We start from the raw sequence: 57,671 nt of genomic DNA, 5'->3' as shown, positions 1-57,671 counted from the left end.
GGCGGTTGGTCAGGCCTTCGCCGAGCAGTTCGAGCAGGCGACGTTCCTGGTCGGTCAAGCCCGCTAGCGCGCCCGTCGGTTCGGCGCTTCGCCGCAGCCGGGCGCGCAGGGCGTCGGCAGCGCGGGTATCGAGCAGCGAGTGCCCAGCCCCCACCTGTTTGATCGCGTCGGCCAGTTTCATGCCGTCGATGTTTTTCACCACGTAGCCGCTCGCGCCAGCAAGGATGGCGTCGAGCATCGCGTGCTCGTCGGAAAACGACGTCAGGATCAGACAGTGCAGGTCGTCGAATTCGGCCAGCAGATTGCGGCACAGCTCGATGCCGTTGCCGTCGGGTAGTCGCACGTCGAGTACCGCCACGTCGGGGCGGGCTTCGCGAATCCGCGTCATCGCCTCGGCGACGCCGCCGGCTTGGCCGATCACGGTGAGTTCCGGGTCACCTTCCAACAGGTCGATCAACCCGCGTCGCACGATCTCGTGGTCATCGACCAGAAACACCTCGAGCACGCCCGACTCCTTCATCATGCACTCCCGTTCTTGCCCCCGTAATGGTCCAACATAATCGGCAAACGCCGCCCACACGTGCGAACGCGGGCCAGGCGAACGCGCGATCGCCGTTTCTGTCGGTGGGTCCACCTAGCATTGATCACGGGGACTTTTTGGCTTGGCGAAAAACCGGGGGATCGATACAGCGCTAGACGAATGAGAAGGGAATGACCTGGTGGCCGAACACCTGACTGTGCGCGGAGCACGGGAACACAATCTCAAAGGGGTGGACCTGGATCTACCGCGCGACAGCCTCATCGTGTTCACGGGTCTGTCCGGGTCCGGCAAGTCGAGTTTGGCGTTCGACACCATCTTCGCCGAAGGTCAGCGTCGCTACGTCGAGTCGCTGTCCGCGTACGCCCGGCAGTTCCTTGGGCAGATGGATAAGCCCGATGTCGACTTCATCGAGGGCCTGTCGCCCGCGGTGTCGATCGACCAGAAGTCGACCAACCGCAACCCGCGGTCAACCGTCGGCACTATTACCGAGGTTTACGACTACCTGCGCCTGCTTTACGCGCGCGCGGGCACCCCGCGCTGCCCCGCGTGTGGCGAGCTCATCGCCAAGCAGAGCCCGCAGCAGATCGTCGACCAGGTGCTCGCGATGGACGAGGGCCTCAAGTTCCAGGTACTCGCGCCGGTGGTCCGCACGCGTAAGGGCGAGTTTGTCGACCTATTCGACCAGCTCAAGACCCAGGGTTATTCGCGTGTGCGTGTCGATGGCGTTGTGTACCCGCTGTCCGAGCCGCCGAAGCTCAAGAAGCAGGAAAAGCACGAGATCGAGGTGGTTGTCGACCGCCTTTCGGTGAAGCCGTCGTCGAAGCAGCGCCTCACCGACTCCATCGAAACCGCGCTCGGCCTCGCCGACGGCATTGTCGTGCTCGATTTCGTCGATCGCGACGAGCACGCGCACGACCGCGAACGCCGCTTCTCCGAACGCCTCGCGTGCCCCAACGGGCACCCCCTCGACATCGAAGACCTTGAGCCACGGTCGTTTTCGTTCAACTCGCCCTACGGCGCGTGCCCCGATTGCACGGGCCTCGGCATCCGCAAGGAGGTCGACCCCGACCTTGTTGTGCCCGACCCCGACCTGAGCTTGGCCGAAGGCGCCATCGCCCCGTGGGCGCGCGGTATGACCGCCGAGTACTTCCAGCGCTTGCTGTCGGGTTTGGCGACCAACCTTGGCTTCAGCATGGACACGCCGTGGCGCGAATTGCCGAGCAAGATTCGCAAGGCAGTGCTTGAGGGCAGCTCCGAGCAGGTGCACGTCTCCTACACCAACCGCTACGGCCGAAAGCGTTCGTACTACGCCGATTTCGAAGGCGTCATGCCGTTCCTGCATCGCCGACTCGACAACACCGAGTCCGAGCAGATGAAGGAACATTACGACGGCTACATGCGCGACGTACCGTGCCCGGCCTGTCAGGGTGCGCGGTTGCGCCCCGAGATTCTGTCGGTCACGCTCGCGGGCGGCGAAGACGAGCACAAGTCCATCGCCGAGGTCAGCGAACTGTCGATTGGTGAGGCGTCGGCGTTCCTCGACTCGCTCGTGCTCGGTGAGCGCCAAGCCGCCATCGCCACGCAGGTCATCAAGGAAATCCAAGCGCGCCTTGGCTTTTTGCTCGACGTTGGCCTTGAGTACCTCACGCTGTCGCGTGGGGCGGGCACCCTGTCGGGCGGCGAAGCGCAGCGCATTCGCCTTGCCACCCAGATCGGTTCGGGCCTCGTTGGCGTGCTCTATGTCCTCGACGAACCGTCGATTGGGTTGCACCAGCGCGATAACCGTCGCCTCATCGAAACTCTGGTGCGGCTAAAGGATTTGGGCAACACGCTCATCGTCGTCGAACACGATGAAGACACCATTCGGGCATCGGACTGGGTTGTCGATATCGGTCCGCTCGCGGGCGAGCACGGTGGTCGCGTTGTGCACAGCGGCACCTACGCCGACCTGCTCACCGAACCCGAATCCCTCACTGGCGCATATCTTTCCGGCCGCGAACAGATCGAAGTGCCGTTGGTCCGTCGCCCCATCGACAAGCGTCGCAAGATCACCGTTGTTGGCGCGACCGAGCACAACCTCACCGGCATCGACGTCGCGTTCCCGCTTGGCGTGCTCACCTCGGTCACCGGCGTTTCGGGCTCGGGCAAGTCCACGCTCGTCAACGACATCCTCGCCACCGTGCTCGCCAACAAGCTCAACGGCGCGCGTCAGGTGCCGGGGCGTCATCAGCGCGTCAATGGTGTCGACCAGCTCGACAAGCTCGTCCAGGTCGACCAGTCGCCCATCGGTCGTACCCCGCGGTCGAACCCGGCCACCTACACGGGCGTGTTCGACAAGATCCGCACCCTGTTCGCGTCGACGACCGAGGCGAAGGTGCGCGGCTACCAGCCGGGTCGCTTCTCGTTCAACGTCAAGGGCGGTCGCTGCGAGGCATGTTCGGGCGACGGCACGCTCAAGATCGAAATGAACTTCCTGCCGGACGTGTACGTGCCGTGCGAGGTGTGCCAGGGCGCGCGCTATAACCGCGAGACCCTTGAGGTGCATTACAAGGGCAAGACCATCGCCGAGGTGCTCGATATGTCGATCGAGGAGGCTGCCGAATTCTTCAAGCCGGTCACCTCGATTCACCGCTACTTGGCCACGTTGGTCGAGGTCGGCCTCGGTTATGTGCGGCTCGGCCAAAGCGCGCCCACGCTGTCCGGTGGTGAAGCGCAGCGCGTGAAACTGGCCGCCGAACTGCAAAAGCGTTCGACCGGTCGCACGGTGTACATTCTCGACGAGCCGACAACTGGCCTGCACTTCGAAGACATTCGCAAGCTGCTCAAGGTCATCAACGGGCTCGTCGACAAGGGCAACACCGTCATCACCATCGAGCACAACCTCGATGTCATCAAGACCTCGGACTGGGTCATCGACATGGGCCCAGAAGGCGGTTCGGGCGGCGGCATGCTCGTTGCCCAAGGCACGCCCGAGGATGTCGCCGCCGTGCCAGGCAGCTACACCGGGCAGTTCCTCAAGGAGGTGCTCGCACCGCCCGCACCGCCGACCCCGGCGAAAAAGGCGGCGCGGAAGGCACCCGCGAAGAAGGCGGCGAGCCCCGCTAAGAAGGCACCGAGCGAGTCGGCGGCGGCTAAGCGGCTATCGCGGAAGGCGGCCGCGCTGCGGTGAGGTAGTGAGTAGACGGGGATCACTTCGCGGAGTTCTCGAAAACCCCGCGAAGTGAAATACGCGTATGTAGCATTCGGCTGCACCGCTTCCGGACGCGGTGCAGTTCGAAAGGAACATTCTGATGGACGAAGCCACAATGGGCCTCATCACCACCGTGCTCGGCTTTCTCGCGGGTGGCTCTTCGCTCGCGTACACCCCGACCCAGCCCACGCCCGCACCCGTGCCCGCGGTCTGACGCGCTCTCGGATCGAAAGGAATACTCACATGGATACCGGTAGCGCCGCTCTGCTCACCGCTCTCGCGAACATGATCTCCAACGGCTCATCGCTTGCCGTTAACCCCGGCGGCACCATCCCCGCGCCGGCTCCCGCGCCTGTCCCCGCGGTCTGACGTTAGCTTGCTCGGGCCACACTGCGGCCCGGAAGAAAAATGATCCGCCGACGCACTCGCGTCGGCGGATCATTCGCGTTAACGGCTGCTTAGTAAACCGGGCCCGTGTACTTCTCGCCCGGGCCAGCGCCCGGCGCGTCCGGCGTTGACGATGCCTCGCGGAACGCGCGCTGCAACGCCTGCAAGCCCTCGCGGATCGGGCCAGCGTGCGGGCCGAGGTACTCCACCGACGCGGTGACCAAGCCGGCGAGCGCGGTGATCACGCGACGCGCTTCGTCGAGGTCGACGTTCTCGCCCGAGCCGGGATTCTCCCCAGCGAGGCCAAGCTTTTCCGCCGCGGAACTCATCAGCATCACCGCGGCCCGGCTGATCACCTCGACAGCGGGGATGTCGGCAAGGTCGCGCACGGGGGGTTCGAGCTCGTCAGTCATGATGATCAGGCTATCGGCAGCAACCTCGCGCGCCCGCGCACCCGGCCGATTCGGTAATAGCGCGATGCGATGCTAGACTGATTGCTGACGACCGCCCCTGGTCGTGCGCCGGTTTGTTGCGGTCTTGATCTGGGGGCAGATAAGTGGAGCCCGACTCCCACCGTTACCAACGAGCAATCGGCTGGTTTAACGGTACCGGTCACCAGCCCTTGCGGCAGGTTTCTCCGCACGTTCGCGTGTAGAGAGTCGATTACCGAACCCGGCACGGGTTCAGCGAGGTATTCGGCGATCGGTCGACTCGGGCCCCGTTGCGGAGAAATTCGCACCGGGGCTTTCGTGTTGAAGAAGGGGTTGCAGTTATTGCTCGCGGTCGTCTGACGACGAACCGCTTGACCTAGGAGGCCCCATCAGCACTGAGACCCGCATCAACGATCGCATTCGTGTTCCCGAGGTTCGGCTTATCGGACCCGGCGGCGAACAGGTTGGGATCGTGCGTGTTGAAGATGCACTACGCGTCGCGCTCGAAGCCGATCTCGACCTGGTCGAGGTTGCACCCGATGCCCGTCCGCCGGTCTGCAAGATCATGGACTACGGCAAGTTCAAGTACGAGACGGCGCAGAAGGCGCGCGAGTCCCGGAAGAACCAGGTCCAGACCGTGATCAAGGAGCAGAAGCTCCGTCCGAAGATCGACGACCACGACTACGAGACCAAGAAGCGCAACGTTGTTCGCTTCCTCGAAGCTGGTTCCAAGGTCAAGGTCACGATCATGTTCCGTGGTCGTGAGCAGTCGCGGCCCGAACTCGGCTTCCGGTTGCTTCAGCGTCTGGGCTCCGACGTCGCCGATCTCGGCTTCGTTGAGACCTCGGCCAAGCAGGACGGCCGCAACATGACCATGGTCCTCGCTCCCCACAAGGGTGCGAAGACTCGGGTGAAGGCCCAGCAGGACTCGGCTCCTTCGGCGCGTCAGCAGCCGTTGCCGACCGGTCCGGCTAGCGCCGAACCCGCTGCGCTTGTCGACGACGCGGCGGCTGCCACCGAGCAGCCCGCACCGAGCGACCCGCAGTAACGACAAGTTTCACCGACTAGATAGAGGAAGCCATGCCGAAGAACAAGACCCACAGCGGCGCCAAGAAGCGATTCAAGGTGACCGGTTCGGGCAAGCTGCTTCGCGAGCAGGCGAACCGTCGCCACCTCCTGGAGCACAAGTCCTCGCGTCGCACCCGTCGCCTGGAAGGCACGGAATCCGTTGCCTCCGTCGACGCCCCGCGCGTGAAGCGACTGCTCGGTCTCGCCTGAGATCGCGGCACCAAGACTTTTCCGAACTTGGGCGCTGGCCTAGCCGCGCCCCCAGATGATCAAGGACTACTCAAGTGGCACGCGTCAAAAGGGCTGTCAACGCTCAGAAGAAGCGCCGTTCCGTTCTCGAAGCTTCGAAGGGCTACCGGGGTCAGCGTTCGCGCCTGTACCGCAAGGCCAAGGAGCAGCAGCTTCACTCGCTTACCTACGCCTACCGCGACCGCAAGGCGCGCAAGGGTGACTTCCGTAAGCTGTGGATCGCTCGTATCAACGCCGCCGCGCGTCTGAACGACATCACCTACAACCGCTTCATCCAGGGCCTCAAGGCCGCTGGCGTCGAGGTCGACCGCAAGATCCTCGCTGAGCTTGCCGTCTCCGACGCTGAGGCGTTCGCCGGCCTGGTCGCCGTGGCCAAGGCCGCGCTGCCCGCCGATGTCAACGCTCCGGCTGCCCAGGCTGCCTGATAGTTGACGACGCATAGCGATTCGTCGAAACGACCCGCGGAAGCGCTCTCTGAGCGCAACCCGCGGGTCGTTTCCGCTGTCAAGCTCCAGCGGGCGGCCCAGCGCCGCAGAAGTGGACTGTTCCTCGCTGAAGGCGCGAACGCGGTCACCGCGGCGCTGGAAACCGGGCGCGTCCGCGAGCTTTTCTATTCTTTGGCCGCCGCCGAACGCGACAACGCGTTGATCGCGGGCGCGGTCGCCGACGGTATTCGCACGTCGATGGTTAGCGATCGGGCCGCCGAGCATTTGGGGGAGACGGTCACCTCGCCTGGGTTGGTCGCGGTGTGCGAGCAGGTCGACGTGCCGCGTGGTGAGATTCTCGACAACTCCCCGCGCATGCTTGCCGTTCCCGTTGAGATCGCCGAGCCGGGCAACGCGGGCACGCTCATTCGCGTCGCCGACGCGGTTGGTGCCGACGGCGTTGTGCTCGCGGGCGACACCGTCGACCCGCATAACGGCAAAGCCGTGCGGTCGAGTGCGGGCAGCCTGTTTCACGTGCCGGTTGCGCGCAGTCGCGATATCAATGCCACGCTCGACGCGATTTCTGGCGCTGGCGTCACGATTCTCGCGACAGCGGCCAACGGGGAAGTCTCCCTAGATGAGGCCGACGAGATTCTGTCGGGACCGGTCGCGTGGTTGTTTGGCAATGAGGCGCACGGGCTCGATCCCGCTGTTGCCGCGCGGGCCGATCACCGCATCCGCATCCCCATCCACGGGCGGGCAGAAAGCCTGAATCTTGCTGCGGCAGCGGCAATTTGCCTGTATTCGAGTGCGCGGGTGCAGCACGCGCGCTAGCTAGCGGGGTTGTTGCTGCCCTCGATGTCGACGAGCACTTCTTGCGCCCACGGCACCGCGATCGCATCGGGGCCAGCAACCTGCATCGCGGTCATGATCGTGAGCAGCATGCCGGTCGCGACAAAGGTGCGCGTGCGGTGGGTGTCGGCGCCGCTGAGTTCTTCGATCAGGCGGTAGATGCGGCCGAAGCGGTCGCGTGTGTGTTCGCCGATCACCGGGTCGGAGCTGCCTGCGACGCCGTGCAGAAGCACGAGGGGGAGTTCGCGTTCGGCGAGAAAAACGTCGAAACTCTTGCCGAGGGTGCAGAGTTTGTCCTCAACGTCGTCGTTGGGGTCGAGCTCGGTGGCACGAAAGACCTCTTCGATACGCCCGCACACCTTGTTGAGCGCGGCGACGAACAGCTGCTGCTTGGTGCCGAAAAGGCGAATCACGTAGGGCTGTGAAACCCCTGCCCGGCGTGCGATGTCGTCGGTTTTCGTTGCGGCATAACCAGATTCGGCGAAGGCTTGGACGGCAGCGGTGAGTACCTGCTCGCTGCGCTCGGCCGCGGTCATCCTCGTTCTCGTCGTCGCGTTCACGCCGCCCTCTCGTCGCCGTTGTCGAAAGATTTCTCTTGACATGTTATCAGCCGATGCATAAGCATGGGTTGCGTAGTTATCAGTCAATTACAACAAGGGCGGGTCATGACTCAGACACTTGAGCTCGACGACGCAGGGGTGCGTCCGAGCAAAGCCAAACCGGTCGGGGCGGTGATCGCGGCCGTTGGCATTCCGATGTTCATGGTCACGCTCGACAACCTTGTCGTCACGAACGCGCTGCCCGTGATCAAAACCGAACTGGGCGCGACACTTTCGGACCTGCAGTGGTTCGTCAACGCGTACACGTTGTCGTTTGCTTCGCTGTTGTTGACGATGTCGGCGTTGGGCGACCGGATCGGTCGACGACGTGTATTCCTCGCTGGCATCGCGCTTTTCGTTGCCGCGTCGGCGGCGTGCGCGATGGCGACGGAGCCGTGGATGCTGATTCTCGCGCGAGCGATTCAGGGTGCGGGCGGTGCTGCGGTCATGCCGTTGTCGCTCACGTTGCTCGCGGCGGCGGTGCCGGAGAAGATGCGCAGCGCGGCGATTGGCATTTGGGGCGGCATCGCTGGGCTCGGTGTTGCGGTTGGTCCCGTTGTTGGCGGCGCTGTTGTTGAAGGCCTGAATTGGCAGTGGATTTTCTGGCTGAACGTGCCGATCGGGCTGCTCGCGTTGCCGTTCGCCGCGCGGATGCTCGTCGAATCTCGCGGTGTCGCAAGGAAACTCGACCTGGTCGGGCTCGTGCTGTCGGCGGGTGGGGTGCTCGCGGTGGTCTGGGGTGTGATTCACGGCGCCGATGACGGGTGGACGTCCGGGCCGGTGCTGGGCGGCCTGATCGGCGGGGCGATCGCGCTCGCTCTGTTCGTCGGGTGGGAGTCGCGGGTCACTGATCCGATGTTGCCGCTACACATGTTCCGCTCGCGGGGGCTGAGTTTGAGCTACCTGGTCAGCTTCGGTTTCTCGGCCGGTGTATTCGGTTCGATCTTCCTGCTCGCGCAGTATTTCCAAGTGGTGCAAGGATATTCGCCCTTGGCGTCCGGAATTCGGACGCTTCCGTGGACCTTGGTTCCGATGCTCATCGCCCCACTTGCGGGCTTGGTCGTCGACCGCGTTGGCCCGCGCGTCCTGATCGCGGCAGGTCAGGTGAGCCTCGCGGTTTCATTGGCGTGGATGGCGTTGATCACGACCGTCGACGCCCCCTACACCGCGTTTGTCGCCCCGTTCGTCTTGGGCGGCATCGGCATGGGCCTCACCTTCGCCCCCGGCTCGACCATCGTGATGGCGAGCGCGTCCCCGGCTGACCAGGGCATGGCCTCGGGCATCAACAGCACGGTCCGCGAGGTGGGCGTCGCGATCGGAATCGCCGCCCTCGCTTCAGTTTTCGCTTCGCACGGTTCCTACCAGGATCCGCAGTCGTATGTTGACGGCTTGGTCCCAGCGGTGTGGGTCGGCGCGGGCTTGGTGGCGGCAGCAGCTGTGGCCGCAACCTTGCTGCCCCGAAAGGTGACCCAGGTTCAGTAGGCGCGAAGGCCGGACCGGGCGCGGCAACGCCCGGTTCAGGCCCTCGACGTGGGCGACCGGTTTACTCCCGCTCATCTGGGTCCGTCGACTCCTTCCGTTGCGAGTTCAGCAGGTTGGGGCACGGGCCCAAAGCGCGCGGGAAGGGGCCAGGTTGTGCGCCCATCGGGACGATGTTGAGTCCCGCGCGGCGCAACCCCGAGCCGGGCGGGGTCACGCGACGGGCGCGGGGCAGGTCGAAGTGGTGCGTCGGCATCGTTGCGTCCTGTCGGTCAGTCATCTCGGCAAACACGAATCAAGCGCTTTGATGACTTGGACGCTGCCTAGGACCCTTCGGTTCCGTAGATGACAAACTTTTTACGACACGCGCACGACAGGCCGTAAAACCGCCGTAGACCTGCGCGGATGGGTGTCTGTTCAGTCCATGAACAGACTCAAACGCGGCCCAGGTCACACCCGGTATCGTTGAACGCGGTAGGCCACATAAAGGAGCACCCAGTGTCTCTCCCCTCGATGCATCCGCAGCCCGGCAATCTCCGCGTCGTCGCTGAGGAGATCGAGCGCGCGACCGGACTGCGGGTGGAGATTCTCGGGGGGTCGCTAGTGATGTCGCCAACGCCGCGTGGCAAACACGCTGGCACAATCCGCCGCCTGCGTCAGCAGTTGGAGTTGACGATGCCTCCCGGCCTCGGGATGTATGAAGTTACGTCGATCGCGATGCCCGGCGACGATGACGACTACTGCACGCCCGACCTCGTCGTGCTTCCCGAAAGCTGGGACACCGACGACGAGTGGCTCGCCGACCCGCTTGATGTTGAACTGGCCGTCGAAGTGATTTCGCGGTCCGAACGCGCAACTCAGATCGCTGGCAAAAACGACTGGTACGCCGCCGCAGGTGTGCGCGCGCTTGTAGTCCTCGACCCACGAACCGGCAGGTGGGCGCACTTCGCGCAACCAAGCAGCACGGGCTATTGCGAGCTGATCGAGGGCAATTATGGCGAACCGATCGAGCTAAACCGCCCGTTCGACGTCACCGTCGACACCGCGTGCCTGCCCCTCTACGGGCAGTAGCGAACGCGCCCAAACGCGGCCGAAGGTAATCCGGATGAAGTGTGTCAGCCCTATCCCATAGGATTTATGCACCTATCGAAACGGGTCGGCGGTCATCGCGGCGCCCGTGCACCGATCCCCAGGGAGAGTCGAACAATCGTGGCCGACGACAACAGTGGAGTCGACGCTTTGACCGAGGAGGCGCTGGCCGCTGCCGCAGCCGAAGCCGAGAAGGCGTTCGCTGCTGCGGCCGACCTCGACGCGCTCGCGGTCGCCAAGACCGAGCACATCGGCGGTAAATCGCCGATCGCCCTCGCTCAACGTGCGATGGGCAGCCTGCCCAAGGACCAGAAGGCCGACGCTGGCAAGCGCGTCAACATCGCCCGCACGCGGGTGTCGGACGCGTTCGATGCCCGGCGCGCCGCGCTGCTCGAAGAGCGCGACCAGGCGGTGCTCGTCGCCGAGAAGATCGACGTCACGCTGCCCGCGAGCCGCCGCCCGGTCGGCGCGCGCCACCCCATCACCGTCATCTCCGAGCGCATCGCCGACGTGTTCGTCGGCATGGGCTGGGAGGTCGCCGAGGGTCCCGAGGTCGAGACCGAGCACTTCAACTTCGACGCGCTCAACTTCCTCCCGGACCATCCCGCGCGCACGATGCAGGACACGTTCCACATCGCGCCGTATCGACATGCACCCGAAGCGGGTCCTGCGGGCTCCGCTACCTCCTCCGGCCCTGACGCTTCGGGCGCGGAAGGCTCGCGCCAGGTACTGCGCACGCACACGTCGCCGGTCCAGGTCCGTTCGATGCTTGAACGCGACCTGCCGATCTACGTTGTCTGCCCCGGCCGCACCTTCCGCACCGACGAGCTCGACGCCACCCACACCCCGGTGTTCTCCCAGGTCGAAGGTCTCGCCATCGACAAGGGCCTCACGATGGCCCACCTGCGCGGCACCCTCGACGCGTTCGCCCGCGCCCTTTTCGGCGACGAAACGCGAACGCGGATGCGCCCCAACTACTTCCCGTTCACCGAACCGTCGGCCGAGGTCGACGTGTGGTTCCCGGACAAGAAGGGCGGCGCTGGCTGGGTCGAGTGGGGCGGCTGCGGCATGGTCAACCCAAAGGTGTTGATCGCCAGCGGAATTGACCCCGAGGTGTATTCCGGCTTCGCCTTCGGCATGGGCATGGAACGCACGCTGCAATTCGGCAACGGCATTCCCGATATGCGCGACATCGTCGAGGGTGACATCCGCTTCACCCTGCCCTTCGGTATCCAGTCCTGAGCAGAAAGCGAATCATCAAGTGCGAGTAGCACAGTCCTGGCTCAGCGAGATCCTGACCCGCACCACCCCCGAATGGTCGGTCACCCCGGAAGAGCTCGACGCGGGCTTCGTTCGCGTCGGGCTTGAGGTGGAAGAGCTCGACAAGTTGCAGCCCATCGGCGGCGATATCGACAAGCCGCTCGTTGTTGGTCGCGTTGAGGAAATCACCGAACTCACCGAGTTCAAGAAGCCCATCCGCTTCTGCAAGGTCGACGTCGGCAATCCCGAATTGCAGGAAATCGTCTGCGGCGCACGCAATTTCGCCGTCGGCGACCTCGTCGTCGTGATCCTGCCCGGCGGCGAACTGCCCGGCGGCTTCAAGATTTCGTCGCGCAAAACCTACGGGCATACGTCCAACGGCATGATCTGCTCGGTCGCAGAACTGGGCATCGGTAAGGACGCCGACGGCATCCTCGTCCTCGAACCCGGCAGCGCCAACCCCGGCGACGACGCGAACGTGCTGCTCGGCACCGACGACACCGTCATCGAACTCAACGTCACCCCCGACCGCGGTTACTGCTTCTCGGTGCGCGGCCTCGCGCGTGAGTTGGCGTGTGGTTCCGACCTCGAATTCGCCGACCCGGCCGTGCGCACGTTGCCGAACAGCGCAACCGAAACGCTGCCCGTGCGGATCGAACCCGACACGGCCGCAACACGTTTCGGCGCGCGTCGCGTTACCGGGGTCAACCCGAACGCGGTCAGCCCGCTGTGGTTGCAGCGTCGCCTGATGCTGTCGGGTATTCGCCCCATCTCGCCCGCCGTCGACGTCACCAACTACGTGATGCTCGAACTCGGCCAGCCGTTGCACGCGTTCGACGCGGCCAAGCTCACCGGCGGCCTCGTTGTTCGGTCGGCGAATACCGGCGAAACCCTGCGCACCCTCGACGGTGTTGAGCGCACGCTCGACGCGGAAGATGTTGTGATTGCCGATGATTCGGGTGTCATCTCGCTCGCGGGCGTGATGGGCGGCGCGAGCACCGAGGTCGACGACACCACAACCGACGTCATCCTCGAAGCTGCCACCTGGAACCCGCTGCGCATCTACCGCACGTCGCGCAGGCACAAGCTGGTTTCCGAAGCGGCGAAGCGCTACGAGCGCGTTGTTGACCCCGAAATCAACATCGCCGCCCTCGACCGCGCGGCCACGCTGCTCGCGGACATCACCGGCGGCACCATCAGCGAAACGCTCACCGACGTGCGCCTTCCGCTCACGCAGGCCGAGCCGATCAAGATGGACATCGACCTGCCCGACCGCGTCGCTGGCGTCACGTACCCGGCTGGCACGTCGGTGCGTCGCCTCGCGCAGATCGGCGCGACCGTCGAAATCGAGGTCACCGACGCGGGCAAGACGCAGCTGTCGGTTACGCCGCCGAGCTGGCGCCCCGACCTCACGCAGCCCGCTGACCTGGTCGAAGAGGTGCTGCGCCTGGAGGGGCTTGAGCAGATTCCGTCGATTCTGCCGTCGGCTCCGGCCGGTCGTGGACTCACCGCGACGCAGAAGCGTCGTCGCGCTGTCAGCCGCGCGCTGGCGTTCGCCGGTGCCGTTGAGGTGCCCGCGCCGGTGTTCCTGCCGGGTGGCGTTTTCGACGTGTGGGGCCTTGACGCCGACGATCGGCGTCGCAACACCGCCCGCGTGCTCAACCCGCTCGACACCGAGCGTCCCGAGTTGGCGACTACCCTGCTGCCCGGCTTGCTTGAGGTGGCCGCGCGCAACATCTCGCGTGGTGCCCGCGACCTCACGATCTACGGCATCGCCCAGGTCGTGCAGCCGGGGGAGTCGACGCATGCGGTCGAAGCGCTGCCGGTCGACCGTCGTCCTACCGACGAACAGATCGCTGAACTCATCGCGTCGCTGCCCGCGCAGCCGGTGCATGTCGCGGCGGTGCTGAGCGGTCGCCGCGATCCGCGTGGGCCGTGGGGCCCGGGTCGGGCTGCCGAGGCTGCCGACGCGTTCGCCCTGGTCGACGACGTCGCCGCTGCCGCTGGCGTGGTCATCGAACGTCGTGCCGCCGCGCATCTGCCGTGGCATCCGGGTCGCTGTGCTGAGCTGGTTGTCGACGGTCAGGTCGTTGGTTACGCGGGCGAGCTGCATCCCGCGGTGCTTGAGCGTTCGTCGTTGCCGCCGCGCACGGCCGCGCTGGAACTCAACCTCGACGCGCTGCCGCTCGTCCAATCCCGTCCTGCCCCAATGGTTTCCGCGTTCCCTGCGGTCCTGCAGGACGTGTCGGTGAGCGTCGATCGGGCGGTTCCGGCCGCTGAGGTCGAGGCCGCGTTGCGCACCGGTGGCGGCGAGCTGCTCGAAGACATCGCGCTGTTCGATGTCTATGAGGGCACGCAGGCCGGTGAGGGCCGCAAGTCGCTCACCTACGCACTGCGCTTCCGCGCGCCCGACCGCACCCTCACCGAAGACGAGGCCAGTGCGGCCCGCGACGGTGCGGTGGCGGCGGCAGGCGCGGCAGTGGGCGCTGAACTGCGCGGATAGTCGCGATCGGGAGACGTCGCCGCAGGTGTGGCGGCGTCTCCCGAAACGCCCGCGCGCACCGCGCCTCCGCAGCTCAGCGCCCCGCGCGTTATACCCTCGCCCGCATGTCTGTCATCGCCATTGTGGGAGCTGAGGCCGATCTTGCCCGTGCGGTCGCCGAGCAGTTCGGCGGGCACGGATTTCATGTCGCCCTGGTGGGGCAGGGGCTTGATGAGCTGGCCGTGAACCTGTCCGGCAACGGCACGCACGCGACCGCGTTCCCCTGTGTGATCGCCGATGGGGCCGCGCTCACCGCGACGATGACCGACGCCGTCACCGCGCTCGGCGCGATCGACGTGCTCGTTTTCTCCAACCGCGACGTCCTCCCAACGACAACGGCGATGGAAGCGCGACCCGAAAACCTGCGCCCCGAACTCGACCGCCATTTCTACGCGGGCGTCACCGCGACGAATGCGATCCTGCCGCCGATGCTCGAATCCGGTAGCGGCACACTGTTTTTCGTGATTTCCGGTGCGGCAATTCACCCCGACCCCGCCTTCGCGGGCAGTAGCGCCGCACAAGCCGCGCTGCGCAACTGGACCCTCGGTTTGGCGCAGGAACTCAAGCCGGTTGGTGTCGCCGCGACGGCGGTCGTCATCGACGCCTACCTCGGCACCCAACCGCCCGCACCGGGCATCGACTTCCTTAGCCCAACACACCTCGCCGAAAAACTCTGGGCGCACCACACCGGCGACCCACGCGCGGAAGTGGTGCTGACCGGGAGTAAGTAGCGTCAGCAGCTACCGGCTAGGTTGACACCGTGCCAAAGCTGTCACCGCGAACCCTCGTCGACCCGATCATGAATCGGCTGATCTTCCAGCCAACGCCAGGTCTGCCGGAAACCCCTGCGGCGCACGGGATTCCGTTCGAAGACCTCACGCTTCGCACCGAAGACGGCGTTCACATCAACGCCTGGTTCGTTCCCGCCCAAGGCAAACCACGCGCACACCTGCTCTACGCGCACGGCAACGGCGGCACTATCGGCGACCGCGTCGCCATCATCGCGCTCCTCACCCGAGCCGGTTTCGACGTCCTCGCCTTCGACTATCGCGGTTTCGGCAAGTCGGCTGGCAGCCCCACCGAGCGCGGCACCTACCTCGACGCCCGCGCCGCCCGACAGGCACTTCTCGACCACGGTGCTGACCCGAATCGCCTTGTCTACCTTGGGAAATCGCTTGGCGGTGCCGTGATGCTCGAACTCGCGCAGGAGTTCCCACCCGCCGCGTTGATCTTGATGTCGACGTTCAGCAGCATGCGCGACGCCGCCAAATCGGTCTACCCGATTCTGCCGAAACCACTGATCCCCAACGCGTACCCGAGCGTCGACCGCATCGCCCGCACCCACGTACCGCTGCTGATGCTGCACGGCACCGACGACGAACTCCTGCCCATCGACCACGCCCACCGCCTCTTCGCCGCCGCCAACGAGCCCAAACGCATCGAAGTCGTCGCGGGTGCGGGCCACAACGACGTGATCGCCGCGCTCGGTCGCCGCTGGACGGACCTGCTCGGTTCCTGGACTGACCAGGTGCTCGCCGCCGCTGAGTAGTCTCGGGCTATGAGCGAAACCAGCGAGATCCTCGCGCGACTCGCCGCGCTGCCCGACGCCGACCTCGTCGCGATCATGCGTGCCGCGATCGCGGGCCGACCGGGCCTTACCGAGGTCGGCACGGCCCTCACCCGCGTCGCGTCCGGCAATACCGACCCGGATGCTCCTGTGACCCTCGACACCGTCGATGCGGAGTTCGTCGAGCCGACCGACACGTCACACCAGGTCGGGACCACCTTTGCGGTACCGCCGGTACCAACATTGCCAATCACGCCCGCTACCGGCGGATATACCGCTGGCGGAGTGCCGACATTCGACTCCGTTCGCGGTAAGGTCGAGCGGCGCTTCGGCATCGCGCAGGGCTCCGGTGAACTCGATCAACAGACCCCGGCGGGTCGCAGCGTCGAAGAACAGTGGGAGGCGCGCGAGAAAGCCGGGCGTGATCGACTCGAAGAAATTCGAAAGTCGATGCGCGACAACAAATAACGCGTCTCCCCACCGCGAACAACCGTGATTGGGTGGACAAACTACATGACGCAGCCGCGCCAGATCGCCGAACGACTGCTTGACGCGCAGGTCGAATTCCTGCTCGCGCAGGTGACCGGCGAACGGTTCGCCGAGGTAATCGCCCGTGACGTCGCCGCCGTGCTCGCCGTCGGCGACACGATCGCCTTCGGCGACGTCGTTTCGCTGGAACAGGGCACCGAAACCGTTGCGACAGTGGTTGATCGGATGGGCGGCGCACCCATCCTCGCCGACACTGTCGGTCTGTTCTCCGATGCGATCTACGACCACATCGCCAGCAACACCGAGTACTCGCTTGGCGACGTCGTCGACCGCGAACCCGTAGAAGCGTTGCTGGCCAAGATCTTTGGCATGCACCAGGCGCAAGAACGCATCCTCGATCGACTCACCGAGAGCCCCCTGGTCGCCACCGTCGCGTCGCGTTTCGTCGACAAACTCGTCGGCGATTTCGTTTCCGTCAATATGGAACGGGCCGAACGCATTCCCGGTGTCTCGTCGCTGATGTCGCTCGGGCAGTCGGCGGCGAACCGTGCGAAGAAGGCCGCCGAGTCCACCTTCGTTGGCGATTTGGCAGGCAAGAGCGCCACTTTCGCGCTGAAGCGCACCAATAACGCCATTCAGGAAATGCTGCGCGACGCGCCCGTGCATTCGGCGGCGATGGAGTTTTGGGACCTGCACGCGGGCGAGTCTGTCTCGGGCTTGCGTGAATACCTCACGCAGAAGGATCTCAACGAACTCGTGCAGTTGTGCTACGAGATCGCGGTCACCACACGCGAGAAGGAATACTTCGGCGTACTGGTGAACGAGTGCGTCGCGGTGTTCTATGACCGCTACCGCGACCGGTCGCTGTCGGCACTGCTGCCGGAACTTGGCTTGTCGGCTGAGGACGTCACGGGCGAAATCCTGCGCTACGGCCCAGCGATCATCGAATCGGCGAAGCGCGACGGGGTGCTCGCGGGGCTTATTCGCGAGCGCATCGAGCCGTTCTTCTTCTCCGATGAGGTGCTGGGCATTCTCGGCGCTGAGTGAAGTAACGCACAATCGCGAATTCCCCGCAAATGTGGGGGAATTCGCGATTTTTGTTCATACAATTGCGGTTAAATGTTCGACGTTCGTCCATCCTTTCGTTGTGGGGCTCGTCACGAAAGTCGTTGCCGGGCATAGATCTTGCGGTGAACGCGCTGGTCACCTGCGGGTTTACCGCGCGGTGAGCTTTTCGACATACAGCACCCCATTAATGTCGGGCATGTTTAGATCAGTGCACGAAACCCGTTCTTACACCGTCTCGAATTGACCAAGTAAAGGTCAGCGGTGCAAGTTGACACCTGACTTTCCCAGGCGCGCCGAGAATTTCGCATCGGCGCCTTCCGTGAGGAGCAGGTGGTGCGTTCACATTCCCGTCAGCAGGCCGCGCGCGGCAGGCTGATCCGGCCGCGCACCATTTCCGGTCAGCTCGCCCGACTTCTCGCCGTTTCCCTCGTGCTCGTCCTCGCGCTGCTTGGGCTCACGATGGCTGGCCAAATCAGCGCGTATCGGCGGAGTGGTGAGACGGTCGACGCGGTCGCCGTCGCGTTGTCGGCGCAGGATTTGGTGCATCACCTGCAGCGCGAACGCGGGCTTAGCAACGGCTTGCTCGGCAGCGACGCGCGACTGACGCAGTCGGACGCGAGTCAGCGCCAGGCTGCCGACGTTGCACAGTCGGTCGCGAATCAGCGGGTGGCTACCGACGGGGCGTTGCGTGCGGTGAGCGGCATTGTCGCGGCTGAGCCGCCGGGCGCGAGCGAAGTACGTTCCGCCCTAGGACATTTGGCGACGCTGCCGAGCGTGCGCTCGCAAGTTGACACCCGAACCGTGTCGCGCCAGGCCGCGTTCCAGTTCTACTCCGACGCCATCGACGCCCTCAACCGCCTCGCGCTCGGACTCGACCAAGCGCGCGATCCCGTTGTGCGACACGGACTTCAAGCCCTGTACGCCCTCGGCGACGCGAAGGAATTCACCGCGCGTGAACGCGGCTTCCTCAACGGTGTCTTCGCCGCGGGCGAGTTCGGTGCGGGGGAGTACGTGCAGTTCCTCGACATTCGCGCCGCCCGCACGGCCGCGCTCACGCAATTCGACCGGAACGCGACAGCGGAACAGCAGCAGCGGCTCGACGCGGCGATGTCGGGCGAAAATGCCGCGCGGGCAAGTCAATTCGAGAACATCGCGATCGCGTCGCTCGCTGGTCCGCTCGTTGAGTCGGTCGACCCGGCGACGTGGTGGGCGCGCATGACCGAGGTCATCGACCAGCAGCGCGTCGTGCAGCAAAACGTTGGCGACGACGTGCGCGACCGTGCCGCTGACCTGCGTCGCGACGCCGCGCTGTTGCTCGCGGCGTTCACCTTGGCCGCGCTGGTAGCGGTTGCTGTCGAGGTCATGTTGGTGATCGCGAGCCGTCGCGCGATTGTGCGCCCGCTCGCCCAACTCGCCGCCGAAGCCGACGATGTCGCGTCGAGTCGGCTGCCCGGCGTGATCGCGGCGTGGCATCAGGGTGACGAGCAGCCCGAGCCGCCCGCCGCCGTTCGCACGCCACAGGGCGCGAGTACCGAAATCGCCGCTGTCGCAAGCGCTCTCGACCGCGTGCAGACGACCGCGTTCGACCTCGCGTCCGAACAGGCGTTGGTGCGCCGCAACACCACCGAGTCGATGGCCAACCTCGCGCGCCGCAACCAGAACCTCGTCCGCAGGCAGCTCGGTCTGATCAGCGAATTCGAACGCGAGGAACTCGACCCGAAAGCCCTGTCGAACCTGTTCGAACTCGACCACCTCGCCACCCGCATGCGCCGCAACGCCGAAAGCCTGTTGGTGCTGGTCGGCGAGGCGAGCCCGCGTCGCTGGGCCGAACCGATCGCGCTCACCGACGTGATTCGCGCTGGCCTGTCCGAGGTCGACGACTACCGTCGCGTTGTGCTGCGGCGCGTTGACGACGTCGCGGTCGCGGGCGCGGTGGTCAGCGAACTCGCGCACGCGCTTGCCGAGCTGATCGAAAACGGGCTCGCGTTCTCGCCGCCCGACCTTGAGGTTGAGGTGTATGGGCGGAAGGTCGCAGGCGGTTATCTGCTCGCGGTGGTTGACCACGGGGTCGGGATGTCGGCCGAAGCGCTGGCGGAGGCGAACGCGCGGTTGCGGGGGGAGCAGGACTTCATCGTCGCGTCGACGCGCTACCTAGGGCACTACGTGGTTGGGCGGCTCGCGGGGCGATTGGGGATCGAGGTTGAGCTGAACACGTCGCCGGTGAGCGGGATTGTGGCGCGGTTGTTGTTGCCGCCGAGCGTGCTGGTTGACCCGAACGCGCGACCGGTGGAAGGGACGCGCAACGGGTGGGCTGAGCCTGTTCGCGACACGACGCCGGTCGCGGGGCTTGGTTCCGCTGAGGACACCGCACCCGCGCGGAATGGCACCGTGCAGCCCGGGGATGGCGACATGGGCTCGCTCGCGTCGCGCATTGACGCTGGGCATGGTCACGGCGGGCCTGCTTCGCTGGGGAGCGATCGGGCCGCGCTTGAGACGCGCAACGGTGCGACGCACGGACGAGATGACGGTGACCGCGCGCGGACCGGGGTAGCGCACGCCGACACTGGCTCTGCCGAATCGATGAATGGTCATGGCGGCGCAAACCGACCGGTCAACGGGTTCGGCGCGCCGCGCCACAGTGCGGACAGCCGCGCTGACGCTGGCGGCTCGACGACTCCCGACGACGGCGTGTACGCGCGATTCGTTTCGGGCGCGGCGTCGCCGGTCGACCACGCGGGCCCGGTTGACCGGAATGGGTCGGCTGACACGTCGACCGTCCGCCAGATGCCGAATGGCCGTCGAGACACGGTGAGCCCCAACGGTTCCGGTGCGCCTCGCGGTCCTCGTCCGGTCGCCGGGCCGATCCCGCGCGGCGACGACATGGGCCGCCCCGCCGTTGAGCACGCTGCGGGCAGCGGCCAGCCCGTCGAGCACACCCGCAACGGTCTCGTGAAGCGCAGCAAGCGCGCGAAGATCACCGGCTCGCCCGACCGTCCGCGTTCCGAAATCACGCAGAAACTGCCGCCGGTCGTCGAGCGCACGCCCGACCAAACCCGAAACATGCTGTCTTCCTTCCGCATTGGGCATGAACGCGGAGCTGACACCACCTTGCCCGACCCCACTCACTGATCGATCGGATCAACCCCAGGAGCACGCGAATGACCGCCCCAACCGCAGACCCGCACACCTTCAACTGGCTGCTCGGTAACTTCGTCAGGTCAACCGATGGCGTCCGCGACACCGTCGCCGTTTCCTCCGACGGACTGCTCATCGCGATGTCAGACGGCCTTGACCGCGCGGGCGCTGACCGCCTCGCCGCGATGGTGTCTGGGCTGTCGAGCCTCGCCCGAAGTGCTTCGCGCAGTTACGCTTTCGACGGCTTGAAGCTGATTATGATCGAAATGAAGCGCGGTTTCCTGTTGGTGTCGGCGCTGGGCGACGGTAGCTGTCTTGGCGTGATCGCCGACGGCGCGTGCGACGTTGGTCTGGTTGGCTACGAGATGGCGGTGCTCGCTGAACGCGCAGGGGCGCTGCTCGACCCGCAGTTGATCGGCTCTCTGCGAGAGTCGTTGCGCAGGTGAGGAATTCAGAGCAACCGCGCTTGCCCGACCCGCGCATGATTCCGATGAATCGGACCGTCGGGTGGCAGGAACAAGCGATTCCTGAGCCGGTGACGTCGCCTGATGCCGACGACGATCGTTTCGTTCGCCCGTTCGTGCTGACCGCGGGTCGCACCGTCCCGCTGCTTGACGGACTCCGCATCGAAACCCTCGTCCAGGCACCACCTTCCGCGCTGTCGGCGCCGTTGCGTTTCGAAGAGCACACCGTCGTGCGCCTGTGTATCCGCCCGCACTCCATCGCCGAAATTGGTGCGGCACTTCGTGTTCCGATCGGCATCGCGAAGGTAATCGTCAGCGACTTGGCCGCGGCAGGCCACGTATCGGTCCGCGACGCCCCCGAGCTGTCAACGGCCGCTATCGAGAGGATCCGTGATCTTGTTCGCGCACTCTAATTCCCGCACCCCGGCAATGCCGTCGTCAGTGAAAATCGTGGTCAGCGGCGGTTTCGGCGTCGGCAAGACCACCTTCATCGGCGCGATCTCCGAAATCGAACCGCTGGTGACGGAGGCGTCGATGACCGAGGTATCGATCGGCGTTGATGACCCGGGCCGCCGCGCCGAAAAGACCGCTACGACAGTGGCTTTGGACTTCGGCCGAATCACCCTCGACCAGTCGCTGATTCTCTATCTTTTCGGTACCCCCGGCCAGGATCGCTTCGTCTTCCTGTGGGACGACTTGGTAGACGGCGCATTGGGCGCGATCATCGTGGTCGACACGAGCCGCGTTGAGGATTGCTACCCGGTACTTGACTATTTCGAGGAACACGGCACCCCGTTTGTGGTGGTAGTAAACCGTTTCGCCGACGCGGCCCACTTCGAATTAGCCGAAGTACGCGAGGCTTTGGGCCTGGACGAGTGGATTCCGGTGGTGGAGTGCGACGCACGATCACGCGAGTCGGTGCGCGACGTTTTAGTTGCACTTTTGGAGCAGGTTTTGCTGCATTCGATGGAGCCGAGGCAGCGGGAGGTGAGCTAGGAGTAGCTACCTGGCTCACCGGCCACGAACGCACATTCGTGCTCGACAGGCATGAACATTTAAAGTACTTTAAAAGTATGCGTACCGAGGTGTCCTTCTCCGACCTACAGCTTCGCGGCAAAGCCACCGTTGAGCGGCTTCGGCGTACCCCTGGGCAGTCGCTATTAGTTCGGCGACGCGATGACGAGGATCTAGTGCTTACGACTGCGGCGAGAGCTGAGATGGCGCAGACGGCCGCCTCGGTCACGACGCGGATGTTCGTTGCGATGATGCAGCGCGATCCCGAAGCGCGGCGGCTCGTCACCGACGTGCTACCGGAAGTGTTTCCGTGGGTGGAATTCCTCCCGCGCGAATATGTACAAGAATTTGTCCTTGAGCTGGTCGCGACCATGCGAGCCGCCGATTCGTTGGAGAACCCCGCTCCTGTTGTGCTGGTCATCGAAGGGTGGCGGCACACAGCTGAAGCACTGGCTGACCCCGAGCTCGCAGCGCTGCTCGCCGCACCAACGGACGGAGACTTCGGGCCCGTTCCGGAACCGGAGGCTCGGTGAGTCCGAAGCGTGGGGACCGGGTCGCGCCACCTGCCGCACCCAGTGGCTGGGAACTACGGTTTGCCTCAAGCGATGCCGCTAAAGGTTGGGAAGACCTCTGCCAGCAGGCAGCGGCGAACACGCTCGCAGCGTGGACCGAATTGCGCAACCGGGACACGTTCGCTGTGCAGTCTCCTCGCCACCACCGGCTGAAAGGGCCGCTTGCCTCCGCGAGTCACGGTGGGCTGGATTTGCCGCAGTGGCAGATCGAGATCACCGGCCCGAGCTTGAGTGCCTCCGGTCGCGCTTAGCTTTGTAGTCCGGCTAAGCTCTGCGGTGTTCTGTCTCTGGGAGGGGGCTCATGTCAAGCGAATCAGGCACGCCTGCACAAGATTTCGCGATAGTGCCGGACGACGTTACGGACGCGGGAGCGTACGTCCAGCAGGTCGCGGAGTCGTTGATCAACGGCCTCAACTCTCTGGACCGGGAGATCACCGGTGTGCTATCGAACTGGACGGGCGGCGCGGCAACGGCGTTCAGTGGCGGATGGAGTGAAACGAAGGAAGGCGCGGCGACCGTTCTTAATGCGCTCGCGACTATGGCCGAACTGCTGGGCGCGACGAGCAAAGCATTCGTCAGCCAAGACACCGTGAACGCCGCTGGTCTCAGTTCACTCAATCTTCCGAAGCTGAATATCTAATGTCCGACGGTTCAGGCGAATTTTCCTTCGATCTCGACGAACTCGACCAGCTTGCCGCACGTGTCAACGGATTCATCGGCTTTCTCGCTGAAAGCCTCGACGGCCTCGATAAACGCATGGCTGCCATTCAGCAAAACTGGCAAGGTGCTGCCGCGGAAGCTCAGGAACAAGCATTCCGGAAGTGGGCGATCGGCGCAGCCGAGGTTCTTGAGGGAATAACCGAGATGCGAGCCGCAGTAGTGACGGCACACGATGCCTACAAAGCGGCATCGGACGCGAATCTAAGAATGAGCGGTGGCTAGTTCGTGGTTTCAGTCTGGCCTCAGTCCTACGAGACAGCTGCGAAAGAGTGTTATGCGCTCGCTAAGGAATATCAGACCGTATACAACCCGCTGCAAGGTGTGCTCCTCGATGTGAGCGCGATGGCTGGCGGCTATCAAGCGGTGAAATCGTGGTCGAAATCGTACGATCAGCGAGCGAGTGCACTGGTGTTGGTGGCTACCGGTCTCGTACGCGCATTGCAGCACTTCGGCGACATTTTGACGGCGGCCGAATACAACTGGAAGGCTGGGGAATATAACGCTAACGAGGGTGCAAATAGGGGCGAGCGCCCGGCGCTTCCTGGCGGATTTCCATCCGAGCTCCCGTACAGTCCGGACAAGGTTGTTGGGATAGCATCATCCGGCAGCAACAGTCGAGGCCTCGAATCTGATATCCCTGACCTGAGGGATAGTGTCGCCGCTCTAATACCTGGCGGGGAAATCCCAGACGGTGACACCGATAAACTCGCGCGCGCAGCGACCGCGTTAAAAACATTCGCCACTTCGACACCTGTCGAGTTTGGGAGCTACCGTCTGAAGCAGGTAGCGGCGGGGTTGCAACGGAACTACGGCAAGGAAAGCCGAGACATTCCAAACCTCGTCGCGCACCTTGAGACGATGGCTACCAGCGCGCACGACCTTGAGACCGCCGCGAAAGACATCGCCGCGGCGACGGCAGCGCACAGCGAACCGCTGTCGACGATGCGCACAGATATGAATAACCGCTTCGCCGCTGTTGTGGTGGGCGCTTCGATCGTCATCGCGCACTCATTGGTAACCATCAGGAAGAGCCGTTCGGTCGACCAGCTGGAACCGGACGTGATGAAGATTGCGGCATCGGCGTTGGCGACGCCGATCAACACGTTCCTGACGACGTTGAGCGGGTTGACGTTCAGCACGGCGGTTCTGGGGGTCGGCGACTTGCCCACCATCGAGGGGCTGGTCATCGTGATAGTTCCGATAGACGGGCGGGGCGGAGACGGATACAAGACACCCGCAAAGGGAACGGCGGAGTACGAAAAGCGCATAGCTGAATTGGCCAAAGACCCGGCGCACGGCGGAGAAGTCACGCCAAAGTCTCGGCGTGAAGCAGAGGTCGGTCTTGAATTGGAAAGGCGTGGCGACCTGAAGGGGCCAATTGAGCGTGCACAGTTCGTCAACGGCAAGGACATGGGTGAGTTCAAAGATGCGAATGGCCAATACTGGGACGTCAAAGCACCGACTGATACCTTTCAACAGGGACCTTATGCGGGCCAGCCGATGCCGCCGGGGACACGTGGCATCTACGACCGGGCGCAATTGGAACAAAAAATCGAAAATGAACTGTATGAGGGTGAAAACGTCATAGTCGATACCAACAACTTGTCTGCGAATGGAGCCGCAGATCTCAGGGCGCTAATTGCAAGCAGGCCGGAATGGGCAGGCAAGGTCGTCATTTGCTAGGGATGTAGTGGTGGAATGCGTGCAGGAGTACGGTAGGATGAGGAATGTGACGGGATACGCGTTCGATGAATATGATGCGGGGAAATATTCCCTTGACGTGAAGGTGTGGCCTACGGATCGCGATGCTCGGGCTGCGCTTATGGAGTATCTCGAAGCGCGCTCCCACGACAAAATGGCCACCCTCGCGGCGCCATGCATGAGATTCACGGGAGCAGATCTGAGTGGGATGGATCTTGCCGAGGCTTACCTGTTCGGTGCCGACCTTGATTTTGTCGCTATCGCAAACGCTGACTTGAATCGAGCCACGATCACCGGCGCAAACATGGAAGGCGCAAACTTCTCCGGATCGTATATGCATAAAGTTGAGGCGGACGAAGTTCATGGTCCCCGCTCGCGGTTTTCTCGTGCGAATCTTTTTCGTTCGAGTTTTGTGAGCAGCGACCTCTTTTGTGCGGACCTATCTGATGCGCAACTCAGCTCGACGTCCTTTGCGCGCTGCAACCTCGCTTCGGCGGATATGCGTGGATGTCAGTTCGGACCATCTCGCACACGTCTTTCTGGTGCGCGCATGAAGAATGTCAAGCTGGAAGGTGCGGTTGGCGTGGTCGTGGGTCCGGTGTTCGTCGACGACGAGTTATCTCTGAACGGGCGCGACTTGCAAGAGTGGTTTGCATCTTGCGGTGCACCAAATGTCAGTGTATGGGTCGCTGAGGACCTTGGCCAAAATCTGTCTTGATCATTGGTCATTGACGACGCCAGATCGCCTGCCGCCCAGCCCAATCAAATGCGAGACCCCCACAATCACCAGGTATAGAAGTACCGGCGGTCCCAAAACCACGATCGCCATCACGAGAAAGTATGGCCAGAACGGAACAATCGGGAGGACGAGCATCCCGCCACCGATCCGACGTGGAATTCCTCGGAACGCCAACAGTCCAAGGGGAATACCGATCTCCGGAACTAACCAAAGGCCGCCCGCCGGATGAATGCCGTGCTGGCCAAACAACATCCACACAGCAAAGAGCACGACTGTTCGCGCACCGCTCGCATTGACCAGAACGAGTGCGCCACAGGTGCTTACCATTGATGAGCGTCGCGAAGCGAAGGTCCTCAAGCATTACCTCACCCCGCTGGGGGCAACTCAGCGCCGGTGCCGCCAATGCGGTGATGTGCCGCAATGGTGAGCATGCGGCTGCCCCGTCGCCGGGTTAGCGCAGAGTCGACCCGCGCGTCCTACTAGGGTTAGGGGCTGGTTCGGTCAAGGTGTCTAAGGAGTCCTGGGTGTCAGATATCGCCGCTGGTGAGCGTGTGGTGGTTCGTGACGAGGAGTGGCTCGTGCGTTCGGTGCGAACCACCGAGCGAGGGCATACCCGGATCGAAGTGACCGGGATCGGTGGGCTCGTTCGCGACCAGGATGCTGTCTTCTTTGATTCGTTGGACGAATTCGAACGTCAAGATCCGCGTGAAGGAAAGCTCGTTCTCGATGAGTCTGCTGGGTTTCGGCGGTCCCGGCTGTGGCTGGAGTCAGTGCGCCGCACTAGCCCGATCCCGACCGCTGAAACGCGAATCGCAGTGGGACATAGGGGACTCCTCGACCGGATGGACTACCAACTGCGACCAGCGGCGCAGGCGCTGCAGAACCTACGTCCGCGGATTCTCATTGGCGACGCTGTGGGTCTGGGTAAGACCTTGGAGATCGGCATCCTGCTCTCGGAGTTGATCCGACGGGGCCGAGGCGAACGAATCCTGGTGGTCACTCCGCGCGCGGTGCTCGAACAGTTCCAACGCGAACTCTGGACCCGGTTCGCGATTCCGCTGATCCGGCTGGACTCTGGCGGTATTCAGAAGGTCAAGCGGGATTTGCCGAGCTCACGCAATCCGTTCAGTTACTACAAACGTGTGATCGTCTCGATTGACACCCTTAAGAATCCGGCCAAATACAAGCATCATCTTCGCAACCACCGGTGGGACGCGGTGGTGATCGACGAATGCCATAACCTGATCAACCGTGGAACTCAGAATAACGAGCTTGCGAATCTGCTTTCTGCGCAGACTGACGCGTTAATCCTTGCCAGTGCGACCCCCCACAACGGCAAGGCCGAGTCGTTCGCTGAGCTTGTGCGGCTTCTCGACCCGACGGCGATCGCCGATCGCACTGAGTACACCGCGAAGGACATCGAGCATCTCTATGTCCGCCGCCATCGCAATTCGCCGGATGTCAAACTCGATGTGGCGCACAAATGGAAGGAGCGCCGAACTCCGCAGGTAGTAGAGGTAGTGCCGAACGGTCCAGAGGTTGCGGTGCTCCGTGAGCTTGAGGATGTCTGGCTGCACCCTGAGGGCGAAGCCGTCACAGGGCCGGGTCGTCAACTGTTTCCATGGACCCTGTTCAAGGCATTCCTTTCGTCGCCGAAGGCGTTGCGCACCAGCGTCGGTCGTCGGCTGAAGTCCAAAGACTCAGTGACCGCGGCCGAGATCGACGCTCTGCATCGCCTCGACGAACTTGCGGCTGACGCTGAACTCGCAACCCCAAGCAAGCTACTGGCATTGGTCGACCACCTCGAAGCCATCGGCGTCGGCAAGGGTTCTACCACCCGCGCCGTGGTGTTTTCCGAACGCATCGACACTCTCGCCTGGCTCGAAACAGAACTCGCTAATCGTCTGAAACTGCCAAGAAAAGCTGTGCAGGTGCTGCACGCAGGTCTCCCGGATGAGCGGGTGCAATCTGCAGTCGAGAGCTTTGGGCAGGCAGGCTCCGATCTTCGGGTGCTACTCGCATCAGACATGGCCTCTGAGGGACTGAACCTGCACAAGGAATGCCACCACCTCGTGCACTACGACCTGCCGTGGTCGTTTATTCGGATCCAGCAGCGCAACGGCCGCGTTGACCGCTACGGACAGCTGTTTGAGCCGCAGATTGTCGCGCTGGCGCTGACTAGCGACGCTGACGGTATTCCGAGCGATCTGCGGGTGGTTACCAAGCTGCTGCAGAAGGAGCATGAGGCAAATATCGCGCTCGGCGACGCTGGAGTGCTGCTCGATGTGCACGATGCTGAGATCGAGGAGAAAACAGTCATCCAGGCAATGCGCGATGGCCGCGACCTCGACCAGGTGATTCCTGATCCCACACCTGCCGCATTGAATCCTTTTGCACGCTTGCAGGTTACGGGCGGTGCGCACACTGGGGATCCCACGCCGGAGCTCGTGCCGCAGCGATCGCTTTTCGAAGACGACGATAACTACCTTGCGGATGCCGTGGCCGATTTGGCGGCTGAACCCGGCGGGCACCGACTGGACGTGACTCGTGACGAAGACCTGGACATGGTGGCGTTCAACCCGCCAGAGGATCTGGTGCCGCGGTTCCGAGATCTACCCTCGGAGTATCTGAGCGAACAAGAAATCGACAAGCGATTGCGCGTTTCCGCCGGTGTCGAATTCGCGCAGGAGCGTCTGGACAAAGCCCGCAAGTCAACCGAAAGCGCTTGGCCGGATGTGCATTTCCTGGCGCCGATCCATCCGGTGCTCGACTGGGCGGCCGATCGAGCGATATCGCGCTTCCACCGCAACGAGATCCCGGTGCTGTCTGGCAACGTCCAGGAGCCGGTGTTCCTGACGCAGGCGGTGTGGTCGAATTCGCTCGGCCAGCCAGCCATCGCGCATTGGGGTGCGGTACGCGGCTTGCCCGCCGATGCCGAGGTCGGCGATTTCGACGAGACTATCGACCGGGCTGGTATACGTGAGGACGCGACCAATAGCGGATTCTCAACGCTCGACCTGTCAACCCTGCAGAGCTGGGTTCCTGTCGCCGTCGATGCTGCGACCACGCATATCCGTGAGCGGCGCGACAGCTTCGAGGCGGATCTTCTGCATCGTATCGATGAGTATCGCCGTGGGTTGAAGGGTTGGGAGCAGACAGCCCTCGGCATCGTGACAGAGAACGGCCGCCGCACCGGCTCCCGGCTGACGATCGAGGCGACAGTCGACGAGTCGACCGCGCTGATCGATGCGCTCGCCGCCGATGGTGACCCGTTCATTCGCGTCGTCGCCGTGATCGTCCCGAAAGCAGGTAGCTGAGCCGTGTTCGACTCCATCGCCAACGTCAACGACTACCTGTCCGAGCACTGGCTCGCCGAGGTTTTTCCGACCAAGTTGTCCGCACTGGGCAAGGATTGGCGCGAACGCGCGAAGCTGGGCAAGGATAGCCCGGTCAAGGGTTTGGCCGGTCTCGGCGACCGCTACTTGCGCTCGCTCGGCGAACTGCCCGACTCGACCCACGCGGATTACGCGACGCTGATCACCGAATTGCATCGAACCTTGTTGCAGGCGATGGGCTTCGAGGTCGAGCCGACCGAATTGGCAACCTCCCAGGGCGAGACCGCGATCGTGGTGCCCCTGCTCGGCCGCTGTGGCGCGCTCGATTCCGACGCTGTGCACATCCTGCAGGCGGTACCGGCCACCGACGCCGACTCGCTGCTGTCCGAAGAGGCGGAGCTGCTGCACCCGCTGCGGTTGGCCATTTCCAGCGAGAAGACTGAGCAACTCGCCTCGGTGTCCAAAGCGGTGACGCAGTTGTTCATCAGTGACCGTGCCCCGCGATACCTGCTGGTGCTGGCCGGTGCCACGGTGCTGCTCACCGACGCGGCACGCTGGTCCGAGGGGCGCTATCTCGCCTTCGATATCGCGACCGCGGTGGATCGTCGCGACGAGAAGGTCACCGGCGAACTCGCTCACCATGCCGGCTTGTGGTCGGCCAACGTGCTGCTGCCCAACGATGACGGCAAAGCCGCGCTCGACGCATTCACCGAGGACTCCGAGAAACACGCAATCGGCGTGAGCGAAGACCTACGTGAAGGTCTGCGCATCTCGATCGAGAAGATTGCCAACGAGGTGCTGACTCAACGCCGAGCCAAAGCTCTGCCGGTGGAAGGCATCGCGGAACTGCCGCGTGAGTTGACGATCCAGTCATTGCGTTTTCTGTATCGAATTCTGTTCCTGCTCTTCGCTGAAGCCCGCCCCGAATTGGGAATCCTGCCCGTAGGTGCTCCCGAGTACGGATCAGGTTACGGGCTCGATCGGCTCCGTGAGATCATCGGTGTCCCGCTCACCGGGCGCTCTGCCGACGGCCACCACCTGCACGACTCGCTGAATCTGCTTTTCGGGCTCGTCAACAATGGGCACGGTGATAGCGCCGATGATGGCGACGACCTCGTCTTCGAAGCGATGCGCTCGGACCTGTTCGATCGCGATCGCACCCCGCTGATCGACGAGACCCGGATCAGCAACAGGGTGCTGCAGGAAGTTCTGACCCTGCTGCTGATGTCGAAGCCGTCGAAGAACAAGAACCGCCAGCGCGGCTACATCTCCTACGCCCAGCTCGGGATCAATCAGCTGGGTGCTGTCTATGAGGGCTTGATGTCGTACTCGGGTCTCATCGCCGTCGATGACATGGTCGAAGTCGCCAAAGATGGCAATGCTGACAAAGGTTCGTGGTTGGTGCCGTCGACGTCCTCCGGGGATTACGCCGCAGAGGATATCGTCTCGCGCGAGGATCGGCTCACCGGTCGGAGAGATATAGTCCGACATGCCAAGGGTAACTTCGTTTTTCGCCTATCAGGCCGTGATCGCAAGCGCAGCGCATCCTATTATACCCCTGAAATCCTTACCAAGACTGTTGTCAAACACACACTCGCCGAACTTCTCACTGAAGACACTAAAGCTGCCGAGATCCTCGAATTCCGGATCTGTGAGCCAGCGTTGGGTAGCGGGGCCTTCCTCAATGAGGCGATCAATCAGCTCGCAGGCGAATACCTAACTCGTGCACAGAACGAGCGACCCGGTCATCGAATCGAGCCCGAGCAGTATCCGGTGGAATTGCAGAAGGTGAAGGCTTACCTAGCATTGCATCGCGCATACGGCGTCGACCTGAATGCCACCGCAGTCGAACTTGCCGAAGTTTCGCTGTGGCTCAACGTGATGCATCGCGGACTGCGAGCGCCGTGGTTCGGGCTGCACATGCGTCGTGGGAACTCACTGATTGGTGCCCGCCGTGCAACCTATGACTTCACTGCCCTGGGCAGGGCCAAGAAGAGTTGGCTAAAAACCCCGCCCGTCGACCGGCCGTTGTCGAAAGGGCCGATTGGCGACGGCGAAATCCACCACTTCCTACTGCCAGCAGATGGCTGGGGTGCAGTTGGCAACGCCAAGGAAGCCAGGGAGCTTGCGCCGGAAGCGGCCGAGGCCCTGCGCTTGTGGCGCAAGGACGTGACCAAGAGACCGGACAGAAGGCAGCTGGACCGGTTGCGCGCGCTGGCACGGCGGGTAGAGCGTTTGTGGGAGCTGGCGCTGCAGCGCCTCGATATCAGCGAACGTGAAGTTTCTCGCAATATCGGCGTTTGGGGCCTCGATGTGGAGACCACCGAGAATGCCGTGTCTCGTGAACAGGTTGAGTCGGAATTACTGGACCCTGAAAGTCCATACATGCGTCTCCGACTCGTGATGGATGCGTGGTGTGCGCTGTGGTTCTGGCCACTCAGTCTCAGCGTCGATGAAGCCAAAGGTGATGTCCCTGCGCCTCCAAGCCTCAACGAGTGGACCGAGACTCTTGAGTCATTGCTTGGTGCCGACGGCCGACCCATCGAGGACTCCGGCCAGCGAATGTTTCACGAAACGATCGAGAATTTTTCCGACCTTTCGAAGATCGACGAAATCGAACGCGACTTCTACGGTATGCAGCCGGTCTGGAAGGTGGTCTCGAAGCATCTGTGGCTTGGTGCCGCGCGCGATATCGCTGAAGCGCAAGGGTTTTTCCATTGGGAACTAGATTTCGCCTCAGTATTCCGGAGAGGTGGTTTTGATATCCAGGTCGGAAATCCACCTTGGGTGCGAATAGAGTGGGTTGAATACGATGTTCTCGCGGAACGTCATCCTGCTTTTGCTCTTAAAAGCTCAAGAGGTGTCGGAAGCGAAGAGTATGCATCAGTTCGAAAAGATCTCCTTGGGGATTCTGGATTTGTGAATGATTACCTGATGCAGTTGTCTGCACATTCGGGTGCATCCGCATTTCTTCGCCGTGAGGAGTACTATCCGGCCTTATCGGGTCTTCCGGCGAATCTCTATCGGAACTTTATGCTCCAATTTTGGCGAGGGGCGTCGCCTGCGGGTGTGAGCGGGATCGTTCATCCGGATGACCATTTCTTTCACGACAAGGGTGGCCCGCTGCGGGCGCAGTGCTATCCACGTCTAAGGCGGCATTGGGGCTTTGTAAACGAACTGAACCTATTTTCGGAGATTAGTCACACGGATGAATTCGGAATCCATATCTACGGTTCTGAAGGGATTCCTAGGTTTTTGCAGGGTGCAAAGTTTTTTCACCCAACGACGATCGAAGGGTCATTGCAACATGACGGAGAAGGTGAGTCCCCAGGACTCCAGTTCCCTTGGGGTGGATGGGATCTGCGTCCACATGCGAATCGGATCATGAAGATTGGTCCTTCGGATCTAAAGAGCTGGGCCCGGTTGTTCGAGGAGTCTGGAACGTCTCACCTGCATGCTAAGATGCCTGCAGTCACATCGACGGAGCAAGAAGAAGCTCTCGATGTTCTGTCGTATGGGAATCGAATGTCCGGCCGCTACGTGTGGTCTCGATGCTGGGATGAAGACAAGATCAAGTCAATGCATATCGCCGAATGGAAGACAACCCGTCCTTCGACTATGCGGGGAGTCGTTCTTCAGCCTGCTCATTTCGGGCTACTGAACCCTTTTGCTAAAGAACCGAATATTGTTTCTGCAAGCAGTGCGGAATATTCTGCCGTTGATCCTGGAGAAATCTCGTCCGATTTTGTTCCGCGCACTAATTACAGTTTTATCGCTAGCCGTGGGGAAATTGACAGTGCTGTTCGTAGGTGGTATGGGGTTGCGGTCACAGATTTCTGGCGGATCGCTTGGCGGAGGCGTCTTGGGCAAAATATGGCTCGGACGTTCCAAGCTGCGCTATTTCCACCAGGTGCAGCACATGTCGATACCGTGCACACGTGCACGGTATCGACATGTGCTGCACCTGTCCATACATTAAAAGACCTGCCGACCTCGGCAAGTGACTCAATCTTGACCGTTGCGACGGCAGGCCTCTGGTCATCGATTCCGTATGACTATCTGGTCAAACTTTCCGGAAGCGACGATCTCCGAGCTCCGATGGTTGACAGATTCCCCTTGCCGCTCGATCATCCGGCATTGGAATTCTTGGTACTGCGAACATTGCGCTTGAACTGTCTGACGATTGACTATGCCCCGCTGTGGGATGGATTGTATCGTGCGGGGTTCGAGCGGGACGCGTGGACGCCAGCATTTAGTTGCGCTGAATCGCTGGGCATCGCTGATCGAGCGTGGACACCGACGGTTGCGCTGAGGTCGGAGTTCTCCCGTCGCGCAGCGCTCGTTGAGGTCGACGCGCTCGCGGCGTTGATGCTGGGGTTGAGTGCGGATCACCTTGCCCTAATGTTCCGTGCACAGTTTGGGGTCCTCCGTAAATACGAATACGAAATGTACTTTGACGCGAAGGGCCGCAGAATCGCTAGGGACCATCGTACGCACGGTGCCAAGCAGCAGAAGGAGGATTACAAGCTGTTGCAGGCCTACCTGGCCAACGAGTCATGCGGTGACCTCCTCGATCGCTACACCCCGTTCGCCCCCGACTCCGCCCACAACGGCCCATGGTTCTACAAACCCGACCGCGAGGCCGAAATGCGTTCCGCCTATGCGGATTTCGCGCGTAGGCTCGGCCTCGATGACTGACTTCACGGCCCCGACCTTCCCGTCCTTGTTGGCGGGGGAGACGAAGGACTCGATCACCGAGTACCTGTCCACTACCTTCGCCTTGGCGGATCCGACGGTGGGGGCGGCGCTCAACGAGTTTCTGCGCCACCCCGAAACGGGGATCTTTCGGGGGCCATATCTGAAGGTGCGGACGCCCTACCAGCAGGTTCCGCGTGAGTGGCGTTCACCGTTGGAGTGGATGCCGAAGGGGTTCCGGCCGTTCGAGCATCAGGCGGCGGCGTTCGAGCGGCTGTCGACGCGCGACGGTGCGGCGCGACCGACCATCGTGACGACGGGCACCGGTTCGGGCAAAACCGAGTCCTTCCTGATCCCGCTGCTCGATCACGTGCGCCGCGCGAAAGCTCGTGGCGAGCACGGAATCAAGGCGATCCTGCTCTATCCGATGAACGCGCTGGTCACCGACCAGGGCAGGCGACTGGCGAATTATCTCCACGACGATCCGCGCTTGAGCGAGGTCACTGCCGGTGTCTACATCGGTGGCGAAGGCAGGCGGCGCACGCCGAGCCGGGACCAGCTCGTCGATCACCGCGATGAGCTGCGCGTGAACCCACCCGACATCCTGCTCACCAACTACCGAATGCTCGATCTACTGCTGTTGCGTTCGGGCGACAATCCTCTGTGGGAGAACGCGGCGGCGACCCTGCAATACCTCGTGCTCGACGAGTTCCATACCTACGACGGCGCGCAGGGCACCGACGTGGCGATGCTCATCCGACGTCTCGGGGCCCGGGTCGGGGTCGCGGAGGCGGGACGCCCGCTGGGCCGGATCACGCCGGTCGCCACCTCGGCCACGCTCGGCGGCGGCAGCCATTCGCAGAAGCTGCTGGCCTTCGCCGAAACGGTGTTCGGGACTGTCTTCGAACCTGAATCCCTGGTCACCGAATCCGCCCTCACGGCCGCGGACGTCGTTCCGCACGTGGATTTCGGGCTCGATATCCCGGCCGTCGAGAAGGTGATCGCGGCACCGCTGCCGGATGAGGCGATCCCTGGTTCGTGGGAGCCTTTGGCGCGGGTGTTCCTTGAGCCCGTCAATGAACCGGGCGCGCACGCGGCCCCGATCGACTACGCCGACCCAGTACAGATCGGCGAGGTCCTACGGACCCACTTTCTGACCAGAGCTGTGATCGACGCGCTCGGCGAGGAGCCGCTTACTCCCGTCGAGGCCGTCACCCGGATCACCCAGGCCGGTGTGCTGCCGTGGGGTGTCCACAACGCGAGCCATCCTGACGATGTGCAAGAGGCGCTGCTGAAATTTCTCGCCTTGCTGTCGGTGGCCCGCGTCAGCGATGCCGGAGGCGCATTCCGCCCGCTGCTCACGGTGGGAGTGCAGCTATGGGTACGTGAGCTGACCCGGATGCTGCGGCGGGTGTCGAACGAGACCAGCTTCGAGTGGTGGCATGATGGTCCGCCCCCTGATGGCACCTATCTTCCGGCAGTGCACTGCCGGGTATGTGGCCACTCGGGGTGGATGTCGTCGACGACCGAACTCGGCGACAGCTTCGCCCATGAGCCACAAGGGATCTGGCGCGACAGCGTTCGCCCGGCCACCCGGCACAAGAACCGGGCGCTGCTGCTCGCCGGTCCGGGTGATTCCGATGTCAGCTTCCTCGATCCCGACACACTCGAGATCGGGAAGTCAGCGGGGGAGAACACCGTCGCGGTGCACGTCACCGCCGACGACACTGCCGCGTTCGAACAGACCTGCCCATCCTGCGGTGCCCGCAATGCGATCCGGTTCCTCGGTTCGAGTGTGGCCACCCTGCTCAGCGTCGGACTCACCAGCGAATTCGGCTCCCGTAATCTCGCCGACGCGGAAAAGAAGACTCTGGTCTTCACCGATTCCGTCCAGGACGCGGCCCATCGTGCTGCCTTCATCGAGGGCCGGGCGTTCCAGTTCAACTTCCGTTCGGCGCTACTAGCGGCCACGCAGGGCACCCGAACGTCGCTGTATACCGCCGCACGGCGGCTGTACACCGATACCCCCGTCGAAGATCTCTACGCGATCACGCCACCCGACTTCGTTCGCCGCACTGGCGTCGAAGGCGAATGGATCGCCCGCGATCGCCGTGGCTGGCTCCGCAAACTGCTCGACGTGCGCATCATGTTCCAAGCGCACCTGGAAGCCGGGCTGAACGCTCGGATGGGCCGCACACTGGAATTGACCGGCGCACTGGCTGTAGACATCGATGTGGATCTGGACCATTTCGCCACCCTCGCACGCGACATACATCGGAACTTGCCGCAACTGAGCCTCCAGCTCCGGCGTGGGCCGGGGGAGCAGCTGAATCTGGACGTCCCCGACGACCGGTCGACCCAGCTCGCCCTTGATGACGACCCGACACGCGGACTTCGCTACGAGATCTGGATTCTCGGCCTGCTCGACCACCTGCGTGTCAACGGCGGAATCCACCACCAGTGGCTCACCCAGTACGTCCATGACGAGGGCAAGCGGTGGTCTATCTGGGGCGGGAGTGCTGAGGGAATGCCGAAATTCCCGTACGGGCGGCCCGCACCTGGCTTCTTCACCACCGGATCCGCTGGGGACACCGCGTTCCTGGCTCTCAACCCGCGCACGGAATCGCGGCTCACCGACTGGACCCGGCGTTGCCTCGGCGTGACAGCACCCGAGGCCCGCGCACTGCTGGCCGAGATGATCGACGCGCTCGCGGGCGAACAGGGCCCGCTCGAACGGCGTAGTGGTGGCAAAGGCGCGAAGGTCTACGGCCTCGATGCCGATCGAATCATCTTGGACCCCAACGGCATCGAGCGATTGCAATGCCCGGTGTGTCACCACGTCCAGCCGGCAACCACTGATCGACTCGGTTGGTGGGACGGCGCACCGTGTCCGCGGATGCAGTGCACGGGATCTCTGGCCTCGGCACAGCCGGAGTCGGCTAACTTCTACCGCGCGATGTATCGCTCCGGGCGCATCCGACGGATCGTCAGCGAGGAGCACACGAGTTTGCTTGATCGCGAGGAGCGGGAGCAGGTCGAGGCCCGGTTCAAAGCTGGTACGTCACCGACTGACCCGAACATTCTCGCCTGCACGCCGACGCTGGAACTCGGTATCGACATCGGTGATCTGAGCACAGTCGCCCTGGCGTCGTTGCCACGCACTACTGCGAACTACTTGCAACGCATCGGACGCGCGGGCCGTTCCACGGGAAATGCGTTCGTGCTCGCCGCCGTCCCCAGCTCGCCGCGCGACCTGTACTACTTCGCTCAGCCCACGCATTTGTTGGCCGGTGAGGTCCTGCCGCCCGGCGCGTACCTCAACGCCACCGAACTGCTCCATCGCCAGTTCTTCGCCTTCGCACTCGATCGTCTCGCTGTCGGTGGTTTCCCGGGACTGCCCACTATGCCGACCAGGCTCGACGGTGCACTCGGCGGTGGAATGGCAGACGGCGCTTGGCTGCGATCGGTGGTCGACTCGATAGCTGCCGATGCCGAGGCACTCAGCGCCCAGTTCCTTGAGCTGTTCGGCGCCGAACTCGGAGACGCCGCACAGCGATCATTGCGCGCGTTCGCCGCATCCGGATTGCGTGTGCAGGCGGCGCGCGTCGCCCTGAATTGGCAGCGTGACGCGGACGAGATTCGCACGCGTCTCAACGAACTCGCCCAAACCGTGTCCGAACTCGACAAACACGGCCACCTCGACGACAACCAAACGGAGGATCGCAAGCGCTGTCAGGGTGAATCGCGTGCGCTGCGCGACCAGCTGCGCGAACGGGGGCGTCATGAAACACTGACCGGGTTGAGCGGGGTTGGTCTGCTGCCGAATTACAATCTGTTCGACGATGCCACCACCCTCGATGTCCACCTGTGGTGGACCACCGATGCGAACGGGTCGCCCGAGCCACAAGCTCTCGACCTGACCTACGAACGAAGCAGCTCCATCGCGCTCACCGAGCTAGCTCCGGGCGCCTTCTTCTACGCCAACGGCAAACGTGTCGAGGTCGACGCCGTCGACGTCGGTCCGCTCACGGCGCCGCTATGGACCTCGACCCGCCTGTGCCCGTCTTGTGGCTGGGCGACCACCAATGTTGACGGACCACTCTCGGCGTGCGCGCGTTGTCACGATACGGCGGTGACCGACTCCGGCGCGGTCCATAAAGTGCTCGTACTGCAGAAGGTTTCGGCGGTGCATCGCCTCGATGACGCGCTCATCGACGATGACGCTGACGAACGCACTCGGACGTTATTCACCAGGATCACCAGCGTCGACATCGATCCCGCCGACATCGTGACCGCGTGGCGACTTGAGGAGGAGGTCTTCGGCGCCGAATACGCGCGCACGGCGCTGATCCGCTCGGTCAATGTCGGTCTCGGTGATGCTCCCGGCGCGGAAGCGACCATCGCCGGTGAAACTGTGAACGCGGCAGGCTTCACCACCTGTGCGTACTGCGGGGTGGTGGCCAAACGGCCCACCGAAACCGACCGAACCCGCCACCGCGGATTCTGTGCGATTCGCCGCGGCACCGAGGAGAAGTGGGAGCGGTTGCTCCTTTCGCATGAGCTGAGGACCCAGGCGGTGCGGTTGCTGCTGCCGGTGTCGTTGCTGCACTTCGAGACGACGATGATTTCCTTCAAAGCGGCGCTACTGCTCGGCTTGCGACAAGACTTCGGCGGCGACCCGCAACACCTCGATGTGGTCGCGTCCAGCATGAGCGACGGATTCGGTGCGGTACGTCGCTTTCTGGTGTTGCACGACACGATTCCGGGCGGTACCGGCTATCTTGACCGGTTCGGCGAGCCGGACCGACTTCGCGTCATCCTGAAGCTTGCCCGCGAGCTGCTCGCCGCGTGCCCTTGTCGTTTGGAAGGCCGTGCGGCCTGCCACCGCTGCCTCTACGGCGTCCTTCCGTCGCGTGAGATGCCGCATGCGTCAAGGGAAACGGCGCTGGCGCTCCTCGGCGATTTTCTCGACAATTGGCAGTCGACGCAGATTCCGACTGTCAGCACCGTTGACATTGCGAAGGTGCAACTCAGTGAACTGGAGGCGCAGTTCCGAGACGCGCTCGAAAAGCATGTCGCGAGCCGGGACGCCTGGGCCGTGGAGGCCGCGCTTGGTGCAAAGGGCACGGAGCTCGATCTGCGGTTGGCGAACGCGGAAGGCGAGCCCCGACGCTGGCGAATGCGCCCCCTAGTGGACATCAAAGCTGGCGCGATCACGACCCAGCCTGATTTCCTGTTCACCCGAACCGACGCGCAGGGCTGCGATGTCGCGGTCTATCTAGATGGGCAGCGATTCCATGCGAGCACGGCCTGCAACCGCACCGCCGACGACGCCGAAAAGCGCGATGCACTCCGACGGACCGGGCGCCGGGTTTGGTCGCTGTCATGGGACGATGTCCAGGCCTTTACCTCTCGCGCCCGCAAGTCAGGTGTCGACGACCTCATCCATCAGCAGATGCAGAACACCGCAGGCGCGGGAATCGACGACCCCAGGCTAAAAACGCTGTGGGGCAACCCCATCGATCTCCTCGTCGAGTATCTCGCCGACCCCGATGCGTCATTGTGGGGCGACGGCGCGCTCGCGACTGTCCTCGCTCTCGTCGACCCGGGCAAACATGGGTCGGCCGAGCCGACGATGATCGCGCCGAGCGCGCTGGTCGCCGGACTGAACACGGTGATAGCGGGCCAATTGCCGACTGCCGATCCCGCTGGCTCGGTCATGATGGTGCCGCGTGCGGGATCGAGCGGTGTACCGATCGTCATCCTGGCGGATCCGACCGACCACCTGTCGACGCTGGGTGTCCTGTGCGTACTCGATGACAACCCGACCGAGGTCGGTTCACCGACACATCGTGCCCGGTGGCGGGACTGGTTGCGGTGGTCGGTCGTCTTGCAGTTCCTCACCCGGCCTCGGTTCGGACACGACCTGCCGCTGCGCATGGTCGAGGTCTGGACGACTACAAGTCAAGAACCGTTCGCTGGCGCGATGATTCCGCTCGCGTCGGCCGTGCCGACCACAACTGTGACGGCCACGACCGAACTGAGCCCAGCATGGTCGGAGGTCTGCGAGTACACCGATCCGGTGCTGGCGGAGCTGATCGCGATCATGGCGGAGGAAGGCATCGAGGTACCCGAGGCAGGAGCGGAGGTCGGTCCGCGCGAATCGGTGTGGCAGGTCGAATTGTCTTGGCCTGCAGCTAAACTCGTAGTTGTTGTCGACTCCGACGCCGATCGTGACGATTGGTTGGAGGCCAATGGGTGGACGATCACCACGGCGCAGGGATCCTACGATCCGAATACCTTGGCACGGGAAGTCGAAGACATGGTGAACGGGAGCTCGCGATGAAGGCCGAAGTCCGAATGCACGACTTGTTCACCAGCTCCTACGACCAGCTCGACGGCAGCATACGTAGTCGGGTGTTGAGCTTCATCATGAAACTCTCGCAGGATCCTGAGGCGCCCGGACTGGACTACAAGATCCCAAAGCTGGCGCAGCACAAGCTTGTCCGCACCGCACGGGTGACTGACAACTATCGGGCGGTGCTGATCGCGGCCGGTGCCGACGGCGACACCAGCATCCTGTATCTCGTCGCGGTCAAGAAGCACGACGATGCCTACGACTACGCGAGCAAACTGACCCTGCAGGTCAACCCCAAGACCGGTGCTGCGGAACTGTTCGACTCAGCGGCGCTGGGTGAGGTAGTAGAGAAGGCCCGTAGCGTGCGGCCGAGTGCGGCGGCCGCACCACCGCTCATGCCGACGGGGATCAAGCAGAAGGATCTAGAACGCTTCGGTGTCGCGCCCGACATTGCCGAACAGCTGCGGCAAGTGACCGATGAGGACACCCTGGAAGCCATCGTCTCCGCGCTACCCTCCTCGCAGGGCAATGCCGTGCTCGACCTCGTCTACGGTAAGAGCCCAGACCAAGTGTGGTCCGATCTGGTGATCGAGGATCCTGGCGAGGTCGACGTCGACGACATCGCGGCCGCCCTGCATCGCCCGCTGTCGAGGTTGAGTTTCACTGCCTACGAGGGTGAGAACGAGGACGAGTTGCGGGCGGTCCTGGAAGGTGATCTGGCCGCGTGGCGGGTATGGTTACATCCGTTGCAGCGCAAGCTCGCTCAGCACACAGGGTGGAACGGTCCGTTCCGAGTCACCGGTGGGGCGGGCACCGGCAAGACGGTCACGGCGATTCACCGCGCACGTCACCTGGCTCGTCATCTCGACACCGCTTCCACGAACAAGGTGCTGTTCACCACCTTCACCAAGAACCTGTCCCGCACTATCGAGTCCCAATTGAAGCAACTGGCCGGTCCGAAGATCTCCGAGCGCGTCGACGTCGTGAATATCGACGCGTTGGCCCGCCGGGTTGTCGCCGCCACGGACGCTGGGCGCAAGGCGCTCGGTGATGTTCGCTTCGTCTCCGCCGAGGGCGAGGAAGTGCGGGAGCTGTGGGCGAGCGCCGCGATGGTTGGGTTGGGCGATTGGTCGCCCACCTTCCTTGCCGACGAGTGGTCGCGAGTGGTTCTCGGCAATGCGATCGTCGATGAGGCTGCGTACTTGCGAGTCACGCGCAGCGGCCGGGCCCAACGGCTCACCCGTCCGCAGCGTGCCGATGTGTGGCAGGTCATCGAGCAGTTCGAACGGTTGATGCGATCAGCCGGGCTGATGACCTTCATCCAGCTCGCCGCCCGTGCCGCCGCGACTGTTGCTACGGAACCGGCGTTGCGGGACCAAATGGGCTACCGGCATGCAGTCGTCGACGAGGCGCAGGACCTGCACCCCGCTCATTGGAAGTTGTTGCGCTCGTTGATCGCGTCCGGCATGGACGATCTGTTCATCGTCGGTGACGCGCATCAGCGCATCTACGGCAAGCCGACTCCTTTGTCGCGCTACGGAATTGAGACGCGTGGCCGATCACGCAGACTGACCGTCAATTACCGCACCTCCAAACAGATCCTGCACTGGTGCCTGTCGGCCGTCGATGCCGAGGTCGATGATCTCGATCTCTCGGCCGATACCCTCGCTGGAGCGCGGTCGGTGTTCAAGGGGCCAGAACCTGAACCGCATGCATGCGATTCGGCTGCGGGAGAGGACAAAGCCCTTATTGCGCAGATCAATGCATGGATTACCGACGGTCTGGCGTTGTCTGATATTGCCGTGTTCGCCTACGATCGCAAAGCTGTACAGTCTGTCGCCGACGCGTTGGCCGACAGAGGGATCGCCAGCGCGGTCGTGACCGAACAAACTGACGAGGACAAGCTTGGCAACGCGGTGCGGGTGATGACAATGCACCGCGCTAAAGGCCTGGAGTTTCGCGCTGTTGCACTGGTGCGACTGGGAGCTGACTCTTTCCCGCCGTACTACGTGCAGAAGATGACGGGCCCTGAGCGCAAGCTTGAAGAACATAAGCTGCGCAATGTCCTGTATGTCGCGGGGTCCCGTGCGCGCGAAAGACTTGCCTTGATCTGGACGAAAAAGCTGTCGTCGTTGGTTGCGCCGCCTCGCTAGCGATTTGACGAGCGGTGCCGGTGCTCAGAGAAGCAGATGGTCAGCGAAGATGCCGACGAACAACCGCCCGTCGTGTACGGCGAAGTGGATCCGGTTGCGGTGTCGCTCAAGCTTCGCGTGCCACTGGCAAGTGATCTGCTCGCCGTCGAACTCCACGAGACGCTGATGCATTGCCTTCGAATTTTTGTGTGTGTTGGGGCTCTCCGGCGAACAATTCACACTGGCGGCGATCTGCATCTGCTTGATCCGCTGGATCGGCTCGCTATGCTCGGCCCAGATTCGCAGCACGTAGTCGTCCAGTCCGCCGAGATTCGCGATCAGCGCGCGCCGCACCTCAAGCGACGAGCCATCGAATCTGCTGATCTGGTCCCAAATATTCTCGGCAAAAACAGTGTTGGGGAAGGCAAGGTGCTGATGGTCGGCGAAGTCGTCGAGTAGGTCGGGCTCAGCGTCGATGATCGCGCGCCAGAAAGACGGGCCGTCGCTTGAGTCCGCGACGAAATGGATCGCGACGCTGCTGTCACCGCTCGTGGCTCGCACTGCTCGCGCGCCCCGCCGCCCCGCGCGCATTGTCGTTAGGCAGGCGAGCATGACCCCTTTCGCCGCGTACTTTGAGCAGATTCCGATGCTCGGGGCCACTGGAAGAACCGTCGAGTCGACGAGGAACTCCCAGTCTTCGAGGTCGTCGTCGTACTCTGCGATCTTGTCGAGCCGACCGTGCAATTCATGGCGAATATCGCGGTTAATCCGCGGATCGCAAAGATGGTCGACCAATGTTGCGCCCGAGGCTGATTCGATGTCGAATAACACATCGGATCGCTTGACGGTCCCGGGTGTGGTACGCACGTACTCAAGCACGTCTAGGTACTGGGCGAAGTCTTCCTCTAGTTCCGTTGGGACCTCGGATTCAAAGGCGAACCCCGCCTCATCTATGACGAATCGCCACCCCCGCATATCGCTACCTCCGCCGTGCCCGATTGATAAAGCCGAGATCGTCATCGATCTGATCGAAGAAGCCAGCTGGCCAGTCGCTCATCGAACCGGTCGGCCCGACGGCGAGTTCGTGAGGTGTGCGGTCGCCCCCGAAGTAGTACACGAGTGCATCGGAGTGGGTTAGCGACTCATTGGCCGCCACTGCTCGACGGATTCCGTTTAAGACGTGGTCACTGTGAGTTTCGACTACCACTTGCACTCCTGAGGCCGCGACCATCGCGAGGAATCGGCCCATCATCGACTGTGCGCCCGGATGCAGGTGCGCCTCGGGGCTGTCGACGATGAGCAGTCCTCCGATTGGGGCCACGAGCCCGGCCACAATGATCGGCAGGGCGTAACTGATGCCAAACCCAGTGTTGGTTAGCAACAGCCACTCGTCCTGCGAACCTGCACGCACATTCAGCGTGGCCACGCCCGTGCGCGGCACGACTTGAGCCTCGATTTGCAGTGGCCCGACAAGACGAGTCATCCAATTCTCAACCTGCGGCCGCAGCATCGGCGAGGTCGAGTCTTGCGACAGCCTGGTGGGACCGACTTCCACCCGGTCTGCCAACGCGAGGACGTGCGCCGCGAAACGACCGTCCTCCCCCACGACACAGCCGTTCTCGGATGGGGAAGTAGGCAGGGCGATCCGTGGTCCGAGGCGTTCGGCGGCCAGGTAAGTGAAGGCTCCCGACCTATCCCCCAATGGGAAGACCGCGCCGTCGGGACGCGTCACGACGCTCAACCTTGACGAGTCGGGGTTCGCCGCACCGCTGAAGGCCCAGGTGGCCAGCTTGCCGCCGTCGTGGGAAACCGATATCTCGATCGTGTCCGAGGTGGCCTCGGCCGCGAGGACATCGGCCGCCTGACCCAGATTCAGGCCCGGATATCCGTTCAGGGAGACGAATTGATCGGAGTCGAGCTGGCCTTGGTGAGCCAGATGCAACGCCTGTACCACCGTGCTCTTACCCGCGCCGTTGAGGCCAGTGAGTACCGTCAACGGCCGCAGGCTCAGCGAAAGATGTTGAAACCGCTTAAAATTGGCGATTTCGATGGATGAGATCACAAGCCGACATCCTGCATGATGGCGCGCGGCTTGGCAAAGCGGGCCTTGACTCGTTGCGGGTCTGAGGTCGAGGCGCTGATCGAGGCGATGTAGGCGCTATCGTTAGTCATCGCGGCTCGTGCCCGCTCGACGATCTTGGTCTGCACCCCTGCTAGCTGGTCAGGATGGTAGTCGGCAAGCATCACCGCCCAACTCTCGAACAGAGCACGGTTGAACGGCGACAGACGGTCGCTTGACCGCGGCCATTTCCGAAAGGCATGCTCGCCGAAGACGAGTCGAGCGTTGTCCATCGCGCGCACGAAGTCATGATGCCATCGGTCCAGTAGCTCATCAGGGACGTCGTCTTTGGAGTCGATCAGTTCGGCGGTGCGATCAAGAAGCGTCTCCAGACTGCCATATTGCTCGTACTCGCTGATATGTGTCAAGCGCCGGAACGCGATGAAGCGAAGCACAGCCTCACGATCGTTCATCCGTACGTGATCGCGAAGTCGGCCGCCTGTTGCCGCGTTAAAAGAATCGCTGGAGGCACACAGTTTGAGGAAGTCTCTACTCCGGTTACGACTCATGCAATGGCGGATTTCCATCGCGTTGAGTGGCTCACCACCGGTATTGATTCGTTTGAAGATGTTGTACTTGACATCATTCGGGGTCGATGGGTCGATCACATGAACGACAATCTGGGTGGTGTTGAGAAGTCGGCGACGTAGCGGCGGTGAGAGGTCCTCAAAGTACTTTCCGCCACACTCCTCAGAGAGGTACTCAAGATCGGCAAGCGCGAACGTCTGATTTCGAGTGAAGTCATGGATTGTCGAAAGGCGTTGCAGCCCATCGACAACACGAAGGCCACCCGACTTGTCTTCGGCGAAGTAGAACGCGGGCAATGGGATCTGCAGCAGCAGACTCTCGATCAAGCGAGACTTCTGGCGCGGGCGCCACACGCGGTTACGTTGGAAATCGGGCGCTAGCTCTAGCTCGCCGTCATCGATCATGTCCAACACGTTCCGCATCGAGTACCCGCGAGTCGTCACACGGATCTTCTCTGGGTCCCAAGGCCGAATCTCGGTGTCGCGCTGAGTGGTTTCCTCATGCTCTACCTCGACGCCGGTGGCCTCACCCTCGAACACCTCCTCGACGACCTCTTCGGGTTTGAACGCGGTGTCGTTGGGCTCCTCTGGCGACATAGGGCGGAGTTTAGCTGAGGTCAGCCGAGACGTGGTTTTGCTTAGGCGCACCGTATGGATGGACTCTATTCGTCAGTCGGTAGCCAACGCGACCCATAAGTAGTCGCGGGCTGGGCTGGCGGCTACCAGGCGCTGTCTGGCTAAGAGTTCGGCGTGGTCACGGGCACCGCCCGCGAGCTGGGACAAATCCGCACGGGCCTTCTAGGTGACGTGGAAGACGGCGGTGAGTCCATGCACTTGGCTCGGTGCACTGTGCCGACCTTGATGCGGTCGGTCTGAGTTCCGTCGTAATACCCCAAGGGCATCGCCGGCAGGCCCGCTCGGCAGAGGGTGGTGATATACCAGTCGATGTCGCTGGTTCTGGTCACGGGACCGCGATGTCGGCATCGGGTGCCAGGTTCGCGCTGCGGATCGCACCGGGGAGTGCCGTTTTCGACTTCGCGTCGGGTTAGGCGCTCCTCAATGCCTTCGCCGTCCGGCAGCGTTGGATCGCTGTCTTTAAGCACGACTCCCGTTCCGCCGTCGAGGTCGGCGACGATGTCGCCGGCGTCGATTCGCTGGGCGTATTTGGGGATGGCGGCGCGGTTGGGGTAGTTCGTGCGGAGCACCTGTCCGCGACCACCAGCGAGTGGGATGCCAGGTGCCGGACAGTGTCGTGTCGCGAAATCCTTGAGCTGTACTGACTTCCGTGATTCGCGTGCAAGTTCGAGCCAGCGAGCTACTGCGGGTCATGGCTGCAGCGGCGAGGGCCTTCCGACGAGTTCGGTGCGCATCTGATCGGCGGTCGGCCAACCCACCAGGCGGTGGGAGAATGCAGTCGATCACAGTGCAAGTACAGCAGCTCGCCGTTCCGCAGGGCGGCCGACCGCACAGCTACGGTCCGAAGTCGTCATTGTCCAGCCGCACCAGCTGAAATCTCGTTACGGGCTGGGCGGCGACGTAGGAGGCGGTTCTCGCGACTCGACCAACTGCCTTCGGCGTCGTCAACTCGACCGAATGCTGTTCGCGCTGCACCGGGCCATCCTGGATCGCCGGGGCGAATTAAAGGTTTTTGGCACCGATGGCTGACCCTTAGCGCGCTGTGAGACTTGCCGGTCGTGCGCAAGCCCGTCGCCGACTTGAGGGCGGCTTTGCGCACGCCACTCCCCGACTCAAGGGCGGCCTTGCGCTGACCAGACTGGGCATCGCCAGGGCGAAATCGGTGCCGTTCCACGAATACTGTTACGCGACAACGACAAATCTGGACCCCGGGGCCGCGGGAGAACGCGGTGTGGACACCTGGACCTTAGGCCGTGGCCGTCCACATATGGCTTCGCCATCCCGACATTCAGGGCGTGATTTGCCTCCCACTTCCTCGCGAAATAGTCTGCCGCTATGGGGGATTCGGTACATTAACTACACGACTACGTCGTCAAATACACCCTGAGCAGCCCGGTGACGGCAACCGCGCACGCTCGTCGAAGCGGTCGCGCCGTTGCTGGCGTAAGCGATCGACTGGTCGAGCCTGCAAAGTCAATCGACCGCCTACATCAACCGCGTCCTCGACAACACCGACGGTGATCTGCTGTTCCGTGTCAATCTTTACTCCGGCGAAACCGGGTATCTCTACTACGCGCACGAGCACCAGTCAACAAACGACGCATTGATGGCCTTCCCGGGAATGGAGTAAAACGTAGCGGCCGTGCGCCAACATTTGTGTGAGCATCCGAAGCCCAAGCCGACGACCATCCCGTTCGTGATCACTATCGTCAGCTGCGCGGGCGGGGAGAAGTGCACCGCGGTGACCGACATGGCCGAGCTCGTTATTCGCTGGCACCGATTCGAGCCAATGCTCGAATCGGCTTCCCATGCTGCGGTCGATGGCGTCCTCGTCGCTCAAACGCGGACGAGGGCGGCGGCGACTAAGTCGTCGACGAAAGCCTCCGCTTTCGCCTCAAACGCCTGGTAATGCGCGTCGCGCGCATCGCCGGTGATCGCCTCGCCAAACGTCAGGCTGCCGTCCGCGCCGACCAGTTGCGGCTGTTCCTCCGCATCCGGGAGCAAGCCGACTCGGGAGTCGGCGAAGCCGCTGTAATATGCCAAACCCTCGCTGAGCTGGGCTTCAAGCAACTGCTGCATGCTCGGCAGGATTTCGTCGTTGGCTGTCGCGCCTGCCAAGCCGAGCCACAGGATGCGCTTGCCTGCCAAGCGCGGTTGGCTGCGGCCGTAGGCGAAGCCGTAGTTCCAGACGCGGTCGATCCAGCCCTTCAGGATCGCGGGCACGCTCTGCCAGTAGACCGGGAAGACGACGACGATCACGTCAGCGGCGAGGACGCGCTGCATGTGGGACTCGGCGTCGGGGGAGTAGCGCTTGTCGCGGTTGGTCCAACCTGGTTGGTCGGCCACGGTCATGCGGGGGTCGAAGTTTTCGGCATGGAGGTCGAGGAAGTCGACGGTGTAGTTCGCGGCGGTCAGGCGTGCGGCGGCGCGGTGGGCGATGTGGGCCGACAGTGAGTCGGGGCGATGGTGACCAACAACGACAAGTGCTGTGCTACTTGAGGTTTCGAGAGTGGACGACTGTTGCACGGGAGCTCCTGGTGAAGTGTGGTGATTGCCCTGTGCTTTGAGTAAAGCGTTGATCGCGTGGACGATCTATGGGTGATCATCTCCCGTTGATAGGAATTCGTCTATCTTGGTGGAGTGGACCCGTTGAGTTCGTTGTTGAGTGGCATTCGCGCGTCGGGATCGGTTGTGGCACATGCCGTTTTGCGGTCGCCGTGGACGATTCGCTTCGCCGACCGCGTCCCGCTTGTCATGGTCACCGTGTTGCACGGCGGCGGCACACTCGTGCTCGCCGACGGGTCACACACGATCCTGAACGCGGGAGACACCGCCCTTGTGCAGGCCGAAGAGCTCTTCCACTTGGCCGACGACCCCGCCACGCTCGACCAACCACACGAGGCCTACGAACTGTCGTGTTTCGTGCCGGGTGGGTTTGGTTGTGACGCACCGGAATTGATCCCCTCGCCGACGAAAACCGGTGTGCCAGGCGAGGCTTCGCTTCTCGTCGGTGCCTATCGCGCGTCTGACCGGCGGCATGAGCGTCTACTGAGCGCGTTGCCGAAGGTGCTCGTTGTCCACGAGGAGGCCGAGACGTGTTTATGGCTCGAAAACTCCGCCGCCGACGCGGTTCAGCTCAGCGCTGGGTCGCAAGCACTCATGGACCGACTCTTCGACTGGGCCCTCGTCTGCACCCTGCGCAGCTGGCTTTCCGCGCAGCAAGACCACGCGCCGGCTTGGTATCGCGGCATGGCCGACCCGGTCGTTGGACCAGCCCTCACCGCGATCCACGGCCGGCCCTTCGACCGCTGGACCGTGGCGAGCCTGGCCGCTGAGGCGGCGGTGTCGCGGGCACTGTTCGCGCGGCGCTTCACCGAGGTAATGGGCGAACCGCCGCTCGCGTACCTCACCGAGTGGCGGATGGCGGAAGCGGAAGAACTGCTCGCCGACCCGGCGCGGAGCGTGGCACAGGTGGCGACGTCCGTCGGCTATTCCGATGCGTTCGGGTTCAGCGCGGCGTTCAAGCGGTTGCGGGGGACGAGCCCGACGGAGTTTCGGGCCGCGCTGGTGTAGTCGCTCATCAGCGCGACGCGGTTGCCCGCGTTGCTTGTCGGTGCCCGCTGCTAGCCTCGCCGCCATGACCAGCAAAAAGAAGGAGCCTGGCGAGCCGAATCACCCGCACGACACCCTTTTTCGCCGCATCATGTCCCGACCCGACAACGCCGCAAGCGAATTGGCGATCATCCTGCCCGAAGAGATTGCCGCATGCATTGATTGGTCGACATTGCGCCTGGTGCCTGGCGGGTTCGTCTCCGAAAAGTTGAAGGAACGATTCACCGACCTGCTCTATCACGCGCGACTAATCGGCGTTGACGAGGAGGTGTTCCTGTACCTGCTGATCGAGCACCAGGCGAGAGGCGACAGGTTCATGGCCTTGCGCATGGCCGAGTACGCGACCCAGTTCTGGCGCAAGTATCTCGACGATCACCGGAAACAGTCCCCGACAATGTTGCCGTTGTTCATTCCCGTCGTCGTGCACACGGGGCCGGACGGCAACTTGTGGACCGATCCGACCGAGTTGGCGGACCTCATCGATACCAGTGGGCTGCCGGTCGAGGCTCGTGATCGCCTTGCACCGTATCTGCCGCGGTTTCGGTTCATGCTCGAAGACGTCGCCGCGGTAGATCTCGAAGTTTTGCGCAAGCGCCCAGTCCCTGACGTAGTGCGGCTACTCCTGATCGCACAACGCGTCGTCTACCGCAACGAGCAACTTCACGTTGTTCTGCACGCCGATATCGACTTGTTCCGGCACCTGACCAGGGAAGATCTTCAAGCGTTCATGACGTACATTGTGAGTAGTGGCCGCACGTCTACGGAGGCGTTGCTCGGCCTCGCTGGGGAGATTGGCCCGGTGGCAAAGGAGGCAGTGATGACTACGGCGGAACAGATTGCGGCGGAAGCTGACGCCGAGACCCTGCTCAAGCAGATCGCTCGGCGCTTTCAGGTGCAAGTGTCGGCAAGCGTGGTTGGGGTTGTTCGCGGCGCTTCGCGGGAGCGGGTTCAGGGGTGGTTGGACTACATTTTTGACGCGAGCAGCGTGGACGACTTGCTTGCGCACTGAGCCGGGAGGTTGCGCGCTGATGCGGTACGCGCTCACAACGGCGTCAGTAGTGGTCGCCCGTTGACGGAGGCGTTGCATGGCCTTGCTGGGGGAACTTAACCAAGGAAGCAGTGATGACGACGGCGGAACAGATCGCGGCTGAGGCCAAGGCAGAGGCTGACGCTGAGACCCTGCTCAAGCAGATCGCGCAGCGCTTTCAGGTGGAGGTGCCAGCAAATGTAGTTGGGGCGGTTCGCGGTGCTTCGCGGGAGCGGGTTCAAGGATGGTTGGACTACATTTTTGACGCGAGTAGCGTCGATGACCTGCTTGCGCACTGAGTCGCGGGGCTGCGCGCTCACGACCCAGCGGCTGGCCGCTCACGACCCTTCACGGCCACAAGTCCGGTCACGCCATCCGGCTCCCGAAAAGCTACCCGGATGGCAGCGTGCTAGTACGGGTACGCGCCGAAGCGGTCGTCGGCCCGGGCGGCCAGGATTTCGGCTAAGTAGCGGGTTAGGTGTTCCGTGATTGCTCGGGGAGTTCCTGGGCGGATGGTGCGTGTGGTCTTGCCCGACTCGAGGTAGCGGCCGCCCGGGCGGTCGTGCCATTCCAGGGTCGTTGCGGGGATTTGCGGCGCGCCCTGGGTGTCGCGAGGACCTGCGAAAAGGTGGATTGTGCCCGCTGACGTGCACGGTTGGCGGCGTAGCTGGCGGTAGCGGTCGCGGGGGGTTCGGGCGTTCGAATAGGTAACCAACGTCGGGTCTTGCGGTGCCAGGTCGGCCTGGTGGAAGCGGACCGGGGGTTGCGTGCCGGGCGGCGATTTCGGCAGGGCCGCGGCTGTCGCGGCGGTGAGTTTTTCGGCTGCGGTCAGGCGAAGTCGGACGCGTTCGCCGTCGGCGGACTGCTCCGCTGTCGCGCAGTGGTTCGCGTGGCGGGCCGCGGTGAAGCGGATGGCACCATCCTGGCCGAAGCCATTCACCTCGGTCCATGCTTCCGGAGCGACGAGGATTTGCCTTGCGCGCGTGAGCTTTTCGGCTTCGTCCATGTCTAAGCGCCCTTGCTCGGACCACTCGCGCCGCACTTCCGCGCGGTGCGCGAGCAACTCGTTCATGTGACTGAACCGGCTCAGGTATTCCAACGGGTACAGCATTCGGTCGGCCGCTGGGGCGTACCAGAGGGCGGCGAAATCCTCGATCGGGAAGATCCAGGTTGTCATCGGTCACCGTCGTCGATGGTCGGGTCCGCGCCGAGGACGGGCGGGACGAACTTGATGACGCCCAGCAGTTCTTCGGTGTTTTCGGGGTGCACCAGGTTGACCTTTCGGTCTTGCTTTTCCTTGTCGTCGCCGGGTCGGCCGCCCATTGGCGCGCCGCCCATGGGGCCGCTCGCGCCGTGTGCGCCTGGGGAGCCCGCGCGGGCGGCGGCTGGGGAGGATTGCGCGCCGCCGCCCGGGGCTGCGATCGACGAGCCCGGGACCTGCGGGCGCGAGGGAGAGCCTGGGGTGCCGCCCGATGGAGTGCCTGCTCGGCCGCCCGGGGCACCGCCCGATGGAGTGCCAGCTCGGCCGCCCGGAGCGCCGGGGATGGTCGGGTTTGTTGAGGGCGAAGTGTTCGGGCGTGCGGTGTCGGCAGGTGTCGAAGTTGTTGGCTGGCTTGGGGATTGGGTTGTGCCTGCCGTTTGGGTTTTGCTGTCGTCGGTGCCGTTTTGCGGGGAGCCGCCGGTGAGCGATTCGTCCGCTCCGGCGGGGACGGTGCTGTCTGGCGACGGTTGCGCTGGGTTCGCGCCCGGCTGGCCCGCTCCCGGCGCGCTTGGCGAAGAACCCGGTACGCCAACCACGTTGGAACCTGGTGCGCCGGAAGGGTTTCCACCGTCCGCGCCGGGACCTGCGGCGACCACCTTGGTTGCGGGCGGGAACGTCGGGATTTGGGTGTCCTGGTGCTGGAAGCCGACGATGTAGCGGCCACGCATGATCCGGCGCGCCTCGTCCTGGGCTTCCTTCGCTTCGCGGGACTGCTTGTCGTATTCCTGCGGATCCGTGGTTTGATTCGCCGTTACCGCAACAACTTTCGGCATGAACGCCTTCGCCATGACGGCGATGGTCGCGGTGTTGTTCACGACGTTGGACATGTCGGCGAAGAGTTCGTCGAGGTCGTCGGCTGCGGCGGCGTAGTGGGTGGTTGCGGTGATGGCGGCGTCGGCGGATGCGCCGGTCCACTTGCCGTCCGCCGCTGCGCGGATCGCGGCGAGGAAGGAAGCGGTTGATTCGCGAAAGTCGACCTTGCTTTGCTGCCAGGTAGTGACCATCGAGTGGGTTTCGTTGATGACGGCGTTGAAGGCGTCGATGATTTGTTGGTGGGTTAGGTGGTCGACGTTTTCGGGGTTGGTGATTGAGGGTGGGTCGAAGGCTTTCACTTCACGCTCCCTGTGTCGATACCCGCCGCAGTTGCGAGTTGCTTGAATTGCGCGGCGAAGGCAGAGTCCGCTTCCTCAAGGCGCTGGCGAATCGTCCGGAACAAGGTCAACATTTCGCGTGCGGTCGTCTGGTGTTCGTCCAAGACGTCGTGCGCGTTATTTGGGCCGTCGGCACCCTTCTCCCGGAACCGGCGCACCATCGTCTGTGCCGACGTGAGAACCGCGGCTCCTTCTCCGATGCCCCACACCTCGTTATCGGCGACGGTTCGGACCTTCTTCTTGATGGCAGCGATCGCGGTAATGCGGTCAATGCACGCCTTTTCCAGGCTGACGAACGCGGATGGGTCCGCGCTTAGGCCAAGTGCGCCTGCCTGCGCCTGAGTCGTCAGGTCTTTGAATGCGCTCAACTCATGCCTCCGCTGGGACATAGGGCAGTACGCCCGTCACGATATTTCGCACCAATGCACAGCTATCGATATTGCCCGTTTCGGTCGACTTGGAATTTGACAAATCGAATTCCAAGCTGCCGTTCCGCGTCTCGACATTGACCACGCAGCTTTCGCCGCGATCCTGCTGTCGGGGAAACAGTGAATAAAACGCGCCGCGGCGACCGGAAAACTGCTCCTCTCGATAGGAATCTGGGAATTTCGCGCGTATCTGATCGAGCGTGGTCGTGGTTCGAACGATTCGAACGTCGTAGCCGAGACCGCCATGGCTGATGTAGGCGCAGCCGTGCGTCTTGAGAGTGCCGTTGTCGAGAGATTCGGGCTCACCCAAGCGCTTGAGGCCTTCGCGCTGGAGGTATGCAGCTGGCAAGTCCGAGCACGGGTCGAAGTCGGCCTTGGCGGCGACGGTCGTCGCAGGTGTGGGCGGGGAATCTGTTGGTGTCGTCGAGCACGCGCCCACCGCGCACGCGACCAGCGCTGGTCCAACCAACAGCGCCGAGCGGCGGCCCCGCAGTGCATTCTTCTTCACGATCGCTGTCCCCATCACTTAGGTTTCCCCGGCACGGACGTCATGGTGACGCCAAACTTGGCCGGGTCGTTGGCAATTCGGCATCCGGTTTCACCGGCCACAGTTATTACCCATCCCGTGTTCTCGACGAACTCGTTGTAGACCTCGATACTTGCCCCGTCTGGCGCGTACATCTCGATCGAGCGGCGCGTTGGACCGTCACCTTTGGCTGGCGGCGAGGGTATCCGCTCGGTCATCTGTAGGGCTCGGCCGCTGCTGATGACTTTGGCTCGAACCGCTTGCCACGACTCTGGCGAAATTTCTCCCGCCGTGCGCGCGCCACGTCCGCGTCCGACGCCACCGACCTTGGGCGCGATCAAGTCCCTGCAGGCGTCGAGTTCTACGTCGTCGACCCCAAGTTCCCTCTTGGTTTTCTGCACGGTTTCGGCATCGAGCCACATATCAAGGAGGTTCGCTGAGGTCACGTGGAGCTGCGGATTCGTCTGATTGATGACGGCCACTATTTCGTCGACATGCGGGAATAGTTGTGCCGTGACCTCCTCCAGTCGCGGGATGCGCTCCATTTTCTCGCGCGCCGCGATCAATTCGTCTTGGCTGGGCGGTGGGTACTGTGGCGGGTCGACAAGGTCGATTACATTCACGCACGCAGTCGTAAGAAATACGGTCGCTAGCGCTGTAATGGGAACCCAAAGTTTCATCGACGCACCTGGATAGCATTCTCGGGAAGTCCCGCTACGACGGCAGCGACGTTGTAGGTAGTCACTCGGGGGAGCGGGTCGGCGTCAGTGCCGCCCGCAGATCGCGGATAGTCGCTGTGCCCATGTGCACCGGGGAGTCGACGATGCTGTCCGTCAGTTGAGGTCGAGTCGTGGGTTTCGAGTTGAGTGAAATTCGGGTTACGAGCCGGGTCGGACCCAAATCCGCCGTTGTTATTGTCCTGCCAATCTTCGACCAATGGATGCGCAACACCGTTCCAGTCAAGGATTTTCGGAACGTCTTGCGCCCACCTAATCAGGTCGTCGTCGGCGCGCATCACGTAAGCGTGGCCGTTGTCCAAACCGAGTTCGGTCGGGGAATTCGCGCCGACTCCGGGTGAGCCGTACACGACCATATCGGTGACTGGGTGCTCGCCATTTTGCAGCGCGAGGCCAGTAGTCAGCGAGCCGTAAGAATGGCCGACGGCGGTAATGTGCGGGGCTTTTCCGCCATCGTGCGACGCTTCGAGGCCGTTGTAAAACTGGTTGAGCGCCTTCGCGCCCTCTGCCGCTCGGTCGGCTGTGCCCGTGTCGACTCCCGCTTCGGCGAGTTCCCCGACGGTAATCGCTTTCGGATTCTGCGGAGTGTCGTAGCCCAGCCATGCGATCGAGGCGACCGTGTCGTTCTTGCCCTGCAGCCGGAGTTGCTTTTCCGCCTCGTACTGCAGATTGTTCGCTTCCTTGACCATCCCAGGCAGGCTCCCGGTAGTCGTCGTGCGGCCGGGGGTTGTCACCGACACGTGGTCAGCTTTGTCTGGGTTACCTACCGCGATCGCAGCCCGAGTCTTACGGCCCGTCGTGGTGTCGAGCATCATCAGGTAGCGCTGATTGTGCGCGTCGGCGCCCTTGATTTTTTCCGCAGCTGTCTCGACATTGCGTAAGTCGTCGAGTTTCTGCGTGGCCAGCTTGTACTGGTCGCTATTGGTGCCGTACTGCGCTGCGACGGTCTGCTGATGAGCCTCAGCGTCCAGGATCAAGCTGGGAAGCCGTTTCCGGTTCGCCGAATCCCGCGCATCGACCGGAATCCCATCACGGTTACCCACCGTCTCCGGGTACTTCTCGATCATCTCCTGCTGCTGCGCGGTCGTAAGACTGTTCCACCAATGCCGGTTCGTTTCCACGCTCGCGTTCGCGGGCGGCGCGTCTTCCTTCTTCATCGGCGCCGTCGAAACATCAACAGGGGGAAGGCCTTTGAAGGCGTCGCGGATGGTCGACTCCCCGCGCACGTCGGCGGCAAGCAGGTCGGCTAAGGCCTGCTTGAGCGTCACGGTGCGGTCCTTGGCCGCGTCGACCAGCTTCGGCCACGCCAGCGTCGCGCTGGTTTTGCCGACGCGCGAAACCAACGTCGCGTACATGGCGGCGCTGGGGGTGACGGTGCCGTCGTCGGCGACGTCGAACTGGTTGGCGCGGGCGTCGTCGGCGTATTTCAATACAACCAAACGGTGCGACGAAAGGTCTTGTGCCGCAACGGTTGCCGCAGTGCCAGCCGCCGACAGTGCGGTGGCGAGCTTGTCAGTGTCGCTGGCGACGGTCCGTGCGCGGGTGCGCATCGCGTCGCCGGATTCGCGCTTCCAGTACGCATCGGACTGCCCCGCGCTCGAAGCGACCGCCGTCTGCTCGTCACGGATCTTCTTCGCGGCCAACTGCCACGCGACCCCATGCAAACCGAGCGTCTCGGTTTTCCAGCTGCGAGCGCGCGAGATCGTCATCGGTGCGACGGCGTTCATCGGACCCCCTGTGCTCCCCGCGCGATCTCGGTCGCCGCGGACTCGTCCCTGCCGGTGACCTCACCAACCGCAACCAGCGCACCCTGCCCCAGCGAGCGCAGATCAGTGGCTACCAACCGCTGGGCGTTGGCCGCGATCCCGCTGACCGTGCCGCACATCGCGGCCGTCAGTGAGCCAGGTAGTGCGCCGGTTAGGAGGTCGGAATTGCCGTCGACATCGGCGAGTGCGATGTCGCTGGCCGACTGATGGAAGCCCTGCCCCAGCGTGCGTACCTGGTCAGGGTCGAATTCGAACGCGGTCACCGGAAATCCCCTCCGTGATGCAAGCCGACTCCCATTCGGGCTTGTCGGCGCAGATTCTGCCATACTGCCTGCGCATAAGTTCAGGAAGAACGGGGGATGCGATCTTGGACGAACTCACCTTCGCATTGAGCGAGCAGCGGATTTCCGTCGCCGACCCGACGGGCTGCGTCACGGTTGAGGTCACCGCTGACGGTGCGATCCGCGACATTCGCCTATCGGACGCTGGACAGCGAATGCTGCCGCAGACGTTAGTCGAGTTGATCGTTTCGCTGCATGCGCGGGGATTGGCGCGGGCGCGGGAGGCGATTGAGGAGGTGTTGTTGGCGGATATGCCCGACCTGGGTACGCCTGATTCTTTACCCGGAGCGGACGCGGAGATGCGTCGGAATACTGACCTAGCCCCCGCCGATCCACCGTCGGAAGCCCGAACGGTCGGCCCCGGTTCGCTTGATCGTGACGCGGTTCGCACCGCTGGTGACGGCGATCCCGACGGCCGGGCACCGGACGCGCCCGTTGACGCAGCGGTGCCGGACCCCGCTCCTAATCGCGCACTTCCGGTTGCGCCGCTGACCCGCGCGCGACGAGAGTCGATCTTCGTTCCGAAGGAGGAAGACGAAGGCGAGTACTTCCGTAACTTCAGTGTTTTCGCCGAAGACAACCATCGCCCGAGGTTGGGGCGTTGATTCTGCGTTACTCCGTGCCGACAGGGTCAGGCAGTTCTGCTGCTGACGGTCGAAACGGGGTGGTGGTGTTGCGGTTAGGGTCGGCTGACTTGGCATATTCGTGCAAGTTCGCGGCTTAAGCGAGAAATATGGGGCAAATCTCGCGAATGTGCACGAAAATGCCAATGAACAGCGGGAATTGGGGGTCGTGTCGCTGTGTCCGGGCGTGTCGGAGTCGACCGTCGCCCGTGACGAGGCGCCCCACTTCCGCAAACCCATACGCTCGACTCCATGAGTTCACAAAAGCAGCGGATGCTGGCGGGGGAGTTGTATCGGGACTCCGATCCTGAGCTTGTTGCCGAAAGGCAACGGGCGCAACGGCTTTGCGACGAGTTCAATCGCACCGGGCCTGATGAAGAAAAGCGCCGGACCGAGGTACTCACCAAGCTGCTTGGCAAGCTCGGTGAAGGATCGTGGATCATGCCGCGGTTCCAGTGCGACTACGGGTATCTCATTGAGATCGGCCACAATTCGTTCCTCAACTACGACGCCATCCTCCTCGACTGCGCGCCCATCACCATCGGCGACGACTGCTCCATCGGGCCGCGCTGTCAGCTGCTTACCGCGCTGCATCCGATGGAGGATCACCAAAAGCGCAGGGACCGTTGGGAATCCGCGAAGTCCATTCGCATTGGCAACAATGTCTGGTTCGGTGGTGGGGTCATTGTCTGTCCTGGCGTCACCATTGGTGACGACGTGGTGGTCGGCGCCGGTTCAGTCGTGACCCGCGACCTGCCCGATCGCGTCTTCGCCGCAGGCAATCCCGCGCGCGTTATCCGGAACCTGTCCGACCCC

The 57,671-nt window shown here is 63.2% G+C and carries 51 protein-coding genes (2 of these 51 cut by a window edge); 34 read left to right on the top strand and 17 right to left on the bottom strand.

The features are described from left to right. Nucleotides 1-505, bottom strand: the 5' portion of a protein-coding gene (locus IEX78_RS22495) for a response regulator transcription factor (protein WP_188831053.1). 128 nt of this gene lie to the left of the window's left edge; only the first 505 of its 633 coding nucleotides appear in the window; its start codon is at nt 503-505; its stop codon lies off the left edge, out of view. Between the two features lie 214 nt (nt 506-719). On the opposite strand from IEX78_RS22495, the gene uvrA reads away from it, so the two are divergent. Further along, entirely contained in the window at nt 720-3,710 is a 2,991-nt protein-coding gene (gene uvrA / locus IEX78_RS22490) for an excinuclease ABC subunit UvrA (RefSeq protein ID WP_188831052.1), read from the top strand. A gap of 264 nt (nt 3,711-3,974) precedes the next feature. Then, nucleotides 3,975-4,100, top strand: coding sequence for a hypothetical protein (locus IEX78_RS24570; protein WP_268240925.1), 126 nt, complete (start codon nt 3,975-3,977; stop codon nt 4,098-4,100). 89 nt (nt 4,101-4,189) lie between these two features. Here IEX78_RS24570 and IEX78_RS22485 read toward each other — a convergent pair whose 3' ends face one another. Next, on the bottom strand, nt 4,190-4,531 hold the full coding sequence (locus IEX78_RS22485) for a DUF1844 domain-containing protein (protein ID WP_188831051.1): 342 nt from the start codon (nt 4,529-4,531) through the stop codon (nt 4,190-4,192). A 406-nt stretch (nt 4,532-4,937) separates the two neighbouring features. Between IEX78_RS22485 and infC the strand changes: the two genes are divergently transcribed. The 4 genes from infC to IEX78_RS22465 all read left to right on the top strand — a co-directional run bounded on the left by infC (nt 4,938) and on the right by IEX78_RS22465 (nt 7,125). Next, nucleotides 4,938-5,597: a translation initiation factor IF-3 gene (gene infC / locus IEX78_RS22480; RefSeq protein ID WP_188831133.1), complete on the top strand. Its 660-nt coding sequence runs from the start codon at nt 4,938-4,940 to the stop codon at nt 5,595-5,597. 32 nt (nt 5,598-5,629) lie between these two features. Next, nucleotides 5,630-5,827 (top strand): 50S ribosomal protein L35, encoded by a 198-nt coding sequence (gene rpmI, locus IEX78_RS22475; protein ID WP_188831050.1) that lies wholly within the window; start codon nt 5,630-5,632, stop codon nt 5,825-5,827. A 74-nt stretch (nt 5,828-5,901) separates the two neighbouring features. Next, nucleotides 5,902-6,291: a 50S ribosomal protein L20 gene (gene rplT, locus IEX78_RS22470; protein ID WP_188831049.1), complete on the top strand. Its 390-nt coding sequence runs from the start codon at nt 5,902-5,904 to the stop codon at nt 6,289-6,291. Between the two features lie 3 nt (nt 6,292-6,294). Then, nucleotides 6,295-7,125, top strand: a complete 831-nt coding sequence (locus tag IEX78_RS22465) for a TrmH family RNA methyltransferase (RefSeq protein ID WP_188831048.1) — start codon at nt 6,295-6,297, stop codon at nt 7,123-7,125. Here IEX78_RS22465 and IEX78_RS22460 read toward each other — a convergent pair. Next, nucleotides 7,122-7,679 carry a TetR/AcrR family transcriptional regulator gene (locus IEX78_RS22460; RefSeq protein ID WP_188831047.1) on the bottom strand — a complete coding sequence of 186 codons (558 nt, stop codon included), beginning with the start codon at nt 7,677-7,679 and terminating at the stop codon, nt 7,122-7,124. The two genes, IEX78_RS22465 and IEX78_RS22460, sit on opposite strands and share 4 nt — an antisense overlap. A 129-nt stretch (nt 7,680-7,808) precedes the next feature. Here IEX78_RS22460 and IEX78_RS22455 point away from each other — a divergent pair, with 129 nt between their 5' ends. Next, nucleotides 7,809-9,224 carry an MFS transporter gene (locus IEX78_RS22455; protein ID WP_188831046.1) on the top strand — a complete coding sequence of 472 codons (1,416 nt, stop codon included), beginning with the start codon at nt 7,809-7,811 and terminating at the stop codon, nt 9,222-9,224. Nucleotides 9,225-9,285: 61 nt separating this feature from the next. On the opposite strand, the gene IEX78_RS22450 is transcribed toward IEX78_RS22455, so the two are convergent. Then, on the bottom strand, nt 9,286-9,501 hold the full coding sequence (locus tag IEX78_RS22450) for a hypothetical protein (protein WP_188831045.1): 216 nt from the start codon (nt 9,499-9,501) through the stop codon (nt 9,286-9,288). A 218-nt stretch (nt 9,502-9,719) separates the two neighbouring features. Here IEX78_RS22450 and IEX78_RS22445 point away from each other — a divergent pair, with 218 nt between their 5' ends. The 17 genes from IEX78_RS22445 (at nt 9,720) to IEX78_RS22365 (ending at nt 25,560) form a co-directional block, all read left to right on the top strand. Further along, on the top strand, nt 9,720-10,292 hold the full coding sequence (locus tag IEX78_RS22445; protein ID WP_229684243.1) for a Uma2 family endonuclease: 573 nt from the start codon (nt 9,720-9,722) through the stop codon (nt 10,290-10,292). A gap of 138 nt (nt 10,293-10,430) precedes the next feature. After that, the gene (gene pheS / locus IEX78_RS22440) at nt 10,431-11,552 is read left to right on the top strand and encodes a phenylalanine--tRNA ligase subunit alpha (protein ID WP_188831044.1); all 1,122 of its coding nucleotides are present in this window, start codon (nt 10,431-10,433) and stop codon (nt 11,550-11,552) included. A 19-nt stretch (nt 11,553-11,571) separates the two neighbouring features. Next, the gene (gene pheT / locus IEX78_RS22435) at nt 11,572-14,073 is read left to right on the top strand and encodes a phenylalanine--tRNA ligase subunit beta (protein WP_188831043.1); all 2,502 of its coding nucleotides are present in this window, start codon (nt 11,572-11,574) and stop codon (nt 14,071-14,073) included. Between the two features lie 104 nt (nt 14,074-14,177). After that, complete coding sequence (locus tag IEX78_RS22430) at nt 14,178-14,843, top strand: SDR family NAD(P)-dependent oxidoreductase (protein WP_188831042.1); 666 nt, start codon at nt 14,178-14,180, stop codon at nt 14,841-14,843. Nucleotides 14,844-14,872: 29 nt separating this feature from the next. After that, a complete protein-coding gene (locus tag IEX78_RS22425; RefSeq protein WP_229684241.1) occupies nt 14,873-15,661 on the top strand; it encodes an alpha/beta hydrolase in 789 nt (262 codons plus the stop codon). A 9-nt stretch (nt 15,662-15,670) separates the two neighbouring features. Further along, a complete protein-coding gene (locus IEX78_RS22420) occupies nt 15,671-16,147 on the top strand; it encodes a hypothetical protein (protein ID WP_188831041.1) in 477 nt (158 codons plus the stop codon). A gap of 45 nt (nt 16,148-16,192) precedes the next feature. Then, on the top strand, nt 16,193-17,215 hold the full coding sequence (locus tag IEX78_RS22415) for a hypothetical protein (RefSeq protein WP_188831040.1): 1,023 nt from the start codon (nt 16,193-16,195) through the stop codon (nt 17,213-17,215). Between the two features lie 354 nt (nt 17,216-17,569). Continuing rightward, nucleotides 17,570-20,365: a sensor histidine kinase gene (locus tag IEX78_RS22410; protein ID WP_229684240.1), complete on the top strand. Its 2,796-nt coding sequence runs from the start codon at nt 17,570-17,572 to the stop codon at nt 20,363-20,365. Between the two features lie 29 nt (nt 20,366-20,394). After that, nucleotides 20,395-20,817 (top strand): roadblock/LC7 domain-containing protein, encoded by a 423-nt coding sequence (locus tag IEX78_RS22405; protein ID WP_188831039.1) that lies wholly within the window; start codon nt 20,395-20,397, stop codon nt 20,815-20,817. Further along, a complete protein-coding gene (locus tag IEX78_RS22400; RefSeq protein ID WP_229684238.1) occupies nt 20,814-21,248 on the top strand; it encodes a DUF742 domain-containing protein in 435 nt (144 codons plus the stop codon). Before IEX78_RS22405 ends, IEX78_RS22400 begins: the two co-directional genes overlap by 4 nt. Nucleotides 21,249-21,264: 16 nt before the next feature. Then, a complete protein-coding gene (locus IEX78_RS22395; RefSeq protein ID WP_188831128.1) occupies nt 21,265-21,831 on the top strand; it encodes a GTP-binding protein in 567 nt (188 codons plus the stop codon). A 77-nt stretch (nt 21,832-21,908) separates the two neighbouring features. Next, entirely contained in the window at nt 21,909-22,382 is a 474-nt protein-coding gene (locus IEX78_RS22390; RefSeq protein ID WP_188831038.1) for a hypothetical protein, read from the top strand. Continuing rightward, on the top strand, nt 22,379-22,672 hold the full coding sequence (locus IEX78_RS22385) for a hypothetical protein (protein ID WP_188831037.1): 294 nt from the start codon (nt 22,379-22,381) through the stop codon (nt 22,670-22,672). Before IEX78_RS22390 ends, IEX78_RS22385 begins: the two co-directional genes overlap by 4 nt. A gap of 50 nt (nt 22,673-22,722) precedes the next feature. Beyond that, nucleotides 22,723-23,061, top strand: a complete 339-nt coding sequence (locus tag IEX78_RS22380; protein WP_188831036.1) for a WXG100 family type VII secretion target — start codon at nt 22,723-22,725, stop codon at nt 23,059-23,061. Next, nucleotides 23,061-23,363 (top strand): WXG100 family type VII secretion target, encoded by a 303-nt coding sequence (locus IEX78_RS22375; RefSeq protein ID WP_188831035.1) that lies wholly within the window; start codon nt 23,061-23,063, stop codon nt 23,361-23,363. The genes IEX78_RS22380 and IEX78_RS22375 overlap by 1 nt, the downstream gene beginning before the upstream one ends. A 3-nt stretch (nt 23,364-23,366) precedes the next feature. Beyond that, the gene (locus IEX78_RS22370; protein ID WP_188831034.1) at nt 23,367-24,824 is read left to right on the top strand and encodes a hypothetical protein; all 1,458 of its coding nucleotides are present in this window, start codon (nt 23,367-23,369) and stop codon (nt 24,822-24,824) included. A 46-nt stretch (nt 24,825-24,870) separates the two neighbouring features. Continuing rightward, a complete protein-coding gene (locus IEX78_RS22365; RefSeq protein WP_188831033.1) occupies nt 24,871-25,560 on the top strand; it encodes a pentapeptide repeat-containing protein in 690 nt (229 codons plus the stop codon). Here IEX78_RS22365 and IEX78_RS22360 read toward each other — a convergent pair whose 3' ends face one another. Beyond that, nucleotides 25,561-25,851 carry a hypothetical protein gene (locus IEX78_RS22360; RefSeq protein ID WP_188831032.1) on the bottom strand — a complete coding sequence of 97 codons (291 nt, stop codon included), beginning with the start codon at nt 25,849-25,851 and terminating at the stop codon, nt 25,561-25,563. A gap of 254 nt (nt 25,852-26,105) precedes the next feature. Here IEX78_RS22360 and IEX78_RS22355 point away from each other — a divergent pair, with 254 nt between their 5' ends. From IEX78_RS22355 to IEX78_RS22340, 4 genes are read left to right on the top strand one after another with little or no spacing between them, the layout of a single operon-like run. After that, nucleotides 26,106-28,898: a DEAD/DEAH box helicase gene (locus tag IEX78_RS22355; RefSeq protein WP_188831031.1), complete on the top strand. Its 2,793-nt coding sequence runs from the start codon at nt 26,106-26,108 to the stop codon at nt 28,896-28,898. A gap of 3 nt (nt 28,899-28,901) precedes the next feature. Further along, nucleotides 28,902-33,614, top strand: coding sequence for an Eco57I restriction-modification methylase domain-containing protein (locus tag IEX78_RS22350; RefSeq protein ID WP_188831030.1), 4,713 nt, complete (start codon nt 28,902-28,904; stop codon nt 33,612-33,614). Beyond that, nucleotides 33,607-39,957, top strand: coding sequence for a DEAD/DEAH box helicase (locus tag IEX78_RS22345; protein ID WP_188831029.1), 6,351 nt, complete (start codon nt 33,607-33,609; stop codon nt 39,955-39,957). The genes IEX78_RS22350 and IEX78_RS22345 overlap by 8 nt, the downstream gene beginning before the upstream one ends. Further along, nucleotides 39,954-42,122, top strand: a complete 2,169-nt coding sequence (locus IEX78_RS22340) for a UvrD-helicase domain-containing protein (protein ID WP_188831028.1) — start codon at nt 39,954-39,956, stop codon at nt 42,120-42,122. The genes IEX78_RS22345 and IEX78_RS22340 overlap by 4 nt, the downstream gene beginning before the upstream one ends. Before the next feature lie 24 nt (nt 42,123-42,146). Here the strand turns inward: IEX78_RS22340 and IEX78_RS22335 are convergent, their stop codons facing one another. The 4 genes from IEX78_RS22335 to IEX78_RS22320 form a co-directional block, all read right to left on the bottom strand. Further along, nucleotides 42,147-43,076, bottom strand: coding sequence for a hypothetical protein (locus tag IEX78_RS22335; protein ID WP_188831027.1), 930 nt, complete (start codon nt 43,074-43,076; stop codon nt 42,147-42,149). Between the two features lie 4 nt (nt 43,077-43,080). Beyond that, nucleotides 43,081-44,163, bottom strand: a complete 1,083-nt coding sequence (locus IEX78_RS22330) for a DUF3696 domain-containing protein (RefSeq protein ID WP_188831026.1) — start codon at nt 44,161-44,163, stop codon at nt 43,081-43,083. Further along, the gene (locus IEX78_RS22325) at nt 44,160-45,344 is read right to left on the bottom strand and encodes a DUF262 domain-containing protein (protein WP_188831025.1); all 1,185 of its coding nucleotides are present in this window, start codon (nt 45,342-45,344) and stop codon (nt 44,160-44,162) included. Before IEX78_RS22325 ends, IEX78_RS22330 begins: the two co-directional genes overlap by 4 nt. A gap of 140 nt (nt 45,345-45,484) precedes the next feature. Then, complete coding sequence (locus IEX78_RS22320) at nt 45,485-45,952, bottom strand: hypothetical protein (RefSeq protein ID WP_188831024.1); 468 nt, start codon at nt 45,950-45,952, stop codon at nt 45,485-45,487. An 881-nt stretch (nt 45,953-46,833) separates the two neighbouring features. Between IEX78_RS22320 and IEX78_RS24820 the strand changes: the two genes are divergently transcribed. After that, a complete protein-coding gene (locus tag IEX78_RS24820) occupies nt 46,834-47,013 on the top strand; it encodes an Rpn family recombination-promoting nuclease/putative transposase (RefSeq protein ID WP_188831127.1) in 180 nt (59 codons plus the stop codon). A gap of 206 nt (nt 47,014-47,219) precedes the next feature. On the opposite strand, the gene IEX78_RS22310 is transcribed toward IEX78_RS24820, so the two are convergent. After that, nucleotides 47,220-47,909: an NAD(P)H oxidoreductase gene (locus IEX78_RS22310; RefSeq protein ID WP_188831023.1), complete on the bottom strand. Its 690-nt coding sequence runs from the start codon at nt 47,907-47,909 to the stop codon at nt 47,220-47,222. Nucleotides 47,910-48,023: 114 nt separating this feature from the next. Here IEX78_RS22310 and IEX78_RS22305 point away from each other — a divergent pair, with 114 nt between their 5' ends. From IEX78_RS22305 to IEX78_RS22295, 3 genes are all read left to right on the top strand, one after another. Further along, nucleotides 48,024-48,956: an AraC family transcriptional regulator gene (locus IEX78_RS22305; RefSeq protein ID WP_188831022.1), complete on the top strand. Its 933-nt coding sequence runs from the start codon at nt 48,024-48,026 to the stop codon at nt 48,954-48,956. A gap of 64 nt (nt 48,957-49,020) precedes the next feature. Further along, the gene (locus tag IEX78_RS22300) at nt 49,021-50,004 is read left to right on the top strand and encodes an Rpn family recombination-promoting nuclease/putative transposase (protein WP_188831021.1); all 984 of its coding nucleotides are present in this window, start codon (nt 49,021-49,023) and stop codon (nt 50,002-50,004) included. A gap of 113 nt (nt 50,005-50,117) precedes the next feature. Further along, complete coding sequence (locus tag IEX78_RS22295) at nt 50,118-50,321, top strand: hypothetical protein (protein ID WP_188831020.1); 204 nt, start codon at nt 50,118-50,120, stop codon at nt 50,319-50,321. Between the two features lie 110 nt (nt 50,322-50,431). Here the strand turns inward: IEX78_RS22295 and IEX78_RS22290 are convergent, their stop codons facing one another. From IEX78_RS22290 to IEX78_RS22260, 7 genes are all read right to left on the bottom strand, one after another. Next, nucleotides 50,432-51,199: an ESX secretion-associated protein EspG gene (locus IEX78_RS22290; protein WP_188831019.1), complete on the bottom strand. Its 768-nt coding sequence runs from the start codon at nt 51,197-51,199 to the stop codon at nt 50,432-50,434. Beyond that, nucleotides 51,196-52,395, bottom strand: a complete 1,200-nt coding sequence (locus IEX78_RS22285) for a hypothetical protein (protein WP_188831018.1) — start codon at nt 52,393-52,395, stop codon at nt 51,196-51,198. Before IEX78_RS22285 ends, IEX78_RS22290 begins: the two co-directional genes overlap by 4 nt. Beyond that, on the bottom strand, nt 52,392-52,802 hold the full coding sequence (locus IEX78_RS22280; RefSeq protein ID WP_188831017.1) for a hypothetical protein: 411 nt from the start codon (nt 52,800-52,802) through the stop codon (nt 52,392-52,394). The genes IEX78_RS22285 and IEX78_RS22280 overlap by 4 nt, the downstream gene beginning before the upstream one ends. A 1-nt stretch (nt 52,803) precedes the next feature. Next, on the bottom strand, nt 52,804-53,370 hold the full coding sequence (locus IEX78_RS22275) for a DUF3558 domain-containing protein (RefSeq protein WP_188831016.1): 567 nt from the start codon (nt 53,368-53,370) through the stop codon (nt 52,804-52,806). A 14-nt stretch (nt 53,371-53,384) separates the two neighbouring features. Continuing rightward, the gene (locus IEX78_RS22270) at nt 53,385-54,011 is read right to left on the bottom strand and encodes an LppA family lipoprotein (RefSeq protein ID WP_188831015.1); all 627 of its coding nucleotides are present in this window, start codon (nt 54,009-54,011) and stop codon (nt 53,385-53,387) included. Nucleotides 54,012-54,064: 53 nt separating this feature from the next. After that, nucleotides 54,065-54,937: an alpha/beta hydrolase gene (locus IEX78_RS24815; RefSeq protein ID WP_373291646.1), complete on the bottom strand. Its 873-nt coding sequence runs from the start codon at nt 54,935-54,937 to the stop codon at nt 54,065-54,067. 911 nt (nt 54,938-55,848) lie between these two features. Then, nucleotides 55,849-56,154, bottom strand: coding sequence for a hypothetical protein (locus IEX78_RS22260; RefSeq protein WP_188831013.1), 306 nt, complete (start codon nt 56,152-56,154; stop codon nt 55,849-55,851). A 104-nt stretch (nt 56,155-56,258) separates the two neighbouring features. Between IEX78_RS22260 and IEX78_RS22255 the strand changes: the two genes are divergently transcribed. Together IEX78_RS22255 and IEX78_RS22250 are read left to right on the top strand one after the other, a co-directional pair. After that, nucleotides 56,259-56,837: a YbaB/EbfC family nucleoid-associated protein gene (locus IEX78_RS22255; RefSeq protein WP_188831012.1), complete on the top strand. Its 579-nt coding sequence runs from the start codon at nt 56,259-56,261 to the stop codon at nt 56,835-56,837. A 270-nt stretch (nt 56,838-57,107) separates the two neighbouring features. Beyond that, nucleotides 57,108-57,671, top strand: the 5' portion of a protein-coding gene (locus tag IEX78_RS22250; protein WP_188831011.1) for a sugar O-acetyltransferase. It continues 45 nt past the right edge of the window; 564 of the gene's 609 nt are visible here — the first part of the coding sequence; it begins with the start codon at nt 57,108-57,110; its stop codon lies off the right edge, out of view.

It is taken from the genome of Nocardia camponoti (genome assembly GCF_014646135.1).
In the GTDB taxonomy this organism is placed as follows: domain Bacteria; phylum Actinomycetota; class Actinomycetes; order Mycobacteriales; family Mycobacteriaceae; genus Nocardia; species Nocardia camponoti.
The sequence above is the reverse complement of the archived record's forward strand: the minus strand, read 5'-3'. Positions and strand labels throughout refer to the sequence as shown.

What these genes read in the sequence shown, in the direction of transcription:
- IEX78_RS24570 (WP_268240925.1), top strand. Translation starts at nt 3,975, where the DNA reads ATGGATACCGGTAGCGCCGCTCTGCTCACCGCTCTCGCGAACATGATC.
- IEX78_RS22485 (WP_188831051.1), bottom strand. Translation starts at nt 4,531, where the DNA reads ATGACTGACGAGCTCGAACCCCCCGTGCGCGACCTTGCCGACATCCCC.
- rpmI (WP_188831050.1), top strand. Translation starts at nt 5,630, where the DNA reads ATGCCGAAGAACAAGACCCACAGCGGCGCCAAGAAGCGATTCAAGGTG.
- IEX78_RS22460 (WP_188831047.1), bottom strand. Translation starts at nt 7,679, where the DNA reads ATGACCGCGGCCGAGCGCAGCGAGCAGGTACTCACCGCTGCCGTCCAA.
- IEX78_RS22455 (WP_188831046.1), top strand. Translation starts at nt 7,809, where the DNA reads ATGACTCAGACACTTGAGCTCGACGACGCAGGGGTGCGTCCGAGCAAA.
- IEX78_RS22450 (WP_188831045.1), bottom strand. Translation starts at nt 9,501, where the DNA reads ATGACTGACCGACAGGACGCAACGATGCCGACGCACCACTTCGACCTG.
- IEX78_RS22430 (WP_188831042.1), top strand. Translation starts at nt 14,178, where the DNA reads ATGTCTGTCATCGCCATTGTGGGAGCTGAGGCCGATCTTGCCCGTGCG.
- IEX78_RS22420 (WP_188831041.1), top strand. Translation starts at nt 15,671, where the DNA reads ATGAGCGAAACCAGCGAGATCCTCGCGCGACTCGCCGCGCTGCCCGAC.
- IEX78_RS22415 (WP_188831040.1), top strand. Translation starts at nt 16,193, where the DNA reads ATGACGCAGCCGCGCCAGATCGCCGAACGACTGCTTGACGCGCAGGTC.
- IEX78_RS22405 (WP_188831039.1), top strand. Translation starts at nt 20,395, where the DNA reads ATGACCGCCCCAACCGCAGACCCGCACACCTTCAACTGGCTGCTCGGT.
- IEX78_RS22395 (WP_188831128.1), top strand. Translation starts at nt 21,265, where the DNA reads ATGCCGTCGTCAGTGAAAATCGTGGTCAGCGGCGGTTTCGGCGTCGGC.
- IEX78_RS22390 (WP_188831038.1), top strand. Translation starts at nt 21,909, where the DNA reads ATGCGTACCGAGGTGTCCTTCTCCGACCTACAGCTTCGCGGCAAAGCC.
- IEX78_RS22380 (WP_188831036.1), top strand. Translation starts at nt 22,723, where the DNA reads ATGTCAAGCGAATCAGGCACGCCTGCACAAGATTTCGCGATAGTGCCG.
- IEX78_RS22375 (WP_188831035.1), top strand. Translation starts at nt 23,061, where the DNA reads ATGTCCGACGGTTCAGGCGAATTTTCCTTCGATCTCGACGAACTCGAC.
- IEX78_RS22345 (WP_188831029.1), top strand. Translation starts at nt 33,607, where the DNA reads ATGACTGACTTCACGGCCCCGACCTTCCCGTCCTTGTTGGCGGGGGAG.
- IEX78_RS22340 (WP_188831028.1), top strand. Translation starts at nt 39,954, where the DNA reads ATGAAGGCCGAAGTCCGAATGCACGACTTGTTCACCAGCTCCTACGAC.
- IEX78_RS22335 (WP_188831027.1), bottom strand. Translation starts at nt 43,076, where the DNA reads ATGCGGGGGTGGCGATTCGTCATAGATGAGGCGGGGTTCGCCTTTGAA.
- IEX78_RS22325 (WP_188831025.1), bottom strand. Translation starts at nt 45,344, where the DNA reads ATGTCGCCAGAGGAGCCCAACGACACCGCGTTCAAACCCGAAGAGGTC.
- IEX78_RS22300 (WP_188831021.1), top strand. Translation starts at nt 49,021, where the DNA reads ATGACCAGCAAAAAGAAGGAGCCTGGCGAGCCGAATCACCCGCACGAC.
- IEX78_RS22295 (WP_188831020.1), top strand. Translation starts at nt 50,118, where the DNA reads ATGACGACGGCGGAACAGATCGCGGCTGAGGCCAAGGCAGAGGCTGAC.
- IEX78_RS22290 (WP_188831019.1), bottom strand. Translation starts at nt 51,199, where the DNA reads ATGACAACCTGGATCTTCCCGATCGAGGATTTCGCCGCCCTCTGGTAC.
- IEX78_RS24815 (WP_373291646.1), bottom strand. Translation starts at nt 54,937, where the DNA reads ATGCTCGACACCACGACGGGCCGTAAGACTCGGGCTGCGATCGCGGTA.